Origin of the sequence: Anaerovibrio sp. RM50 (assembly GCF_000622005.1) — a bacterium.
In the GTDB taxonomy this organism is placed as follows: domain Bacteria; phylum Bacillota; class Negativicutes; order Selenomonadales; family Selenomonadaceae; genus Anaerovibrio.
The window spans coordinates 285,623-343,146 of the sequence record NZ_KK211383.1; the positions used below are offsets into that span (position 1 = coordinate 285,623).

53 protein-coding genes and 2 tRNA genes are annotated in these 57,524 nt (G+C 46.6%); 10 read left to right on the forward strand and 45 right to left on the reverse strand.

All coding sequences use genetic code 11. The annotated features are described in order from the left end of the window. Positions 1–292: 292 nt before the first annotated feature. From T525_RS0112615 to T525_RS0112735, 25 genes are all read right to left on the reverse strand, one after another. Positions 293–1,594, reverse strand: a complete 1,302-nt coding sequence (locus tag T525_RS0112615) for a flagellin (protein ID WP_027407467.1) — start codon at positions 1,592–1,594, stop codon at positions 293–295. A 75-nt stretch (positions 1,595–1,669) separates the two neighbouring features. Next, a complete protein-coding gene (locus tag T525_RS0112620; protein WP_027407468.1) occupies positions 1,670–2,014 on the reverse strand; it encodes a hypothetical protein in 345 nt (114 codons plus the stop codon). A 1-nt stretch (position 2,015) separates the two neighbouring features. Continuing rightward, entirely contained in the window at positions 2,016–2,402 is a 387-nt protein-coding gene (fliS, locus tag T525_RS0112625) for a flagellar export chaperone FliS (RefSeq protein WP_027407469.1), read from the reverse strand. Positions 2,403–2,421: 19 nt separating this feature from the next. After that, on the reverse strand, positions 2,422–5,766 hold the full coding sequence (fliD, locus tag T525_RS0112630) for a flagellar filament capping protein FliD (protein WP_027407470.1): 3,345 nt from the start codon (positions 5,764–5,766) through the stop codon (positions 2,422–2,424). Positions 5,767–5,781: 15 nt separating this feature from the next. After that, positions 5,782–6,237: a flagellar protein FlaG gene (locus T525_RS0112635; RefSeq protein WP_051533600.1), complete on the reverse strand. Its 456-nt coding sequence runs from the start codon at positions 6,235–6,237 to the stop codon at positions 5,782–5,784. A gap of 35 nt (positions 6,238–6,272) precedes the next feature. Beyond that, entirely contained in the window at positions 6,273–6,494 is a 222-nt protein-coding gene (csrA, locus tag T525_RS0112640; protein ID WP_027397832.1) for a carbon storage regulator CsrA, read from the reverse strand. A gap of 3 nt (positions 6,495–6,497) precedes the next feature. Continuing rightward, positions 6,498–6,941 carry a flagellar assembly protein FliW gene (gene fliW, locus T525_RS0112645; RefSeq protein WP_027407472.1) on the reverse strand — a complete coding sequence of 148 codons (444 nt, stop codon included), beginning with the start codon at positions 6,939–6,941 and terminating at the stop codon, positions 6,498–6,500. 46 nt (positions 6,942–6,987) lie between these two features. Beyond that, positions 6,988–7,581, reverse strand: coding sequence for a DUF6470 family protein (locus T525_RS0112650; RefSeq protein ID WP_027407473.1), 594 nt, complete (start codon positions 7,579–7,581; stop codon positions 6,988–6,990). Positions 7,582–7,626: 45 nt separating this feature from the next. Beyond that, positions 7,627–8,979 carry a flagellar hook-associated protein FlgL gene (flgL, locus tag T525_RS0112655; RefSeq protein ID WP_037325660.1) on the reverse strand — a complete coding sequence of 451 codons (1,353 nt, stop codon included), beginning with the start codon at positions 8,977–8,979 and terminating at the stop codon, positions 7,627–7,629. Between the two features lie 30 nt (positions 8,980–9,009). After that, on the reverse strand, positions 9,010–10,662 hold the full coding sequence (flgK, locus tag T525_RS0112660) for a flagellar hook-associated protein FlgK (protein WP_027407475.1): 1,653 nt from the start codon (positions 10,660–10,662) through the stop codon (positions 9,010–9,012). A gap of 39 nt (positions 10,663–10,701) precedes the next feature. Further along, the gene (locus T525_RS0112665) at positions 10,702–11,169 is read right to left on the reverse strand and encodes a flagellar protein FlgN (protein ID WP_027407476.1); all 468 of its coding nucleotides are present in this window, start codon (positions 11,167–11,169) and stop codon (positions 10,702–10,704) included. A 1-nt stretch (position 11,170) separates the two neighbouring features. Next, positions 11,171–11,656, reverse strand: coding sequence for a flagellar protein FlgN (locus tag T525_RS0112670; RefSeq protein WP_027407477.1), 486 nt, complete (start codon positions 11,654–11,656; stop codon positions 11,171–11,173). A gap of 36 nt (positions 11,657–11,692) precedes the next feature. Beyond that, positions 11,693–11,968: a flagellar biosynthesis anti-sigma factor FlgM gene (flgM, locus tag T525_RS15265; RefSeq protein WP_037325661.1), complete on the reverse strand. Its 276-nt coding sequence runs from the start codon at positions 11,966–11,968 to the stop codon at positions 11,693–11,695. A 238-nt stretch (positions 11,969–12,206) separates the two neighbouring features. Then, positions 12,207–12,620 carry a hypothetical protein gene (locus T525_RS0112680; RefSeq protein ID WP_037325662.1) on the reverse strand — a complete coding sequence of 138 codons (414 nt, stop codon included), beginning with the start codon at positions 12,618–12,620 and terminating at the stop codon, positions 12,207–12,209. Positions 12,621–12,828: 208 nt separating this feature from the next. Continuing rightward, positions 12,829–13,488, reverse strand: coding sequence for a ComF family protein (locus tag T525_RS0112685; protein ID WP_027407479.1), 660 nt, complete (start codon positions 13,486–13,488; stop codon positions 12,829–12,831). A 218-nt stretch (positions 13,489–13,706) separates the two neighbouring features. Further along, complete coding sequence (locus tag T525_RS0112690; protein WP_037325663.1) at positions 13,707–15,881, reverse strand: ATP-dependent RecD-like DNA helicase; 2,175 nt, start codon at positions 15,879–15,881, stop codon at positions 13,707–13,709. Between the two features lie 559 nt (positions 15,882–16,440). Further along, the gene (locus tag T525_RS0112695) at positions 16,441–18,402 is read right to left on the reverse strand and encodes an ABC-F family ATP-binding cassette domain-containing protein (RefSeq protein WP_027407481.1); all 1,962 of its coding nucleotides are present in this window, start codon (positions 18,400–18,402) and stop codon (positions 16,441–16,443) included. 26 nt (positions 18,403–18,428) lie between these two features. After that, on the reverse strand, positions 18,429–19,793 hold the full coding sequence (locus T525_RS0112700) for an LCP family protein (RefSeq protein ID WP_027407482.1): 1,365 nt from the start codon (positions 19,791–19,793) through the stop codon (positions 18,429–18,431). A 506-nt stretch (positions 19,794–20,299) separates the two neighbouring features. Beyond that, positions 20,300–21,085 (reverse strand): histidinol-phosphatase HisJ family protein, encoded by a 786-nt coding sequence (locus T525_RS0112705; RefSeq protein ID WP_027407483.1) that lies wholly within the window; start codon positions 21,083–21,085, stop codon positions 20,300–20,302. 1 nt (position 21,086) lies between these two features. Then, positions 21,087–21,341: a TIGR03905 family TSCPD domain-containing protein gene (locus T525_RS0112710; protein WP_027407484.1), complete on the reverse strand. Its 255-nt coding sequence runs from the start codon at positions 21,339–21,341 to the stop codon at positions 21,087–21,089. Between the two features lie 21 nt (positions 21,342–21,362). Then, on the reverse strand, positions 21,363–22,175 hold the full coding sequence (rsmA, locus tag T525_RS0112715) for a 16S rRNA (adenine(1518)-N(6)/adenine(1519)-N(6))-dimethyltransferase RsmA (RefSeq protein ID WP_051533613.1): 813 nt from the start codon (positions 22,173–22,175) through the stop codon (positions 21,363–21,365). A 110-nt stretch (positions 22,176–22,285) separates the two neighbouring features. After that, positions 22,286–22,825, reverse strand: coding sequence for a ribonuclease M5 (rnmV, locus tag T525_RS0112720; RefSeq protein WP_027407486.1), 540 nt, complete (start codon positions 22,823–22,825; stop codon positions 22,286–22,288). Next, positions 22,822–23,496 (reverse strand): deoxynucleoside kinase, encoded by a 675-nt coding sequence (locus T525_RS0112725; RefSeq protein ID WP_027407487.1) that lies wholly within the window; start codon positions 23,494–23,496, stop codon positions 22,822–22,824. The genes rnmV and T525_RS0112725 overlap by 4 nt, the downstream gene beginning before the upstream one ends. A 20-nt stretch (positions 23,497–23,516) precedes the next feature. Then, positions 23,517–25,025 (reverse strand): aminotransferase class I/II-fold pyridoxal phosphate-dependent enzyme, encoded by a 1,509-nt coding sequence (locus T525_RS0112730; RefSeq protein WP_037325664.1) that lies wholly within the window; start codon positions 25,023–25,025, stop codon positions 23,517–23,519. A gap of 17 nt (positions 25,026–25,042) precedes the next feature. Then, on the reverse strand, positions 25,043–26,230 hold the full coding sequence (locus T525_RS0112735; RefSeq protein WP_232219220.1) for a sensor histidine kinase: 1,188 nt from the start codon (positions 26,228–26,230) through the stop codon (positions 25,043–25,045). 153 nt (positions 26,231–26,383) lie between these two features. On the opposite strand from T525_RS0112735, the gene T525_RS0112740 reads away from it, so the two are divergent. Continuing rightward, on the forward strand, positions 26,384–26,860 hold the full coding sequence (locus tag T525_RS0112740) for a nitrous oxide-stimulated promoter family protein (RefSeq protein WP_027407490.1): 477 nt from the start codon (positions 26,384–26,386) through the stop codon (positions 26,858–26,860). Between the two features lie 285 nt (positions 26,861–27,145). Here T525_RS0112740 and rbr read toward each other — a convergent pair whose 3' ends face one another. The 4 genes from rbr to T525_RS15270 all read right to left on the reverse strand — a co-directional run bounded on the left by rbr (position 27,146) and on the right by T525_RS15270 (position 32,013). Continuing rightward, positions 27,146–27,688, reverse strand: a complete 543-nt coding sequence (gene rbr / locus T525_RS0112745; protein WP_027407491.1) for a rubrerythrin — start codon at positions 27,686–27,688, stop codon at positions 27,146–27,148. Between the two features lie 118 nt (positions 27,689–27,806). Further along, complete coding sequence (gene ilvN / locus T525_RS0112750; protein WP_027407492.1) at positions 27,807–28,307, reverse strand: acetolactate synthase small subunit; 501 nt, start codon at positions 28,305–28,307, stop codon at positions 27,807–27,809. After that, complete coding sequence (gene ilvB, locus T525_RS0112755) at positions 28,304–29,995, reverse strand: biosynthetic-type acetolactate synthase large subunit (protein ID WP_027407493.1); 1,692 nt, start codon at positions 29,993–29,995, stop codon at positions 28,304–28,306. The genes ilvN and ilvB overlap by 4 nt, the downstream gene beginning before the upstream one ends. Before the next feature lie 275 nt (positions 29,996–30,270). Beyond that, positions 30,271–32,013, reverse strand: a complete 1,743-nt coding sequence (locus T525_RS15270; RefSeq protein WP_051533602.1) for a methyl-accepting chemotaxis protein — start codon at positions 32,011–32,013, stop codon at positions 30,271–30,273. 336 nt (positions 32,014–32,349) lie between these two features. Here T525_RS15270 and T525_RS0112765 point away from each other — a divergent pair, with 336 nt between their 5' ends. After that, positions 32,350–34,524: a diguanylate cyclase domain-containing protein gene (locus tag T525_RS0112765; protein WP_027407494.1), complete on the forward strand. Its 2,175-nt coding sequence runs from the start codon at positions 32,350–32,352 to the stop codon at positions 34,522–34,524. Between the two features lie 154 nt (positions 34,525–34,678). Here T525_RS0112765 and T525_RS0112770 read toward each other — a convergent pair whose 3' ends face one another. Continuing rightward, entirely contained in the window at positions 34,679–35,962 is a 1,284-nt protein-coding gene (locus T525_RS0112770) for an ArsB/NhaD family transporter (RefSeq protein ID WP_027407495.1), read from the reverse strand. A 326-nt stretch (positions 35,963–36,288) separates the two neighbouring features. Here T525_RS0112770 and T525_RS0112775 point away from each other — a divergent pair, with 326 nt between their 5' ends. Then, positions 36,289–37,599, forward strand: a complete 1,311-nt coding sequence (locus T525_RS0112775; RefSeq protein ID WP_027407496.1) for a histidine-type phosphatase — start codon at positions 36,289–36,291, stop codon at positions 37,597–37,599. Positions 37,600–37,659: 60 nt separating this feature from the next. Next, a tRNA-Ala gene (locus T525_RS0112780) sits at positions 37,660–37,735 on the forward strand. Between the two features lie 120 nt (positions 37,736–37,855). Here T525_RS0112780 and T525_RS0112785 read toward each other — a convergent pair. From T525_RS0112785 to T525_RS0112815, 7 genes are all read right to left on the reverse strand, one after another. Further along, positions 37,856–38,371, reverse strand: a complete 516-nt coding sequence (locus T525_RS0112785; RefSeq protein WP_027407497.1) for a hypothetical protein — start codon at positions 38,369–38,371, stop codon at positions 37,856–37,858. Positions 38,372–38,741: 370 nt separating this feature from the next. Next, positions 38,742–38,873 carry a hypothetical protein gene (locus T525_RS16735; protein ID WP_255346651.1) on the reverse strand — a complete coding sequence of 44 codons (132 nt, stop codon included), beginning with the start codon at positions 38,871–38,873 and terminating at the stop codon, positions 38,742–38,744. Positions 38,874–39,091: 218 nt separating this feature from the next. Further along, positions 39,092–40,795, reverse strand: coding sequence for a methyl-accepting chemotaxis protein (locus T525_RS0112795; protein WP_027407498.1), 1,704 nt, complete (start codon positions 40,793–40,795; stop codon positions 39,092–39,094). Between the two features lie 162 nt (positions 40,796–40,957). Continuing rightward, positions 40,958–41,338, reverse strand: a complete 381-nt coding sequence (locus T525_RS0112800; protein ID WP_027407499.1) for a hypothetical protein — start codon at positions 41,336–41,338, stop codon at positions 40,958–40,960. Positions 41,339–41,473: 135 nt separating this feature from the next. Further along, positions 41,474–41,680 (reverse strand): hypothetical protein, encoded by a 207-nt coding sequence (locus tag T525_RS15275; protein ID WP_051533603.1) that lies wholly within the window; start codon positions 41,678–41,680, stop codon positions 41,474–41,476. Then, a complete protein-coding gene (locus tag T525_RS0112810; RefSeq protein WP_027407500.1) occupies positions 41,677–43,191 on the reverse strand; it encodes a DNA methylase in 1,515 nt (504 codons plus the stop codon). The genes T525_RS15275 and T525_RS0112810 overlap by 4 nt, the downstream gene beginning before the upstream one ends. 121 nt (positions 43,192–43,312) lie before the next feature. Next, positions 43,313–43,678 (reverse strand): ACT domain-containing protein, encoded by a 366-nt coding sequence (locus T525_RS0112815; RefSeq protein ID WP_027407501.1) that lies wholly within the window; start codon positions 43,676–43,678, stop codon positions 43,313–43,315. 198 nt (positions 43,679–43,876) lie between these two features. Here T525_RS0112815 and T525_RS0112820 point away from each other — a divergent pair, with 198 nt between their 5' ends. The 4 genes from T525_RS0112820 to T525_RS0112835 all read left to right on the forward strand — a co-directional run bounded on the left by T525_RS0112820 (position 43,877) and on the right by T525_RS0112835 (position 49,811). Continuing rightward, positions 43,877–45,580 carry a S41 family peptidase gene (locus T525_RS0112820; RefSeq protein WP_027407502.1) on the forward strand — a complete coding sequence of 568 codons (1,704 nt, stop codon included), beginning with the start codon at positions 43,877–43,879 and terminating at the stop codon, positions 45,578–45,580. Between the two features lie 10 nt (positions 45,581–45,590). Then, a complete protein-coding gene (locus T525_RS0112825; RefSeq protein ID WP_027407503.1) occupies positions 45,591–47,255 on the forward strand; it encodes a hypothetical protein in 1,665 nt (554 codons plus the stop codon). 41 nt (positions 47,256–47,296) lie between these two features. Continuing rightward, a complete protein-coding gene (locus T525_RS0112830; RefSeq protein WP_027407504.1) occupies positions 47,297–48,094 on the forward strand; it encodes a molybdopterin-binding protein in 798 nt (265 codons plus the stop codon). A 94-nt stretch (positions 48,095–48,188) separates the two neighbouring features. Further along, the gene (locus tag T525_RS0112835; RefSeq protein ID WP_027407505.1) at positions 48,189–49,811 is read left to right on the forward strand and encodes a dicarboxylate/amino acid:cation symporter; all 1,623 of its coding nucleotides are present in this window, start codon (positions 48,189–48,191) and stop codon (positions 49,809–49,811) included. 91 nt (positions 49,812–49,902) lie between these two features. Here T525_RS0112835 and T525_RS0112840 read toward each other — a convergent pair. After that, positions 49,903–49,979, reverse strand: a tRNA-Pro gene (locus T525_RS0112840). A 90-nt stretch (positions 49,980–50,069) separates the two neighbouring features. After that, positions 50,070–50,237 (reverse strand): hypothetical protein, encoded by a 168-nt coding sequence (locus tag T525_RS16445; protein WP_156945807.1) that lies wholly within the window; start codon positions 50,235–50,237, stop codon positions 50,070–50,072. 179 nt (positions 50,238–50,416) lie between these two features. On the opposite strand from T525_RS16445, the gene T525_RS16450 reads away from it, so the two are divergent. Further along, positions 50,417–50,566: a hypothetical protein gene (locus tag T525_RS16450; protein ID WP_156945810.1), complete on the forward strand. Its 150-nt coding sequence runs from the start codon at positions 50,417–50,419 to the stop codon at positions 50,564–50,566. 273 nt (positions 50,567–50,839) lie between these two features. Here T525_RS16450 and T525_RS0112855 read toward each other — a convergent pair whose 3' ends face one another. The 3 genes from T525_RS0112855 to T525_RS16455 form a co-directional block, all read right to left on the reverse strand. Then, entirely contained in the window at positions 50,840–51,850 is a 1,011-nt protein-coding gene (locus T525_RS0112855; RefSeq protein ID WP_027407506.1) for a DUF6765 family protein, read from the reverse strand. Positions 51,851–51,949: 99 nt separating this feature from the next. Further along, a complete protein-coding gene (locus T525_RS0112860; protein ID WP_037325666.1) occupies positions 51,950–52,768 on the reverse strand; it encodes a M15 family metallopeptidase in 819 nt (272 codons plus the stop codon). Between the two features lie 266 nt (positions 52,769–53,034). Further along, on the reverse strand, positions 53,035–53,175 hold the full coding sequence (locus T525_RS16455; protein WP_156945813.1) for a hypothetical protein: 141 nt from the start codon (positions 53,173–53,175) through the stop codon (positions 53,035–53,037). 358 nt (positions 53,176–53,533) lie between these two features. On the opposite strand from T525_RS16455, the gene T525_RS15780 reads away from it, so the two are divergent. Beyond that, positions 53,534–55,456 (forward strand): ATP-binding protein, encoded by a 1,923-nt coding sequence (locus T525_RS15780; protein ID WP_051533604.1) that lies wholly within the window; start codon positions 53,534–53,536, stop codon positions 55,454–55,456. A gap of 249 nt (positions 55,457–55,705) precedes the next feature. Here T525_RS15780 and T525_RS0112870 read toward each other — a convergent pair whose 3' ends face one another. The 3 genes from T525_RS0112870 to T525_RS0112880 all read right to left on the reverse strand — a co-directional run. Beyond that, complete coding sequence (locus tag T525_RS0112870; RefSeq protein WP_027407508.1) at positions 55,706–56,215, reverse strand: Nif11 family protein; 510 nt, start codon at positions 56,213–56,215, stop codon at positions 55,706–55,708. 75 nt (positions 56,216–56,290) lie between these two features. Beyond that, a complete protein-coding gene (locus tag T525_RS0112875) occupies positions 56,291–57,055 on the reverse strand; it encodes a Nif11-like leader peptide family natural product precursor (RefSeq protein WP_027407509.1) in 765 nt (254 codons plus the stop codon). 253 nt (positions 57,056–57,308) lie between these two features. Next, positions 57,309–57,524, reverse strand: a 216-nt coding sequence (locus T525_RS0112880; RefSeq protein WP_027407510.1) for a hypothetical protein, incomplete at its 5' end; no start/stop codon positions are given.

Genomic DNA, 57,524 nt, shown 5'->3' on the forward strand with positions numbered 1-57,524 from the left:
AAAGCGTTGGTGTTCTTGTTCAGAGTGTTCAGAGTGTTAATTGCGGACATGTTGTTCTTTACAACCATAGCCATGATAAATTCCTCCTTGATTTTAACAATTCAGGCATCCTTGCCTGTTTTTAACTTAATGAGCTCTTTTTTATAATTATTTGGCTCATTTTCATCTATCTGCAAATAATATCGGGAGATATTTCCTTTCCCTTAAATGCTTTTTAAAATTTTTTTAAAATTAAGCCGCCCCGGAGAGCGGCTTAATCGTTATTGCGTTGGATACTTCTATTCCAAAGCGATTACTGGAGCAGGCTGAGTACGTTGGAGCTGCTCTGGTTGGCCTGGGCCAGCATGGACTGTGCGGCCTGGAGCAGAACGTTGTTCTTGGTGTATTCAGTCATTTCCTTAGCCATATCGGCATCACGGATTACGGACTCTGCACTGGTTACGTTCTCACTTGCAGTGGTCAGGTTGGCCTGTGTGTACTCCAGACGGGACTCAGCGGCACCGATGGTGGTCTGCTGATCCAGAGCCTTCTGAATAGCTGCATCAAGAGCGTTAATAGCTGCATTGGCCTTCTCCTGATTACCTACGGACAAGGTGGAACCATCCTTACCCTGGAGGCCCAGAGCAGTTGCCTTCATATCAGTAAGGCCAACATTTATGGACTGTGCTGCCTTGGTGCCAATCTGGAGAACGATGGAATTGTCCTCAGACTTGTTCTGGGCACGGATGGACTCGTCAAATGCATCCAGTGAAGCATTGGCAGATTTGTTAACATTACCCTTATTGTCGGTAATGTACATGGTGAAGCCGGCAATCTGGCCATCAATACCACCAGAAGCGGAGTTAAGGGTGATACCGCTCTGTCCGGAGGCTGTGTAAACCACATTGCTGGAACCATCAATACCTATACGTGAGCTGGAGCCGGAAGCAACTACATTACCGGAGGTCAAGGTGGAAATTGCCCCTGCCAGGGTAGTGCCGGTACCTACAGTCATGGAAGAAGTATAGGTCTTGCCATCCTTAACATAGGATACAGTGACAGTATCAGTGGACTGAATATTAAGATCATCACCATTGCGGGCCTTCAGAGCTGTCAGGGCAGTACCGGTGGCAGTCTCAGTGGAAAGGCTCTGATTGGTCATAGCAGTAGTGGTCTGAGTGGTCTTCTTGTTATGGGAACCATCTACCAGATACTGGCCATTGAAGGTAACGTTTGCGTTGTCATTGATCTGGTCAATGGACTGGTCAAGCTCCTTCTGGATAGTAGCGCGGTCAGCGTCAGTGTTGGTATCGTTGGCTGCGTTAACTGCCTTTTCCTTCAAGGTCTTCAAAATTTCAACAGTTGAGCTTACAGCACCCTCGGCAACCTTCATCATAGAACCGCCGTTCTGGGCATTCTGATTTGCCTGATCCAATGAACGGATCTGAACCCGCATTCTTTCGGAAATAGCATAACCGGAAGCATCATCAGCAGCGCTGTTGATTTTCATACCGGAAGAAACTTTTTCCAGGCTCTTCTTCAACGCATTGGTATTCTTGTTCAGGGTGTTCAATGTGTTGATTGCGGACATGTTGTTCTTTACAACCATAGCCATAATATATTCCTCCTTGTCTTGTCTATAGTGGCTTCCTTGCCACTAGATTAAAATAAATATTTATAACCAAGAGAATTAATATTCTCGGTTAAACATATTACCAGCCGCCATATAACTTGTCATATCATAAGACTTAACAGTTTCATTATTATGACGGGATTTGTTCAGCCAGGAGCGGGCTTTGTACATTATCTGCATATCCATGGGCTTAATTTTCTCCCGCAATGCTGTCCCCTCCGGGCTGCGGGCAAATTCATGATCCGGAAGGGCCTGGAGCATTTCCATAAGCTGTTGACGCTGGTCAACCATGTCCAAAAAGGTATCAATCTCCTCCTGATCGATAAACTTCAGCAAATCCTTGGTAAGCTCCAGATACTTCTCCCATATTTCCTTTTCTGAAAAACGAGGCTTATCATCCATATTAAGATGCTCCTTTTTCCTTCCGGGCCTTAATCATGGCCTGAGCCCATGCAGAGCGCAGCTCCTTTATAATATCCATGCACTCAGTTACCTTTTCCGGCTTGCTCCTCATATTGGCCTCCACCAATGAATTATATACATAATCATATAGAGGCATCAGCTGATGGGCAATCTCGTATTTCATATCCAAGGTTACACGGAACTCATTAATGATATTCTCAGCCTTCTGAAGAGAGGTATTGCACTGCTCCCACTTTTTCTGTTCCATGGCCTCCAGCCCCTCCTTCATAAAGCGAAGACAGCCATCATATAACATAAGGGTAAGGGCCTCGGGGGTAGCAGTCATAACCTGCTGGCGTTTATATGCTTCTGCAGCATTATTCATCATAATACAAATCTCCTAACTATCAGGAAAATGATCCACTAATATAGCCAAGCTGCATATTGAGTTTGGACAAAGCCACCTCCATAGCATCATAGCGCTTATAGAGCTTGTTCTCGTAGGAGGTCATCAATGTCTTGAAGGACTCCATCTTGCTCTGCATCTGGGTTATGAGCTTGCCAAGGTAACTCTGGTCATCAGTATCCTTGGAGGTACCCGCAATATCAGAAATCTTCTTCATGTGGGTAGTCATAACGCTATCCAATCTGTTGGCTATACCAGTATTGGCATAATCCACTCTCTTCTGGGCATCTGTAATTTTGTTTTTGTTGGTGGACCCGGCAATGTAAGAGCTGTCCTGATCGGAAGCAAATAGCTGATAAACGCAGTCCGGATCAGCCGCCAAAGCCTTCTTCAGCTTGTCCGTATCAAGGGTAAGATGCCCCTTAGTATTGGTAGTGGTAATACCAATGGAAGACAGGGTATTGTACTCGCTTTCCACTGCATCCACCTTGGTATAGATGGCTTCACGCATGGCACTTACCAGACTTTGGATTTCGCTGTTGTGATAAAGGAGACCTGACTTGGCCTTCTCGTTCCACTTTTCTATCTGCTTTTCCGTCATTTCATCCTCTTGGCGCTTGCTTAGAGGCTTATAGTCGGAATATTTCTTCTCTGAAAGCTTTTCATTAAGGGAATCGAGGAGCTTGTTATAGTCATCAACAAAGCTCTTTACATAATCAACAATCTTGTCAGTATCCTGACTTACGCTGACTGTAACTTTTTTCCCAACCACATCTTTAGTGCTATCAAGGAAAGTATAGGTAACACCAGCCACTGTAAGCTTGTTGGTATCATTGTCATAGGTCTTGCCATCAATCTTCACAGAGGCATTGGTGCCTGCCCAAATATGTAACTGGCCCTGTTCCTCCTTGTACTGCTTGGATGCCTCAATTTCAGCAATGCCCATCTTGGATACCAAAGCACTACCCAAAGCATCGCCTCCTGTTAATACAGCATCACCGGCCGCATTGTTAAGAGTAAGCTTTCCAGTGGCAGAATCATAGGACGCTGTTACACCTGTATCACCAGTTTTGGCATTGATCTTACCAACCAAGCTGCTGAAATCAGCCGTTCCCTTGAGAGTACCGGAACCAGTGGTGTCAAACAGATCAGCATACGAAAATTCAACAGTTTCTTCACTGGTACCATTACCCACCTTTAAGGTAAAGGCTATATCAGTAGTATTAACTGTTTCGCTGTTACCATCTGCCTTTTTAACCGTCAAAACACCATCTTTCATTTGAGCGGTAAGGCCTAATTTAGATGCCAAACTGTCATCAGAGCTGGTGGCAGTTACACGGGTAATACCAGTTGAGGTCTTGTATGCCATGCTAGTGGTATTCCCTGGCTGGAGGTTCAACCCACCAGACACATCCACTGTTTTACCATTAGCATTGGCAATATTGGTAATGGTAACAGAACCATTGGTATTTAGCAGGCTAAAATTACCATTATCATATTTGGCCTCAATGTTTAAGTGAGCAGCCTCAGCCGCTTTATTAATCTTAGCCGCCAAAGCACTAAGGTTATTGGACGGATTTCTCATCGTGGTTTCTGGCTTAGTGCTTCCCTGTTGAACAATATTGCCAGTAGATGAGGTAACAGCCAAATTGTTTCCGCCATTGTAATCGAGTGCAGAATAATCAACGATATCGCCGTAGGTAATATTTACTGTAGTAGAATTGGTACCATCGCTGATATCAAAGCTAAATAAGATTTCATCTTTCTTACTTTGCAGGTCTGGGTTACTTGTAAACTCGACATTGGTCCCAGTCTGTGTACCCACTACAACAGTATTATTGGCAGAATCTCGCACAGACAATGTATAAGTTTCGGATGCGCCGGCCACCGGAGTCTTCTTAATTCCAGTGGCGAGACTGAATATATCTGCCAAATTATTGCTATTAGTAGTTGTCAGATAAGTAAGACTTGGGCTGGTAGCCAGATTCAGACTATTAATCAACTGATCAGCCACACCCTGATTTACACCAGTTCCATTAGCAGTAAGCTCTGCCTGCCCTGCTGGATTGCTCAATGAGAAGCTGTCCTTAATAGCATCATATTGGGCAGTTATTTTCATGCCAGCACTTTCAGCGGCTGTATTAATTTTTGCAGCCAAATCATCGAGACCTGCATTGCCACTTAAACTGGATTTACTTCCAACTTCACTGAGGCTGAATAACTCACCAAGTGTAAACTTAACCTCAGCACTGGTTGTTCCATCACTAAGGTTCATGGAAAATGCAGTAGCATCGGCCTCATTACCAACCGGATTGCCATCAGCATCAGTGGTAAAAGTACCTAAAACTTGGTTATTCTTGTCCTTAACAGTGATGGTATAATTGTCACCGTTTTTCTCAGAAGTAGCCGTTAATCCCAATACATCCTTCATACTGGTTGATTGGGCAGTGCCTTCAATAGAAGTGAGATCCACAGATGCCACTGTTGTTGGCATAACTGTTGGCTCCTGGAAGGTAATTTTTCCGCCAATACTGCCATCAAGTGCATCAACTGCGCCCAAGTTTAAATTATTAAACAAGGTTACTGTATTACTGTTTCCTACGGTAATGTCAATAACATTGTCCTTACCGCTGGTCTTGTTGTAAAGACTGAAGGAATCATTGGCAGTATCATAACCACCCTGAATGTTGGCACCAGTTCTGGCAATAGCACTGGCAAAATCATTCAGAGTCTTTTCATCCTTAAATAAATCATCATAAGTATAGGTAAGAGTATACTCCGTATCACTGCCCGCAGTATCCTTTAACTTCAATGAAATGGCAATGTCATCGCCATTTACATTGATGCCTGTACCATCAGCCAAATTAACATTGTAATAACCACCATGCTCATCCGACTCACTAAGCTTTGTAAAGCCCTTGAAAATAACATCTGCCAGTTTGTTACTGGTCTGTGCTTCAGTGTTGTTTCTGGTAACACCAAGATTTTTCCCAGAACTGTCCTGAGTCGTCAGCAAATAAGCATTACTTGCCACGGACTCAACAGTAACAGTATGGTTCATGGCCGCGGCCGCACCATTAGCTGTGGCAGTTACCACGCCGGTGTTGGAGCTGGATGCCTGCATGGCGTTCATGTTGGACTGCATCTTATAAGTGGACAGAGTACCATACTTATAGGTGGTCATGTCCATATATACATCATTGTAGGCTTCCTTGAGCCACGTGTTTGCAATTTCTTGCGATTCCAGCTTGTCATACTGCTTGTTTTTGGAGGACATGCCCATTTTTACCAGGGATTCAATGTCCAGACCTGAGCCTGACAAGCCATAAATTCCGTTTACGCCCATTTTAAGGACCCCCTTTTACGCGTTACGATCGAGGAAAGCACCCAGCCATTCCTGAGCCTTTATCATACCCTCTACCATTTCTTCAGGTGGGTATTCCTTAATAACCTCATTTGTCTTTTTGTCAATCATCTTGACAGACATTACATTTACTTCCTTGTGATACTGAAATTCCAGATCACAATTGAGCTTGCTCATAAGCTCGTTGAGTTCCTTTGTCATTTCGCTGACAAATTTCTCATTGATATTGTCCAAGGCCTGACGCTTTGGATCTTCTTCCTTTTGTTCGTTGTCTGCTTTGCCTGCGTCCTGGTTTGCAGTAATCTTGTCAAGGGTGCTGGCCTCATCTGCTTTTATATCAACAGGTGCCACTTTGCTTTCAACTGGCTCCACTGTTCTCTTCTGGCTAGCCCCATTGTCCATTGCTGAAACAACAACTGCCGCAGCTGTCATGTCTGAAATGCTTCCTACCACTTTGAATCCCTCCATAGAAAAAATATTATAATCCTTTATTTCGGTAACGCCTGAGACAAATCTATGTTGTCTGCCGGAGCCGCTGCCTTGCGATTTTCATCCTTGATGACTTTATAGATTTCGCCTCTGTAGACCTTTACACTGCGAGGGGCGTCGATGGCTATACGCACATTGTCGCCATTTACCTCAACAATATTGATAACTATGTCATCCCCGATCATAATCTGTTGCTTCGGGTGTCGCGTAAGTACCAGCATATTCTATTCCCCCTTTTCCTCTGGGAACAGTCTATGCTTCGTTGTGTAGCTTGACTTTTCCAACACAACCTGTTTTGCCTTCATATTGGACTGGTTTATCACTATTGGTGCCAGAAGATTTGTGGTCATATTTTTTACGCCCGTTGGCGGTATAGTAATAAGTGAACAAACCAGCACATCTGTATCATTGGTAACATCCAGTGCTTCCATGCTGGCATCATCCAACTCGAAGGTGTAATCCGGGAAAAATACAAATGGATCTGTCATGAGAAAGGCCAGTTCTGGTGTGGCTGCTGACTGTAAAAACAGATACGGGCTCTCCTCATCGTATGGGAGAATGGCAAAATCCCTCTCATCCTCAAATGCGGGAATGCCATGTTCAAAGGTAACGATAGACTTCTCTTCAACTTCGATTTCACCAAATCTGGTAGTATTAAGCTTTCTCATTTACGTCCTCCAATGTATAAACCTCATCCGGGTGCTCCGCACCCTATCATACCCTCATATCATAGTGGCCTACTGAAATCCACTGATTTACATAACCCTTTCTCGCCAAGGTGGTCTGGGCCGATCCCGGACGATTTTCAATCTCCGGAGTAGCTGTACTCTTGATGCTGGTGGTATCACTGCCAGGATCCATCCTTCCCTTTATCTCTGATGGATGAACTGTAATTACAGGATCCGGAATCTTTACAGCCTCCCATTTTGGCCACTGTAAAATCTCGCCTCTCAGCCGTGATCTGGCTTCATTCCCTATAAGATTGGCCCCAGGATGTGCCCCATTCTTGGCAAAATTCCAGCCAGACTGGGTAAGTCTCGATGTATTTGCCTGTACGTCGCTGAAGCCTTCACCGCCATATTTTTTTGCAAAATCGTCATGATTCAAAAAGCCATAGGTCTTGCGGCTGTTATAGGTGTCAATATCTATCTCCACCTGGGTGGCGGCCACGTCCGCCAATGGTGGATCATAATGTCGGTGCAACTCTGCAGGACGAAAGGTGTTTTTTATGGCCCTGGGCTGCTCCTGATGAATACTTATCTGGGGCAGCTCATGGGATATATTAAGATATTTCATTTCTGCCAGCATGGTATTCACCTCTTTTTTATATCATCGAAAAATTAATCTACATTATTAATGTAGGTAATCTGCCAAAGTACCAGGGAGAATCTTGGACCCCACTGACAAGGACAAGCTGTAAATAGTCTGATACTCCATAAGCTTGGTGGCAAGATATGCCACGTCTGTGCTGGAAACATCAGTAATATCGCTGGTAATGGACTCATCCTGAGTGGTGAGCATATCAGATGCTGCCGTATAGGCCTGCTGACGGGCTGCCATGGTGGTCTGCGCCCCCAGAACCTGGGCATGGGCTGCATCACTGATAGTAAGGCCATCATTGGCTGCCCAATGATAATCTGCTGCTTCAATTTTGGACACTGTATATAGCAGCTCATTGAGCATTGCTGTACCAGAAGCAGTGCCACCTGTATAGCTTAATCCCGGAGTATCAAAAATATCACTGCCAAATACATCCTGACCTGTCTGATTTACAGAATCAGTAGCCCTGTCTATACCACCGGTTTTCTTAACCATGGAAATATACTTGGCATCCCCTTCATAACTCACAATATACTGGGCAGATGTAGAAAATTTCAGCGTAACGTTTTGCCCATCGACACTTATGGTAGCAGAGAAGGATGTTCCATTATGGTTAATAACACCATTTTTATCAAAATACTTACTTACAGTGTCTGTGCCACCAGTGCTGGGATCAAAACTCGCTACAGAGCCAGCCTCATCACCAGCTACTACATGTTTCTGGCCCTTAGCTACCCTGTCCTTGAAGCCATTTTCCATAAACTCCTGGGAATATACTTTGCCATCAGTTACATTTAAATAGTAGTAACCAGCATCGCTGCCGTCCGCATTAGTCCCCTTTAACTTCAACATCTGGGTTACAGTCGGCTTATCACTGGCTGTGTAGAAAAAATCCTGCTGGGCTTCGCTGAGGGTCTTGGTCTCGCCACGCTGCTCCGGGCTGTCAGAAATACGGAATGGCATGGTGGTATCAGACTGGCCGGAGAATAAATATCTGTCACCAATCTGGGCATTCATATCAGCCACCACTTCCTGCACACTTGCCAACAGTTCCTTGGCAATATCGTGCATATCGTCCTCGTTATTGGTGGAGTTACCAGCTGCAACAACCTTCCCCTTAAATTCTTTCATGCGTTCAGTTACATTAATAAGAGCTGCGTCGCTGTTCTTCATCCAGGAAACTGCAGTGGTAATGTCATCCTGGAACTGCTGCACGTTGGTAAGGGAATTCTGATATCTTAAATATTTGGAATAACCAACGGAATCATCGGAAGCGCGGTGGAGCTTCTTGCCGTCACTTTGCTCAAAGAGCTTGGTGTAGGTCTCATAAGAGCCATTCAGCTGCTTCAGATAATTATGGGTCATCATTGTGCTGCTAATACGCATAATCTATACCTTAACCTTTCTTATCCGTTATTATCTGCCTACTACACCAGTGCTGTTAATAAGCCTGTCAAGCATTTCATCCATGGTGGTAAGGCAACGGGAGCAGGCTGCATAGCCCTGCTGGAAAGTAATCATATTTGTAAGCTCCTCATCCCAGTTTACACCGGAGGTGGCTTCACGCAAATTTTCAATCTGGGTCATAAGGTCACTCTGGAATTCCACCTTGTTATTCATATTCTCAGTGGCGGAACCCAGTGTGGTCATGCTGGTATTATAGTAGCTGTAGAAGGACTCATCACCAATGGCACGCTTGCCGGCACTTGGATTTAATCCTTCAGTTTGAGCCGCCTGACCTGTATTTTTTAAAACGCAGTTAAACAGCGTACTGATCCATACGGCATTGGAACCATCAGCTACACCATTTACATCACTCTTATCAGAGGATGAAGCGCCAGGAGCAGGGTCTGCACCTGTTGTATCTGTAGCAGTTCCAGAACGGGCTGCCAATAACTTATGACCATCGGTGGCAGTTAAATCCTGGTTAATAGTGAGCTCCTTAATAATCTGGATACCACGCATGGAAGTTGTTACACCACCACTCGTTTTGGTCATGTGCAAATCATCTGTATTAGTACTATCCCAGACATAGGATGCACCAGTCTCACCATAGAAATTATCACCCTTTTTAATTGTGGTAGTAGTACCAGCGGTGGTTTCCTCAAGGGTGTAACCAGCCTTATGCTGTGCATTGAGGCTTGTCAGGAGGAAGCCTGCCATATTGGCCAATCTGTCCAGATACTCCTTGTCCTCATATATGGACTGAATCTGGCCATACAGCTCGCCATTTCCAGGGTTAAATGGTATATCGGATTCCTTTATATTAAGGGTGTAATCGCTGATACCATAAACTTCATTATTTAAAGGCTTGGAAACTGCAATGGTAACCTTGCTGGTTCCGTTTACAATGGTGGTACCGTTGCAAACCAGATTATACATACCATTTGGAGTTTCGTTAACACTTATATGCATTATCTTGGATAACTGGTCCACCAGCAAATCACGCTGGTCACGAAGGTCATTGGCGTTGGAGCCATTGGCTTCCATTTCCATAATCTGGCCGTTCAGTACAGTTACCCTGTCTGTCATACTATTTATATTATCAACGCTGAGAATAATCTCTTCGTACACGGATTCAATCTGGGACTGAACCTGGGTTGCTGTTGCATTGAGAGTCTCAGCAAAATTGTATCCTGCATTGATTACGTTCTGACGGCTGGATGCGGTACTTGCAGTGGTGGAGCAATCCACCCATGCCCTGTAGAATTTTTCCATGGACGCCTGCAATGAATTGTCATCAGAATCGTTGAAAATTGTCTCCAGCTTGGAATAGTTTCTTGCCTTGGCGTTGTAATAGCCATCAGTAGTATTTTCCTTCCAATACTGGCGGTCTGCGTAAATATCCCTGGCACGGGCTATGCTGTATACGCCAACGCCGCTGCCAATCTGATTGGCCCTGGAATAGGACCAGACGGTCTGTGAACGAGTAGCTACTGAATTTAACTGCTGACGGGAATACCCCTCAGTGCTGGAATTACTGATATTGTGACCTACTGTGTTTAAGCCTACTCTATTGTTCTGAATACCACTTACCATGGTATTGAGGCCATGAAATGTGCTTAACATAATTCTCTCTCCTGTCTAAAATGTTTTTTACTTGAGCCCTCAGACTCCGGTATCAAACATCTTTCTCCCCTGAACAGGCATCCCACCGTTATCGCCCGGTGTTCCGTAGGTCACCCCCGCACTGGTCTGGGTCATTACATTGATGCTATAGTCGATAAATTTTGTATGTCTATCTAAAAACTGCATATTTTTGGAGTTGATTCCCTTCAACTCCTGCAATAAATCTTCCTGTTTAACAAGCAATGCACGGAGCACCCCCTTCTCCTGGGATAATGGCTGTTTTTCCAGCCAATCCGTCAGATTCCGGGAATTGGACTCCGCCATAATGGCATCTTTTCGCTTGTCCAGGCTGCTTATCTCTATCATTATTGGTTCCATCTCAGCAGACAGCTTCCTTGCTGCTTCTGCGTCGGTGTGAACCAGTTTTTCCTTCTGTGATTTTGCCAGCTCCAATAGTCTGCCCAACAAAATAAGCTGCTGGCGAAGAATATCGATTATATCCTTCATACTACACCTCAAGATCAAAGTTCTTTTCGTGAGTCACTTTTTCCTGTCCCGACTGGCCATAGGATGGTTCCACTGCAGTGCCCCCAAGCTGATTAAGCTTGAAGTTGATAACGTTCAAAGCTGCGGATATCATAATCTCGTTATTCTCCTGAAGCGCCTGAACCTTCTTAACAACGTCTTCCAGTGTCTTATGGGTACGCTCCAGTACGTCACGCATCTTGTCGTCTCTGCATTGATTCCATACATCCTTCATCACCATGTCAGGGTGTATCTTAACGTATTGCTTCGCCAGCTGGTTTATCACATCTTGACGCTTATTTTCTGCTTTATTGATTTCTTCAATGATAGTCTGCTCCTGGAGGACTATTTTCTCCAAGGATTTCAGATCCACTGCCGCCAAAACTGAGCGTTTCTCCTCGCCCAGCTTCTGGAGCTTCTGATACTCAGTTATCAGTGTGGCTATAACCTTTGCTAAATCCTGCCACATTTCGATGCATCCCACCTCTCTGGCAAAGCCACCCGTTTAGAAACGGCAATTCAACATGCTTGATGCCAAGTCATAGCTGCTTACGTGGTAATTGCCCGCAGCAATCATGTTCTCCAATTCTGCCACACGGTCAGAACGGACATCATCCATAGCATTGAGCTTCTTCAGCATCTCACTGGCATTCTGGGCCTTGGAGGAAATGTGAATCTCGTCACCCCTAACCTCCTCGCGCTCAGTGTGAGCCACCTTGTTGGTGCTGCGATGGTTTGCATAAACACTTGCAATTCCCTGAAGGTTATTGTTTATAATCATGGTATTTCACCGTCCTTTTTCTAAAATTATGACCTGATTTCTATTTACAAAAGGAGACACTTCTAGCCTCTACTCAGGTTCTAATCTTTTATCGAAAAAAAAAACAGGATCCTTAAATCCTGTTTTTAAAAATATCTTCTTATATAAGAGTAAATCAAAAAAATCTGAAAAAATACTTTATTTCACGCTAAAACAGGGCAAATTCCATGGGAATTTCCCCTGTTAAACAAAGCCAATTTTACTGACGGAAATCCCTGCCAGCATTGTACATAGTACGGCTGCGGTCCACCTTGGCAGCAGCTGCTGCAGCCTTCTTGGACTCCAGCTTTGCAGCCTGATCCAGCAAATCCTGGGAACACTTTTCACAGAAACGGCCAGTGTAAATTTCCTCGCCGCACTTTTCGCACGGATAAGTAATAACCGCACCACCGCTGTTGATGAAACGGCCATTTTTCAGCATACGAAGAACAACCTTCTCCTTAACGCCAGTTTCCTCAACAATCTGGGTAATACTGCATTTATCATGATCGCGAACATAAGTATGTACAATCTGCTCCTGCTCCAGCTCCAGATCGTAGCAAGCCGGACACATCTTCTGGCCAACCTCTAAATAAAGCTTTCCGCACTCCGGACAATTCTTCAGCTTATTCATAATAATCACTCCCGATTCGCTTTTCTATATCTGCTCTAAATATATTCTTGACTATATTATACCATCAATCGTCTTTTTGAGAGAACGTTTTTATTATAACTCAATCATCAATATTTTGCCATAGGCAAAATATTTTATGTAAGTTAGCTGATAACCAAAAAATATATAATATTATCTCTTTTGAGCCTATTTTTATTCGAATTATTGATTATTTATGACCAGATGCTATTACCAGCCCAAAAATCTGTTTTGCCCCGGCATCCCGCAGCACCTTCCCGCACTCAGCAAAGGTGGCACCTGTGGTAAAGATATCATCCACCAAAAGCACTCTCTTGCCCTTAACCAGACGACGGTGCTTTTTATCTGCCACTGCAAAGGCACCTTTAATATTTTTCTTGCGCTCGGCAAATTTCAGTCCAAACTGAGGACGGGTTTCATGGACCCGCCGCAGCACCTCCCAGATTTCCAGTCCGGAATTTTTCAGGGCATCCTCAAAAAACAGCACGCTTTGATTAAAACCCCGCTGTTTTATTTTGCTTTTATGGAGAGGCACCGGTACCACAATATCTATATCTTTCAAATCCAGCTTTTCCATGCCCTTTTCCACGAAAAACTGCAGTGCCTTCACAGCATGCTTCTTTTTCTCGAATTTGGCATCGGCAATAAGCTTCTTCACCGGATCCTCATAATCGCAAAAACTCATGACGCCGCCGTCAAAAATCTTCCCAATTGCATCGTCCAAGGGCAGCTGCCATGGCTGAAGTATTCTGTTTAGACAATCCTCACACCACTGCCCGTTGTGCTTCACGGAAGCCCTGCACCCGGGACACTTTGGTGGGTAAAGAAAATTCAGTATTGTTTCAAGCATAGCTTAATCCTCTAGTACAGTAACTAAATTTATTAGCCGGGGGAATTTTTTTCGTCTGGAGTCACTGGGCTGTTTGCCGAAGGCTCATCATGGGCACTGAACTTATATATGTCACGATGTGAGAACGGCTCTGCCGACAACTAAAAAGCACTGTAAATATAGTGCATGATGATTACAGCACAGTGACGAAGCCGAAAAATGTTTCCCCGGCATTGGTACTACAGTGAATGGGCCAGGCGTTCAGCCAGCAGCGTGTAGCGGCGGCGGGTTCTGTCATTGGCCACGGCAGTATTTAACGCCGCCTTGGTCCCAATCAGAATCACCTTTTTCTTGGCTCTGGTAATAGCCGTATACAGCAGATTTCTCTGGAGCATAATCCGATGCCCTGGCACCAGGGGCAAAATCACCACAGAATACTCACTGCCCTGGCTCTTATGCACACTCATGCAATATGCCAGCTGCAGCTCACTGAGCTCTGCCTTCTCATAAACCGCCTTCAGATCATCCCCGAAACGGGCCGTAACGCTGGTCTCACTCATTTCCTCAATGAAACCGATATCCCCGTTAAAAACGCCCTTATCGTAATTATTTTTTGTCTGCATCACCTTGTCCCCCAGCCGGAAGCTGCGGATACTGCTGACGAATTCCGACTTATAGGAGGCAGGAGGATTAAGGGCACTCTGAAGCCTTTTATTTAAATTCTCCACCCCGCAGGCCTGACGGTGCATTGGAGAAAGCACCTGAATATCCTCCATTGGGGAATAGCCCTGCTTTGGCAGAATATCACGGCAAAGGCTCACAATCTGGTACTCCACCGCCTCTGGATTATTAAGCTCTATGAACTCAAAATCGCTGTTTGGATTATCCGAAGTATCGGAAAATCTCGGCACCCGCCCCGCATTAATGGCATGGGCATTCATAACAATGCTTGAAGCCTCGCTCTGGCGGAAAACCTCTGTAAGGCAAACGCTGGCCACCACACCACTTCTGAGAATATCCTTCAGCACGGACCCCGGCCCCACCGCCGGAAGCTGGTCCACGTCACCCACAAGGATAACATGGCATCCCGCCGGCACTGCCTCCAGAAAATGGCGCATCAGCACAATGTCCATCATGGAAACCTCATCCAAAATAATGGCATCCGCCTCCAGCTGGTCATCAATATCCCTGCCAAACATGGCCCCCTCAGAGGAATCTCCCCCCTGGGCCTCCAGCATACGATGAATGGTGGAAGCCTTACGTCCTGTGGCTTCGCTTAACCGCTTTGCCGCACGGCCCGTAGGGGCCCCCAGAATAATTTTCATTCCCTGGGCCTCCAGCATGTCTATCATGCCACGGATAACAGTGGTTTTTCCCGTACCAGGCCCCCCTGTCAATACAAAGATACCATGCTCAAGTACCCCTTGTATAGCCTCTTTTTGCTTATAAGCAAGGGTTATGCCCGTATTCTGCTCCCACTGCTCCACTAATTTAAGTGAATTGCCCACATTTATGGGCTCGGCCTTTTTCTGCAAAAACAGCAAATGCTCCGCTGTTTCCACCTCCGCCTGATAGAGGTATTCCGGATAAACCAGAATATTATCCCCCACCACCTCCTGGTTGAGAACTCCCGTGGCCAGATCCTGCTTCATCACTTCCCAAATAGTATTACGGTGAATACCAAGAGCCTTCTCCACCTCGTCCACCAGGAGATTTTCCGGCACACAGCAATGGCCGGAGAGGGAAATGCGCTGGAGCTGAAATTCCAGGGCCGCCGAAACCCGCACAGGGTCATCCGCCTGCATTCCGATTCCCGCCGCAATAGCATCAGAGGTAGCAAAGCCCACACCATCTATTTCCCGCGCCAGACGATATGGATTTGACTCCATTACCTCTACGGAAAATGAACCATACTGGGCGTAAATCTTTCCCGCATAAATTCCCGACACATTGTGCTGCTCCAGCCAGATCATAATCTGGCGAAGCTCAGCCTTCTCCATATAAGAATCGTGAATTTTCTTGGCGGTCTTGGGGCCAATGCCGCTGACTTCCTTCAGACGGTGGGGTGCCTTTTCAATAATCTCCAGGGCATCTCCACCAAAGTAGGAAACTATGCGCTTGGCATTTACAGGGCCTACTCCCTCAATGGCACCGCTGGCCAAAAAACGCTCTATGCCCTCAAGAGAAGTAGGGGCCGCCACCATCATGTGCTCAGCCTTAAACTGTTGGCCAAAGCGGGGGTGCTCCACCCAATTGCCCTTCAGCTCCAGCTGCTGTCCCTGCAGCGGCGGTTCCATTTGCACCGTCACAGTAACCAGGCCCCGCTGCCCATCAGGACGCAGGCGAAACACACTAAAGCGCCCGTCAGAACTGGCAAATATTATATTTTCAACAGAACCCTGAAGTTCTTCCATACAAAACACCTCAAATAAAGGTATATTTTACTATTGGCGGGGAGGATTCTATGAATAAGCGTAGCTCAAAAATGGCACATCAGCACATCACTTATTAACGCCGAAATGAAGTGGCTGACGGCCCACCACCGTCAATACTAAATCGAAGCTTGTAGCCATATTGATGTGACACTGGCACAGCGCATAAATAGCTTTTTCTGCGATTGGCAGGGGAGGATTCTATGAATAAGCGTAGCTCAAAAATGGCACATCAGCACATCACTTATTAACGCCGAAATGAAGTGGCTGACGGCCCACCACCGTCAATACTAAATCGAAGCTTGTAGCCATATTGATGTGACACTGGCACAGCGCATAAATAGCTTTTTCTGCGATTGGCAGGGGAGGATTCTATGAATAAGCGTAGCTCAAAAATGGCACATCAGCACATCACTTATTAACGCCGAAATGAAGTGGCTGACGGCCCACCACCGTCAATACTAAATCGAAGCTTGTAGCCATATTGATGTGACACTAGCGCAGCGCATGAATAGAACCTCCCCTGCCAGGACCCGTAACTTCACGCTTCGGTGAGCTGCTCCCACTTCTCATACCACTCATCCAATTCCTTGGTCTTGGCCTCGTATTCCATTGCAATTTCCACGCTCTGCTCCGGATCCGCCTGTATCTGTGGGCTGTTCATGGTCAACTCCAAATTCTTCAAATCCATCTCAATGGTAGCAATCTGAGCCTCTGCCCGGTGTATCATCTGAGCCCGCTTATCGTCGCTCATGCTCTGGATAGCCCCCTTCTTGGCATCAGCCCTGGCCTGCTGTTCCCGGGTCTTGGCCCTCTCTGCCTCCGCTTCAGCCTTTGCCTCTGACTTGGCCTTTTCACGGGCTATGCGGTCCTTTGCTGCCTGCTCCTCAGCCAGCTCCGCCGCTTCCCTGGCCTCCTCGTCCTTCTTCTCACGATAATAGCTGTAATTCCCATCATACTCCCGCAGCTTCCCGTCAGAAAGCTCCAGCACGCAGTTTGCCACCTTATCAAGAAAATATCGGTCATGGGACACGGTAATATAGGTCCCCGGGAAGGTGGACAAAGCCTCCTCCACCGCCTCCTTGGCGGGAATATCCAAATGGTTGGTAGGCTCGTCCAGTATCAGGAAATTTGCCCCCGTCATCATCAGCTTAAGGAAGGCAAGACGGGACTGCTCACCGCCAGAAAGATCACCGATAACGCGGAAAACCTCGTCCCCACGGAACAAAAAGGCCCCCAGATAACGTCTGGCCTGCTCCTCGTCAAGTCCGTATTCGTAAAGCATTTCATCCAACAGGGTACGCTCCATGTGAAGGCCCTCATGCTGCTGGGAAAAATAGCCAATCTTGACTCTGGAGCCAATCTTCAGCCGCCCCGTTGGGGATTCCAGCTCTCCCACCAGCAACCGGAGAAGGGTAGTCTTCCCCGCGCCGTTAGGGCCCACAATAGCCACCCCGTCCCCCTTCCTTATGAGCACATCAACGTGCTCGAAAAGGGTTTTGTCCGGGAATTTATAGGAAATATCCTCCAGCTCCGCCACCCTCTGGGCGCATTCAGCCGGGACATTAAATGCAAAATAATTGAAGGCCGCCGTCTCAGCCGGCTTCACAATACGCTCCAGGCGATTAAGCTGACTCTGACGTCCCCGGGCCTGTTTGGATTTAATACCAGCCTTGTATTTGCGGATATAATCCTCAGTCTTTTTTATGTACTCCTGCTGCTTTTCGTAGGCTGTAAGCTGGGCCGCCCGGCGCTGCTCCTTCACCTTCATGTAATAGGAATAATTGCCTTCGTAAGCAGTAAGTTCTTTGTTTTCAATCTCAAAAATGCGATTGGTGACCTTGTCCAAAAAGAAACGGTCATGGGAAATAATCAATACGCCGCCGGTGTAGCTCTGCAAAAATCCCTCCAGCCACTCGATCATCTCAATGTCCAGATGGTTGGTGGGCTCGTCCAGAAAGAGGAAATCCGGCTCACGCAAAAGGGCCTTGGCAAGGCATACACGGGTGCGCTGACCCCCGGAAAAATGCTCCACCCTGCGGTCAAAATCCTCCTCAGTAAAACCCAGGCCAAAGGCGGTACGGCGGATACTGCTCTCGAAATCGTAGCCCCTCATGTGTTCAAACCGCTCCACAATGCGGCCATACTGGGCCAGCTTTTCCTCGTCATGCTTTTCCGCCAGCTCAGCCTCCAGGGCCTCCTTGGTGGCAGCCAGGGCCATCACATCCGCAAAGGCACTTTTCAGCTCCTCATAGAGGGTACCCTTCACCTCCATATCAGCCTGCTGCTCCACGTAACCAATGGTGTCCACAGGATCCATGGCAATGGTTCCCTTGTCGTATTCATCTTTGCCCAAAAGGCACTTCATCAAAGTGGACTTGCCGGCCCCATTGGCCCCCACGAAGCCCACACGCTCCCCACGCTTTATTTCAAAGCTCACATCATTAAATAACTCGTCTATACCAAAGGCCTTGGACAGGCCAGTAACCTTAATTGTTCCCACGCTTATCCCGCGTTCCTTTCTCTATATCACTCAAAATCCTTGCCCACGTAAACCACGGCCTCCATCGGGTCAGCACCGTCCATAATGGTGCATGGGAACGGCATGCCGTAGAACCAGTTTACATTTGATTCATCTGTAACGATAATGGTGTGTTCACGATCGCTCTTATGACCCGTGTCCACTCCTGTAACGTTGAAGCCCTGATTCCTAAGCTTATTAACCATTCTGGCACCGGCTCCATTGACGCCGCTGTCATTAATAACCAGCACTGCAATCTGTCCTGGCCCCTCCGCCTTTCTGGAAGGCTTTTTGTTGGTTTTCTCTGACTCCGGAATCTCCTTATTCTCCTTGCCCTTGCTCTCATTGGTCTTATCAGCCTTGTTCTTCTTGGCCACAGTGCCCTCCGTCAGGCTCACAATGCCCTTTGGCAAGGATTCATCGTATTTTTTCTTCTCAGTCTCCGCATTCTGACGGGCATTATCGTCCAGCTCCTTGCCCATTTCCTCTGCCACCATTTCACGGAGGCCCATAATATCAGGCAGCCAGTAGCTTATATCATCAAGAAATGCCGGGGTTCCCGGTATCATCTCGGATTCCAGACCCTGCTCACGAACCTGCGGGAGAAGCTGGGAAAGGGAAAGCATCTCCGACAATGGCATATCCGTCTCCAAAGACTTGCTGATAACCTCAATAATCTTCGGCAGCTTCGGCAAGGTGGAAGGGTGAATCATCTTGGTCATAACCGCCTTCATAAAATGCTGCTGACGATTGATTCTGCCAATATCTCCCTCGCCATCACGGAAGCGCACGTACTGAATGGCCTTCTCCCCGGTCATGTGCTGCATGCCCGGATACAGGTCAATGACAAGTCCCCCGTTATCATCCCAAGGGTCCTCGTAATACATTCGCTTTTCCACGTCGATATCAATGCCGTCCAGGGCATCAATAATATTTTCAAAGGAGCTTAAATCTACAAGCACGTAATAATCCATGGGAATCCCCAGGAGTTTTTCCACCGTGCTACGGGTCAGCATGTGGCCCCCGTAGGCGTAAGCGTGATTTATCTTATCATAGCCATGGCCCTCAATTTTCACCCTGGTATCACGGGGCACCGACATTAGCTCCGTCTTCCCCGTTTCCTTGTTCACTGTAAGCACCATCAGGGTATCGCTGCGGCCGGTATCATCAATGCGCCGGTCCACTCCCATAATCATGATGTGAAGTACATCGTCATTTTTCTCAATCCCCGCCTCGGAAACCGCAGGCTGAACCGGAGCCTCCTTATTATCAAGGAAATAATGGGCCAGGGCTGCCACCAAAAAAGTGCAGACAATAGCCCCAATTATATATACACGTGTATAATCTCTACGCCGTTTGCGTGATATGCGCATTTAAAAGTCCTCTTTTCAAAATCATATATTGCAAAATGTGGATTTTACCACATCGTTTCATTATACCAAGCATAAAAAAAGAGGACAAGTAAAATACTTATCCTTGTAAAATTAACTAGCATAGTAGGTTACATATAATGGCGCAGGTGGCTGTTGGGGTGAACATTGAGTGACGAGCGTTAAGAAATCTTTTTCTTGCTATACCTTAATTATAGTGGGAAAAATCATTTGTTTGAGCGAAGCGAGTTATGATTTTTTCCGCTATATGAAAGCAAGAAAAAATTTTAGCGAGGAACGGCGTGAACCACGACAGTTACCTGCGCCATCTAAATCCAACAGTCCTACCCAATTATAACGCCATTGTTCAAATTTTTCTTCTTTAGAAGAAAAATCTTCCAATTAGCGTTTCAACGAGCTGGGAGATATTATCACCAGCTGTTGTAGTTTGTTTTCCCCCACCTAAAGAGGAAGGGGACATCTTAAAGCTCGTTATTAACTTTTTGCTTTTACTTGCTGTACTGGATTTTACGCTCTGAAAAATGCACCGGCCTTAGCCCGATGAAATCCACCATATCCTGGGCCATCTTAAAATTCATGCCCACATTTTCCGCTGCATGGGCATCGGAACCAATTGCAACATACTGCCCACCAAGCTCCTTGTAACGGGCATAAATCATCAGCAGTGACTCCGCCACTGCCTTGCTGTCCAGACGGCGGGTATTCAGCTCCAGCAACGTCCCCGCATCCAGCACATTCATCAGCACCAGATCCACCAGATCATGGAACTCACGATATCCGATTTCTTTGTCCTCGTAAGGTGAATAACGGCTGATGTAATCAATGTGCCCCAGCACGTCAATATAAGGATTGGCCTTCACCATATCCGCCATGATTTCCAGATAATGACCGTAGGCCTGCTCCTTCTTCTTATCCTCATAGTATTCGGGATAATAAAGATCCAGCTTGTCCACGGCGTGAATGGAGCCAATTACCTGGTCAAAGGGCACCTCTTTGATGAACTTTTTATTTGCCTCAATACTGCCGACAGTAAGTCCCACCTCAACTCCCAGCAGCAACGAATCATTCCTTAGAGCCTCATACTTTTCCCAGTATTCCCTGGCATCAAAAAGAAAGTCCATCTCCTTATAGTGCTTGGACTCTTTATAGTCGAAATCATAATGCTCCGTAAATATCAGGCCAATGCCCAATTTGCGGGCAGCCTCAATGGCGTCCTCCGCCTTCATATCCGAGTCAGAGGAAACCTCCGTATGGGAATGACAATCATAAATCATATTACAGCTGCTCCTTTGCCTGTTTTAAGGCCTTTGAAAGCTGGTCCGGACAGGAGGTCGGGCGGGCGCCGCAGCGAATGCCCTCCACCCGGCGGATAACCTCATCAATATCCATGCCCTCCACCAGCTTGCCGATGCCCTGAAGGTTGCCGTTGCAGCCCCCCACCACGCTGAGGTTATGGATTTTGTTGTCCTCGATGTCAAACTTCATAAGGCGGGAGCATACTCCCTGAGGTGCGTATTCAAAAGCGCTCATATAAATCCCTCCTACATACAGTTAAACCAAATTACTAACTACCAGCGCATCGGACAGGGCGGCGAATTCCTTTAACGTAAATGTTTCACCGCGGCGGCCGCTGTCTATGCCGCTCTTGGCAAAGGCTGCCTCAATGGCCTCCTTGGTGAAGCCTGCCCCCTTCATGGCATTGGCAATGGTCTTGCGGCGCTGTCCAAAGGCCGCCTTAACCACCTTGAAGAACATCTTCTCGTCCTTCACCTCCACCGCCGGCTTCTCCCGCACATCGCAGACGATAACTACGGAATCCACCTCCGGGGCCGGGATAAATGACCGTGGTGGCACATCAAAGGCAATATGTGGCCTGGTGTAATACTGCACTGCCACAGACAGGGCTCCGTAGGTCTTGCTCCCCGGCTTGGCAATCATGCGCAGGGCCACTTCCTTCTGCACCATAGTCACCAAAATGCTGATTGGCAAATGCTTTTCCAAAAGCTCCATTAAAATCGGGGTGGTAATGTAATATGGCAGATTTGCCGCCACCTTAAATGGCCCCTCCCCCATGATTTCCGGAATATTAACCTTTAAAATATCCCCTGGCACAATGCGAACATTGTCATAGCCCGCCAATGTTTCGGCCAAAACAGCGGGCAGCTTCTTGTCCAGCTCCACCGCCGTAACATCTGCCCCGGATTCTGCAAGGCCCTGGGTCAAGGTGCCGATGCCGGGGCCTATTTCCAGAATCTTGTCCCCTGGCTTCGCCCCCGCCGCATCCACAATGCCCCGGACTATATTGGCATCTACGAGAAAGTTCTGGCCCAGGCGCTTGCTGGCACGGAGATTAAAGGCCTTCATAATATGACGGGTTACGCTGGGAGTGGCAATGGTGGCCTTAAGGCCGTTTAAATTCAGCTTTTTGCCTCCATTAATTTCCCTATCCAAATCCTTGTCAAGATTCAAGCTCATTAATCTTTTCCCTCCTCAGCCAGAGCCGTCTCAAATTCTTCTCTGGTTACGCCATAATGGTTCAGTCTCTTTAAAAATGTCTTGGCGTTGGCATAGCCGATGCCAAGCCGTGCCCCCATGCGGGCACGTTTTTCGCTGGCTCCGGCGCCGCCGCTGATGCCAGCCCGTATAAGATCCGCCCCGGAAAATTCATTGCTTGGCTCCCAGTTAAGAGTCCGCACCTTTTCCAAGGCCTTGCGGATAGCCTCAGGGGAGGCCTGCTCAATGCCTATATCATTGTTGGCGGTGGCGTCCTCCACCGGCACAAAGGCGTGCTTTGCGTTTGGGCAGCGGCGGGTAACGTATTTGCGGATACGCTCCCCTGCACTGTCCGGGTCAGTGAGGATAATGATGCCCCGCTTTTTGTATGCTTTTTCTATGGAGTCAAGGCAGGCGGGCTTTAGGTTGAAGCCCTCGGTGATGATGCAGTCGGCCTCAACGGCTTTGTTGATGGCCACCACGTCCATTTTGCCTTCTACTACTAAAACTTCTTTTATCATAAATACCTCTTTACAGCATCATATACGTCGGAGTGTATTTCCTCGATACTTCGTGGCTGGCCGTCCTTGCTGCACACGATTTTCTTCCAGCCGTATTTGGTTGCCACCCAATTGTAGGCCTCATGGCATCTATGTAGATAATTCGTGTCCTTTTCGTGAATATCCTTTTTACGGTCCGCATTTTGGGCGGCCCGCTCATTAATCAGTCGGTCGCTGACCGCAGGATCCATATCAAGATATACCACCACATCTGGCACCGGCAATTTCAGCTTGCCAAATTCAAAATCCCACAGCCAGGTCAGAAATTCCTCACGCTCAACAGGGTCAATGAGCTTCACCGCCTGATGGACCATGTTGGAGGTGGTGTATCTGTCTGCCAAAATAATGGCACCCTCCTCGTAGGCCTGCTTCCAGTTCAAATGATAGGATGCATAGCGGTCCACTGCAAAGAAGGTGGAGGCCCCATAGGCGTCCACGTCCTCGGCGTGCTCACCGAACTGCCCTCCCAAATACATTTTCACCAAGGCGGAGGAATCAGACTTGTAATCAGGATATTCTACCTTCATTACCCGATACCCGTCCTTCACAAGATGCTCCATAAGTGCCTTTGTCTGGGTTGCCTTGCCGGAGCCGTCCCCGGCCTCTATTGTAATTAGTTTTCCCTTTGCCATCTAGTACACCTCATCTTCCCTCATGGGGAAGGCTTAACAATCTTTATATATTCAAGGGTGCTGTCAGCTGGGCCAACCACTCTCATGCCGGCCCTTTGCTGTTTTCGCACAGCCTTAATAAGCTCATCTGTGATTCTTTCCCCAGGGCACAATACGGGAACCCCCGGAGGATAAAAGGTCACTGTCTCCCCGGCGATACAGCCGGCAGATTCATTGATTTTAACCATTTCCCCTGGGCCGTAAAAGGCCTCCCTTGGGCTCACTGCCACCTCATTGGCGGTTAACAAATCCACGGGAACCACAGGCTTTTCGCCCCTGCCCCGACCATGATTTTGGGCCAGAAGCTGAAGCACCTCCAAAAGGCGATGGGCTGTATCCTCATTATCTGCCATGGAAATAATAAACAGCAGATTGTTGTTGTCGGAAAGCTCGCACTGCACCTTGTATTCGTGGCGCAAAATAAGCTCCGCCTCAGGCCCCGGCAGCCCAATTCCCGTCAAATTCACGATTATTCTGGTTTTATCCAGACTGAAAGTGTCGGTGGAATCAAGTATTTCATCCCCTACGCAGTACAGTCCATCTATTTTGTTGATTTCCTCACGGAGCCAGTTCCCCAGCTCCACTGCCCTCTCCAGCCTGTTTCTTCCCTCTGTGGCCATTTGCAGTCTGGCAATATCCAGAGAGGCCAAAAGCAGCTGATTTGGGGAGGTGGACTGCAAAATAGCCGCCGCTTCACGTATTCTCTCCCCTGATACCCTGTCACTTCCTATATGAAGCATGGAGGTTTGGGTAAGGCTTCCCAGCACCTTGTGGGTACTCTGGGCCACCACATCCGCCCCCAGATCCAGAGCCTGTTTTGGCATTTCTTCAATATGTTGGGCAAATTTCAGATGGGCACCGTGGGCCTCGTCCACCAGCAAAAGCATATTGTGCTCATGGAGAATATCCCCAATGGCCTGTAAATCCCCTGCCATACCATAATAAGTAGGGTATACGGCAATCAGGGCTTTTGCATCAGGATTCTCCTCCACTGCCCGGCGCACCGCTTCAACAGTCAGCACCCCGGCAATCCCCAGGAATTCCACAATCTCCGGCTGAATATACACTGGCCTTGCCCCTGTAAGTATTATGCCCCCAATAATGGAACGGTGGGCATTACGGGGCACCAGCACCTTATCTCCGGGCTGTAATGTGCCAAAAATCATGGCATGGATAGCCCCAGTGGTGCCGTTTATCATAAACATGGTATCCTTGGCGCCCCAAAGCTCCGCCGCCAGGGCCTCCGCCTCCTTTATGCACCCGGAGGGCTCGTGAAGGTCATCCAGCTCCTCCATAAGGGAAACCTCCTGTCTCAGCCCCTCATGGGTAATAAGGCGTTTAAGTCTCTCATGGGCCCCCAGCCCCTGCTTGTGGCCGGGAGTATGAAAAGCAAGGGCGCCGTCCCTGGCATATTTGTCCATTGCTTCAGAAATCGGCGCCTCATTTTGATTAAGTTTACAATTACTTTTAGGCTTAGTATCTTCAAACATAAAAATTTAATCCTGAGTTATCTTGGCTGAGGGTACGGCATCTTAATATTCACCCTGGTACCCTTCCCCGGCTCGGAGGCAATAGCTATAGTTGCACCGATAATACGGGCCCGCTCCTCCATGCCAATAACGCCAAAACGGCCTTCCCCAGATGGATTGCGGCGCTCCTCCGCCAGCTGCTCCACATCAAAGCCATTGCCCTGGTCGGAAACAAGAATGGCCAAATGATCCGTGGTAAACAACATACGCACGCTGGCCTTGTCCGTCCCCGCATGGCGGTGAACGTTGTTCAGGGCCTCCTGCACAATGCGGAAGATGGTAACCTCCACATGGTTGTCAAACTTGTACTCCTTGCCGTCAATCTGCAAATCCGCGTTGAGAACCTCCCGCTCACCCAGCTTTTTCACCAGCTGACGGAGAGCCGGAATAAGTCCCAGATCATCCAGGGTCATTGGGCGCATGTCAAAAATAATCTGACGCACATCCGCCAGACATGTACGAATTTGACGGCGCAACTCCTGAAGACTGGCCTTGGCCTCATTTGGGCGGGTATCCACCAGACGCTCTACCACAGATGCCTGATAAATGAGATTTGCCATTTCCTGGGCAGGACCATCGTGAATCTCCCGGGAAACCCTAAGCCGCTCGTTCTCCTGTGCCTTGATAATCTGCATTCCCAGAAATTTATTCTTGGACACGATCTCCATCTGGGTCACCACATCACTTAGCTGTGAAGTGAGATAGCCGATAACTGACCCCAGCTTAGTGGCCAATGTCTCCGCCATGTGGAGAGTCTTCTCCATACTGTAAAGGCGCAGCTCCAGACGATCACGCTGACGCCTTGTCTGGTATTCCTTTTCCTTGGCAATGGCCAATTTCACCTGAACAGTCTTTACAGCCTCATAGCTGGCCCGAATACGATCCTCGGAATAATTGGAAAAATTGCCGCTGACCTGAACCAGCTTCTGCTTTTCCTTCTGCTCCACCCGCACCAGCTCATCCACTTCGTCCTGGAGCTTGCGGGTCTGCTCTTTCAGCTCCTGCAGCATTTTCCGGGTGGACTCCACGTCCTCCTTGGTATTTTCGTATATCTCAAATATCTGGCCTTTACTGCCTTCCATTGATTCGATACTCTGCTTAAAGGCATCACGAAGCAGGCGCTCACCCTGACCATCATCCATATCCATAGATAAATCGATGTTCACGTTTAAAAAACCTCCCACTAATCCTTAGTGTAATTGTAACGTAAACAGAATTTCAATGCAAAGTATTTTTATTACGACTTGCATTTAAGTGAGAATACTATTAAAATCTTATATGGTTATGTCTATTTTTAACACAAGGAGAGTTCGTATTTTATGGGTATGTTTGACAGATTTTTACCAAAGAAAAAACCAGTTGAAATAAAAAACAACATCCCAAAGGAAAAGGAAAGCATCAAGAAATCCTTTGGTATTTATTGCAACAAGAATCACGGCACCAAGGGTGAGAAGCTGTGTCCGAAGTGTACAGCCCTTCTGGCCACTGTAATGACCAAGATGAACCGCTGTCCTTACGGCATCACCAAGCCAATCTGTGACCGCTGTGAAATTCAGTGCTTCGGCGACAAGAACAACAAGATGTTCAATGAAATCATGAGTGCCTCCAGCACCGGCATGATGTTCAAGCATCCAATCATGTCCTTCAAGCACAAGATGGCCAGTATGAGTGTTGATTATTCCAAGAGCAAGCAGGAAAAGAACGAGCGTGAAAAGGCCAAGGCAAAGGCAAAGAACGCAGCCGAGAAGGCCAAGGCCCGCGAGGAAGCTAAGAAAGAAAAAGAAGAAAAGAAATAATTTCAAATTAAATTTCTGCAATGTAAAAATCCCAGCTCAGGCTGGGATTTTTTTGCGTACATGGATATTTTATGGGGCAGTGGGCTGGTGGATTGAACAATTAGTCACGGTGCGTTAAGAAACTTTTTATTGCTTACCTTAATATTAGTGGAAAAAATCATCTGTTTGAGCGAAGCGAGTTATGATTTTTTACACTATATAACAGTAATAAAAAGTTTTAGTGCCGTGACGACGTGAAAGACACCAGTCCACTGCCCCTATCAATTACTTACTACACAATATAACTTATTTGTAATTTGTAGGCAGAACCTGGAAGTGAGCCTTTGGATGAGCGCAAACAGGGCACTCCTCAGGGGCTGCTTCCCCGGTGCATACATAACCGCAGTTGGAGCACTGCCAGATAACCTTTTCGTTCTTCTTGAATACCTTGTCCTGCTCCACGTTCAAAAGGAGAATCTTGTAGCGTTCCTCATGCTCCTTTTCAATGGCCCCAACAGCCTCAAAGAGCGCCGCAATCTTGTCAAAGCCTTCCTCACGGGCAACCTTGGCAAACTCCGGATACATGGAAGTCCACTCCTCGTTTTCACCGGCTGCAGCTGCCTTGAGGTTTTCAGCGGTGGAGCCAATCTTACCTCCGTTCACCAGCTTGAACCAGATTTTGGCATGTTCCTTCTCGTTCTTGGAAGTCTCAGTAAAGATGTTCTGAATCTGAACATAGCCGTCCTTCTTTGCCTGGGAGGCAAAATACTGATACTTGGTGTGAGCCTGGGATTCACCTGCAAATGCTGCCCACAAATTCTGTTCGGTCTTACTTCCTTTTAATTCCATGAAAAAACCTCCTTCATATATATAACACACAGGATACAACACACATTTAATATTCCACCTAACGGATAATAATTATCCGTTAGCAATAGTATACCATTTTTGTGGGCGATGTCAACACTCACATTTTTTTTATCGGAATCGGCCCGCGGCTAAGGGCAATGGCCCCTGTTCTGGCTATTTCGATAATCTCAAACTCCGCCAGCATTTCACAGATGGCGTTGATTTTGCTCTGGGAGCCCGTAAGCTCAATAACTACATTTTCAGGGCTTACATCTACTATTTTACCACGAAATATATCAACTATGTTACGAATATCTGCCAAAGATCCCTTGCTGGCCCGAACCTTTAGGAGCACCAGCTCACGGATAATGGAATCCACCAGCCCCAGATTAACGATTTTTATAACGTCAATGAGCTTGCCAAGCTGATTTACCACCTGCTCCAGCTCCCGGTCATCCTCCACGGAGACCTCAATGTTAATGCGGGTAACGTCCTCGTCCTCGGTGTAGCCCGCGGAAATACTTTCAATATTAAAGGCGCGGCGGCTGATAAGTCCCGATACATGGGTCAGTACACCAGGCTTGTTGTCTACCAGAACTGCTAAAATATACTTTTTCATTCTTCGGAACCTCCCAAAACCATATTGTCCAGCTGAGCCCCGGGAGCCACCATTGGCAATACGTCCTCATTGGCCGGCAGCATAACGTCAATCAGCATTGGCCCCTCCACATTAAGGGCCTTCTCCAGGGATTCCCTTAACTCCTGGGGCTTTTCAATGCGGCAGGCCTCCATGCCCATGGCCTGGGCCAGCTTCACATAATCCGTCTTTCCACCCAGCAAGGTCTGGGAGTAACGCTTGCCGTAGAACATGCGCTGCCACTGGGTAACCATGCCCAGTACCCGATTGTGAAGGAGAACTACCTTCACATCAATTTCGTTGTCCGCTGCTGTGGACATCTCCTGACAGTTCATCATAACAGAGCCGTCCCCAGTGAAAAGCACCACCTTTTTATCAGGACAGCCCAGCTTGGCCCCGATGGCAGCCGGCAAGCCGTAGCCCATGGTACCCAGGCCTCCGGAGGTAATAAACTGCCGTGGATTGCGGCTGTCGAAGAACTGGGCCGCCCACATCTGGTGCTGGCCCACATCAGTAACCACAATGGTATTTTCATCCACCAGCTGACTTACTGTATCAATAAGCTGCTGAGGCATAATAAACTGTTCATTTGTCTTGTAGCTGAAAGGACATTCTCTGTCCATATCAAGGGTCTGCTTATGCCACTTGGCAAAACGGGCGAAATAATCCACCCCTGTTTTATGAAGTCTCTCGCTGAAAATTGGCAAAGACCAGCAAAGATCCCCGATTACAGGATAATGGGAGAATACATTCTTGTTGATTTCCGCCTTGTCCACCTCGAAATGAACCACCTTGGCGTTAGGGGCAAAGGCATCCACCTTTCCCGTAACACGGTCATCAAAGCGCACACCGATGCCAATGAGAAGATCGCTCTTTTGCACTGCCATATTGGCGGCGTAGGAGCCGTGCATGCCCACCATGCCCAAGAAGCCTTCCTCCTTGGCAGGAATGCAGCCCAATCCCATAAGGGAGCTTACCACCGGAATGCCGGTGTATTTTACAATATCCCGAAGAACATCTGTCTGGTCAGAAAGGGTTACACCGCCACCGATGAAAAATACAGGACGCTTGGCCTCCCCCAAAGCCTCCATCACATCATCAATCTGGTGCTCGTCCCCTGTAAAATCCCCCTTGTAGCCACGTAGCTTCACCTTCTGAGGGTAGTCATACTCTATCATGGTGGTGAAAACGTCCTTGGCAATATCAATAACCACAGGACCCGGACGGCCAGTACGGGCTATAAAGAAAGCCTCCTTAATAACCCTTGGCAGCTCCGAGGCCTTTTTTACCAAATAATTATGCTTCGTAATAGGGGTAGTTATGCCCACAATATCCGCTTCCTGGAAGGAATCCTTGCCAATAAGGGGATTGGTCACCTGTCCCGTGAAGCACACCAGTGGCACAGAATCCATGTAGGCTGTGGCAATACCCGTAATGAGGTTGGTGGCACCAGGTCCGGAGGTGGCAAAAACCACACCCACCTTGCCAGTAGCCCTCGCGTAGCCATCTGCAGCGTGGACGGCCCCCTGCTCGTGACGGGTTAAAATATGAGGAAACTTCGCCTGATAAACCGCATCGTATAAATCCAGCACTGCTCCCCCGGGATAACCAAATACCAAATCCACATTTTCTCTTTTCAGACTCTCCAAAATCGTCTGGGCCCCATTCATCTGCAAGGAAAACTCCCCCTTATATATAGAATGAAACTGTAAATTGCAATTTTAAAAATGTAAATCGCAATTCATCAGCCACGGACATATATCATAACATTGTCCACTGAGTACATATTATACAATAACATCTGTACAGTTATCAACAATTTGTTGATAAAATGTGTATACTTTTAGTGAATTTTAACATCACTTTTCCACATAACCACGCACAAAGAGGCATTCCGCCACAAAACGTGGAGGAATACCCCTTTTTATTACCTGTTAATATAAAATTAAATCTTAAACTTCAATGTAGTATCCTGCAGATGCTGGGCATAATCAGCCAGTGTACGGCTTGCCTCGGCGATTTCGTCAATTCCCGCAGACTGTTGTTCCGTGGCAGCGGACACAGACTGGGATTCCCTGGATACATTATCCGCCTGCTGGGTAACGTTGCCGATGTTTTTAACCAGCTCGTCAATAGGCCCCATAAGGCTCTTAATCGTCTCGTTAATGCTGGAGGAGGTTTCACGGACGTGATTAACCCTGTCAAGAATCTGGTTGAAGGCATCCCCGGTGGTGGACAGATTCTCCTTGCCGGATTCTGCGGCCTTGGCACCCCTTTCCATGGAAGCCACCGCATCGTTGGTTTCCTTCTGTATATTGCCTATAAGCTCGCTGATCTGCTGGGCTGCATTCTGGGATTCCTCAGCCAGCTTTCTTACTTCCTCCGCTACTACTGCAAAGCCACGGCCCTGCTCGCCGGCCCGGGCCGCCTCAATGGCTGCATTAAGCGCCAGCAAATTGGTCTGCCCGGCGATGCCGGAAATAACGGACACGATATGGCCGATTTCCTTGGAACGCTCTCCCAGACGGGCCACTCTGTCCGTGGACTCCAGAACAATATCAGTAACCCCGTTCATTTCGCTGATGGTGGAGGATGCCAGCTCATTACCTTCGTTGGACTTCTCCACTGCCTCGCTTACTGACTGTCTGGCCTCTTCCACTGCCGCAGTTACATTCTGCATTTCCGTCAGAAGATTTCTGGCCTTTTCATCAGCCTCCGTAAGTTCCCTGGTCTGCTGCTCCGAGGACCCGGCCATGGCCGTTACAGAATGGGCCACCTCCTGGGTTGCCTGGGCTGACTGATGGGCACTGGCAGTAAGCTCCTGGGAAGCAGAAGCCACCTGCATGGCGGTCTTCTGAATATCCTGACACATTTTGCGGACGTTATCTATCATATTGTTAAATTGATGTCCGATGGTGGCAAATTCATCACTGCCATCGATTTCCACCTTGCTGCGCAGGTCGCCCCCGGCCACCATGGTGGAAACACGCACCAGCTCCTCTGCAGAGGCTTTTATATTTCTGTTAAGGAGAATCATAACGCCGATACAGAACACAGCCGCTATCACAGTAATGGTTATGGACATTACCGTAACGGAATTATAAACCCCCTCAGCCTCTGCCATGGCAGTCTTGGTACCCTCATCGCAAACCTCTATATCCTCCTTCACGGAATCAAAGGCTTCATCAAAGGCGGCATCAGCTTCCTCAACCAGGGCCTTCATTTCCGCATCCTCTTCAAGGGAAGCAAAATCCTTGGTTTTCAGGGCATTGTTAATTTTACCCACAACGGCCAGATATTTATCCCAAAGCTCCTTTTCCTCCTGGACGGTCTTAAGATCCGCCTGCCGCTCTTCCTCTGTATCGTATTCAGACTCCATTACGAGATTTTTATATTCCTCCAGGTCCTCATTTACCTCATCCCTTGCACTGTCAAAGCCGTTCCGCAGGGCAGTAATGGCATTGGCATCATCGGCGTTGGTTATGAGATCCACATAGCCGTTGGCCTTTTCCATGTGATTGACCATATTGGAAACCAGCAGGGCCGTCTCCATCCAGTCCGCCACATTTTCCGCCTCCAGATTTTGCTTTTTTGCAGAATTGTAGCTGTACAGCCCCAGACTCACAATGATAATCAGCAAAATGCCGAAAACCACCATTAATTTTTTGGTAAGGCTAAGATTGTTCATAATCCTCACACCCCTTTATGTCACCTTGAATTGATTTATATATTTTTACAACACTTATTTTAAAAAACACTTTTAGCTCTTAGATTGTTATTCGAGATTAAAAGCTAAACTCCTTTTTATCCCGAAATTTTTCGTAAATAATTTCAATAACATTTTATGAGTTTTTTCAGAAATGCCCTTCGGGAATATTTCGCCTGTAATATACATTTTTCGTTGAAAATAAGTTGTAAAAACAATGGACACAATCCACTTTCTTAATTATTATGTAGATAAGGTAAAATTTTAAGAAATATTCACTAGCAGCCAGTTTTGAACAATTCCGCTGAGGTAATAAAAATGTTTATGAAATTATCCGCCAAGTATATAATTTCAATTCTGACAATCCTGACATTGCTCATTCCACCAGCTGCCACGGGGGCAGAGGATAACACTATTCCCGGCCGCCCTGTACGGGTGGGGGTGCTCCACGTAAAGAAGGACACCAATCCCCACGGCCGCCAGCTGCTGGAAAGGCATATCAGGGCTTATCTGCGGGAGCTTTCCAAGCGTACCCATTTAGGCTATGAATACATTCCAGTTCATTCCGGTGGCGGCAGAAAAATGTTGGCAGACGGCACTCTGGATTTATTGGTTCCGGTTCAGGGAAATACAGCCCTCAGCCCGTCCCAAATATACAGTGAGGGCTACTCCGTATATGGCATGCTGAGTCTCTTCACCATTCCCGGAAGCAGGCTTAACATACTGGACAGTTCCACCATGAATGGGATTTCCATTGGCTACGTAAGCCTTGAGGACAATTCGGGTTACATCAATCACTACGTCCGGACCCAGGGCTGGGAAAATGTAAATTTTATTACATACGCTGACGGGCAGAACATGATAGAAGCCCTCCATAAAGGGGAAATACAGGCCGCCATGGACGACGGCTCCCATCTGCAGGGAAATGAAATTGAACTGGCCATAATAGCCATAACCCGGTGTCAGTTTATGGCACTCCCCGCCAACCAACGGCTTATTCTGGAACTGAACAATGCCATCCTTGATACGGAGCTGCAAAACCCGTCCTTTGGCACTGCCCTGGAACAGGAATATATTGACCCTGCCATCCACAGCATTGCCACTTATTCCGAAAGGGAGCAACGTTTTATTGCAACAGCCATGCCAATCAGGCTTGTGCTGGTGGGTGAATTTCCTCCTTTTATAGATGCAAACTCCGGCATTTTCAAGGATATTGTTGAGAAAATGTGCGAAGACAGCGGCCTTAGTCTTAAGGTGATGGTGGCCAAAAATTCCCAGGAGGCCAGAAATATGCTGGACAGGGGCGAGGCAGATATTTTGCCATTTGTTTATTCCGGCGACTTTACTGAGACTCCCCGAAATTACACAAACAACTTTATGACAGCAGAATATTCCGCCGTCATTCATGAATACACCACCTTCATCGGTACCCCAAAAACCATGGTCATCCCGGCGAATATTCCTGGGCTGAAGGGATACCTCAAGCAGCAATACCCTGGCTGGGATATCGCAATACTGGATACGGTGGAGGACTGCCTTGATGCAGTGGAAAATAACAAATACACCATTGCCATGGTGCCAAACCTTTATCTTGTCCAGCACAGCAACCTTGTGACCAGGTCCAGACTGAGAATCAGCGATACCCATTCCTGTCACATCGGCCTCAGCCTTATGGCAGGGGAGTACACCCCGGACATGCTGACCCAGGTGCTGAACACTGCCATCCAACGTTTATCCCCCGATGAAGTCCGCCGTATTATAAAAAACAACAGCAGGCCTGTGCTGAATCCCGGCTACCTTCTTCAGGAATATCCTATACAGATGGTGGCAGTCATGTTGCTGACCCTTATTATTATATTGGGCGTGGGCTTTATGGTTCATAGAACCCGTGAGGCCAAACGGCATAGTGCAGAATTGCAGGCAAAAAATGATGAGCTGGAGCAGGCCCTCAGGGAAGTAAAGGTACTTACCAAGGACAGGGATGCCTACAAGCAGGAATCTGAAACAGATCCCCTGACAGGTCTTCTTAACAAAAAGGGAATTGCCCTGCGATGTCAGGAGCTGCTGAAAAGACAACAGGAGGGGGAAGCCGTTGCCCTTATTATTATTGATTTGGATCACTTCAAGGAATTTAATGATACCTACGGGCATCAAATGGGAGACGAACTGCTGGTGGCCTTTGCAAATATCTTGAAAACCACCTGTACTGATCTCACGGCAGCAGGCCGTTTTGGTGGTGACGAATTCATGATGATGGTAACTCTCCCCGTAAATTCTACCATGGCGGAAATCAAGAAGCAGTGCCGATGGCTTCTGACCCTTATAAAGGATATGATGGTTGGCGGACACGCTGCCAATGTAACTGGCAGTATAGGCGTTGCTATTACCAAGAAAACGGGCACAAGCTATGACTTCCTGTTCCGCCAGGCGGACCGTGCCCTATACAAGGTAAAGGATTCCGGCCGAAACGGCTATAAGGTTTACGAAAAATAATTTGCAAAACAATAAAAATAATTTTAAGCACGAAGCTAGATGAAAGCACAAAAAAGAAGACTGCGGCATGGTGTCTCGAAACCACCCTGGGCCGCAGTCCTCTTTTTTATATTAAGCGCATTATGCTAATTTAATTGTCAATATAATCCGTCCATTACATGAGGTAACGGAGATATACATAGGCAGTACTGATGATAATGGAGAGAATCATCAGCGGGAAGGCGATCTTCATAAAGCCTATGAAGGAAATCTGTCTGCCGTGCTGGGCTGCCATAGAAGCAACTACAACGTTGGCGCTGGCGCCGATGAGGGTACCGTTACCACCAAGGCATGCACCCAGTGCAAGGGACCACCACATAGGCTCCAGATTGTTAAGACCCATGGCACCCATGTCCTTAATAAGAGGAATCATGGTGGCAACAAATGGGATATTATCAACGAAGGCAGAGGCAAGGGCTGACATCCAGAGAATCAGGATAGCAGTACCCTCCACGGAACCGTGGGTAATCTTGATGCCTTCCTCAGCCAACCACTTGATAACGCCGGTTTCAACCAAACCGCCAACCAAGATGAACAGGCCAGCGAAGAAGAAAATTGCAGTCCACTCAACCTTGCCCAGAACCTTGGCAATCATTTCCTCGTCTCTTGTAAAGGTAATCAGCAGGAGAAGGCCGGCGCCGGAAAGAGCTGCAGTGGCAGACTCAAGGCCAAGGGCACTGTGGGCAACGAAAAGGCTCATGGTCAGTGCCAATACTGCCAGACACTTCTTCATCAGCGGCTTGTTGCTGATCTGCTTTGCGGCATTCAGCTTCATAACCTGCTCCTGAAGCTCAGGAGTAGTGTGGAGAGACTTTCCGTAAATCATCTCCAGCAGGAATACAGTTACAATGAAAATAATAATTGCAGGCAGAGTCAGATGGATAATGAAATCCAGGAAGCTCAGACCAACAGCAGAACCGATCATAATATTTGGCGGGTCACCTACCAGAGTGGCAGTACCACCAATGTTGGAAGCCAGAATCTGGGCAATGAGGAAAGGCTTTACATCAACCTTCAGCTGGGCAGTTATACTGAAAGTTACAGGAACCGTCAGCAGAACTGTGGTTACATTATCCAAAAGTGCGGAGCATACAGCTGTCAGCAATGCCAATGCCAAAAGCAGCTTCATAGGGTTGGCCTTAACCTTCTGGGCCGCCCAAATGGCCAGGAAGTTAAACAGGCCAGTCTCCGCTGTAATATTAACAATAGTCATCATACCAATGAGCAGGCCCAAGGTATTAAAATCTATGTGATGAATTGCAACCTCCTGGGACAGAATGCCACAGAGAATCATCAGCATAGCGCCAACGATACCAACAATGGTACGATGGACTTTTTCTGAAATAATCAGTGCATATGCAGCTACAAATATCACCACTGCAATGGTTGTTGTATCCACAACATTACCTCCTCTAACCGTAAATATTTGTTTGACGATTTCTTAAATTACCATAACTTTATCATATAATCAATAATTTGTACATAGGGAATTGCTATTGTTTTGAATTAAATTTGTATAATGAATAACTTTCCCCATGATTAGGTGAATATTTTAAAGAAATGTAACCTAAGACTTCTTAATGATACACCAATTGGGGATACGATTGCAAGGTACTTTTAATAGCTGGTACTAAAAATATTATTACAGAAATTCCCCTCACTCAGCAGGGATTGGCATTGTTTTTGTAGTATATTAAACCCATCAAATTTTATGGAGGAAATATAATGCAACCTTTAAATTACACAATTAAAAAATGCCTGGGGCTTTTGGGACCCGCTGCCATTTCTGCCCTCCTTCTCCTTTCATGGTCCACATGGACTGAGGCAGCCTCGGAGCTGACAGACAAGGGCTACCAGCTGGATCAGATAGTAATGTTCAGCCGCCACAATTTAAGAACCAGCATCACATCAGAAGATTCCTCTGCCGCCACCATGATGACCCATCCCATGCCAAAATGGCAGGTCCCCAGGGGCAATCTCACCATGAAGGGTGGCGTAAATGAAACCATATTGGGACAATATTTCCAGCTCTATCTTATGGACGAGGGCTTCATGGCGGACAGCTGGCAGCCTGGGTACGGCCAGGTGGACTTTTATGCAAATTCCTATGAAAGAACAATTGCCACAGCCCGTTACTTTGCCACAGGACTGCTGCCAACGGCCAATATAACCATAAAGCACACAAAGGCCGTGGGAGGCAGCGATGCTGTGTTCAACAAGCCCTTTGCGATGGATACCCCTAAGCTTATGGAGTTGGCCATGGAATATCACAATGAATACTTCCAGTCATACAAGGATGTGTTCAGCAAATGCTATGACAGCTTCGCCAGGGTGACTGATTTTCCAAATTCCCCTTATGCCAAAAAGCACGGCATTGACCACATCAATACAGACGATCTGGCCCTGACATTCTCCGGAAAGGAGAAAAACGTTATAAATTATGATGGCACTGCCAGAAAAGCTTACAAGCTCCTGGACCCCATCATTATGAATTACTATCAGGAGGCGGATAACAGCAAGGCGGATTTTGGCACAGGACTCACCCGTAAGGACTGGGAAAACCTGGGAGCCGTAAAGACCAAGAGTATTGAAATGGTGGTGGGAAACCCCGCCGTTGCCCTCAGTCATTCCCATGATATTCTTAATATTATGGAAAGTGACCTAAAAAATGACACCTTGAAATTTGCCTTCATCTGCGGCCACGATACCAATATATTCACCATACTCACAGCCCTGGAGACGGAAGATTACTCACTGCCGGAAACCATACTGACCAAGGCACCTCTTGGGGTAAAAATCGTCTTCGAAAAGAGAAGGAACCCCCAGGGTGACCTCTTCATATACCCTTATATTGCCTATATGTCCGATGACCAGCAAAGAAATTCACGGCAGCTGAGCCTCCATGAGCCACCGATGATTTATCCATTAAACTTCAGGGGACTTGCCAAAAACGGGGACGGTCTATATCGCTACGAGGATATATTGACCCTTATGGACAGAGTAAACGCCAAATATGAGGAATATTGCCTCCATTAATTTTAATTTCCCTATTGACTTATGTTCTCCCCTCTGTTATACTAACAAACGTCAGTTAATGGGGGCGTAGCTCAGCTGGGAGAGCACATGCCTGGCAGGCATGGGGTCAGGGGTTCAAGCCCCCTCGTCTCCACCATTAACGAAAAAACACCTCGAAACCTTTAGAGATAAGGGCTTCGAGGTTTTTTGTTTTGTTTTTTTGTTTGCTGCTTTGTTTTTTCTGTTTTTTCCTTTTATTTTGGGTTAAATGTTATTTTTAATATTCCGGGGTACCCTTTATAATCATAAGATAATGGATTCTGCCACTGTTATCGCTGTCCACCATTCTCAGGACCAGATTTGTATCCCCCGGGGTATAAGAGTAGGATTTTTGGGAAACGCACATATATTGGTATGCCACCCCCATAATTGATTCATAATCCTTGCCATATATCTCAAAGGCCTCTGCCAGGGGCATGCCAAAACGGACCCCGTCGCTGGTGGCCCAACCGTTGTCGCCGCTTACCATAATTTTACGGATTTTATTGTTGAGAAAGCTTATTTCAATATCATCACCGTACATAATCACCTTGTCCACCAGCTGGAAATTTCCCGGCTTCTCCACGTCAGGCGGCCCGAAGCAGGCGATTACGTCATCGTAGGTCATTGTCAGATCCAGGCCCCCAAGATTTACCTGGTCCTCACGGATTTGGGCACTTGCTGTGGCTGAAGCCATCACCACCATTATGCACACAAATAACAAAAATCTCTTAAACAGATTTACCTTGCTCATTTTATATCTCCTTTCATTACTGTATGACATTCATCTTTCATATACAAAATTTGAAAAATCCTTCCATATATAATAATAGGACAGCCCTCTCCAAAAGGCTACATTAAATTTGCTAATTTTTAAAGAAATAGTTGCATTATGTAACCGTTTAATGATAAAATAACTTAACAATAAAAATGCTTTCTTTCTTACTTACTTCCTTTCCTACTCTCTATATGATTCAAAACTATGCTGGCCCCCACGCCAGCAGGGAAAAGGGCTGGTCCTGTACCAGCCTTTTTTCTTTGTAAAAAGAGACAGATTTGCCAGTCCCCTTCCCTTTGGCAACAAAAAAGAGCTGCCGAAGCAGCCCCCCAAAAATCCAACAAACCTAATATGTGTGAATTTCCTTATAAAGGCCTACGCACAGACGATAGACCAACTTTCCGGCCATAATTACCAACGCACCAGTCAAACCGATAAACAACACTGAGATTAAACCAAGAGCCACATCTGCCATCATGTAAAATCCCCCTTTGTTCTGTTGGTTAACTATATAATTCTATAACTAACCTTATTATACCATCATTTGCATAATATATCGAAAAAATAGGGCCAAATAATGACTTTTTAATCCAATTGTAATATTCCCCGTGGTATTATTCCCCGGCCCCATACACCAAAAAAGAGCTGATCTAAATGATCAGCCCTTTTCATTACTGTCTACATTATTTAAGATTATTAAAATTTAAACTTACGCAGTACAGTCTGTACATCCTGAGCCAGCTTGGCCAGTGCGTCGGAGGCGGAGGCGATTTCCTCTGCAGATGCGGACTGCTGCTCGGTGGCAGCGGATACGGACTGCATTTCGTCAGCTACGCGGCGGGCACCTGCATCGATTTCGTGCATTTCCCCAGTGATACCCTCTGCCTGACGGGCAACCACCTGGACTGTATCAGCCATCTGGTTAACATTGTCGCTAACCTGATTTACAATGCCGGCTATTTCATCAAATACCTGGCTGAGGCCCTCAACGGACTTGGTGCCTTCAATAACTGCGTTATTGCCCTTGGCCATGGCGTCCACAGCCTTGCTGGTATCGCTCTGGATTGCACCGATAAGCTGGGCAATCTGCTGAGCTGCCTCTCCGGACTGCTCTGCCAGCTTTCTTACTTCCTCTGCTACTACGGCGAAGCCGCGACCCTGTTCACCGGCGCGGGCTGCCTCAATGGCGGCGTTAAGTGCCAGCAGATTGGTCTGGCCAGCCAAATTGGAAATAGTATCAACAATGGCGCCAATTTCCTGGGAACGCTCACCCAGCTTGTCTACCAGCTGGGAAGCATATTCGGAGCTCTCCCTTACGCTATGAATCTGCTTAACGGAGCTTACTACCTCCACAGTACCGGCAGAGGCCTTGCCAGCCGCCTGTCTGGACTTATCTGCTACATTTTCAGCTTCCTTGCTGATATTTTCAACGGAATCACTAATCTTAATAACTTCAGAGCTGCCCTTGTCCACAGCCCCCTGCTGCTTCTCCACTATATCAGCGGCACCAGTAACGGACTGGGCCACAGATACAGCAGCATCGGCGGACTGCATGGAGCTTGCGGTAAGCTCCTCGGAAGCGGAGGCTATCTGCTCAGCACTCTTGGAAACCTCGCTGAGGAAGTAATTTACGGACTTGGCCATCTCAAAGAGAGCACGCTCCACATCGCCAAATTCGTCCCCGCGGGTGGAGGCCTGACCCCTGATTACAAAATCACCTGACTTCAGTCGGTCGCAGGTATCAATCATATCATTAAGCGGAGTCTTGATGGCCTTGATAATAACCAAACTTACAAGAATGAGCAATACAAAGCAGATTACGATGCTTAAAACCATGGCACGGGTGGCGCTTGCACTTGCTTCCTGGTTGGCTGCGTTAACGGCAGCTGCTTCCTCCACAGCATCCTTGGTCAGAGCCTTTAACTGATCGCGAAGCTTGGTGGTATCATCCTTGGCTGCCCTATTGTACTCAGCAGTACCAGCTGCGGAGCCATCAGCCTTAACAGCATCAATTACTGCTGGCAGGGAGGTCTTGAACTTGTTCCAAGTCCCCATCATTTCCTTAACCTTGGCATCAGTTGCAGGATTATCCTTTACCAGTGCCGCATACTCATTGATTTCTTCATCAAAGGAGGCAATATCCTTGGCCTGGGATTTTTTAACCTCATCACAGCGGGACGGATCGGCAATGGCCTGCATGGAGCGAACCTGAATGGTTCTCATCTTTTCAGTACAGCTGCCAAGCATATTTACGCTCTGAAGCTCCCGGGCATACAGGAAATCCAGTTCTGCCGCGGCACTGTCAATGGAGGAATATCCCCTGTACCCCACAAACAACATGCCGATGATACTGATAGCTACCAAAATTAAAATCTTGACTGTTACCTTCAAATCATTCACTTATTTTACCCCCTTGTTAAACAGCAAGCACCCTCATACTTTTCCCACCATTATAGTAGGCCGCTGTCCATATTATTTACCTATGTCAAGGTTATACATTCTGCAAAATTCAGAAAAATCCTTCTATCAATAATTGAATTGTCAAAAATAATAAAATTGTTGTTAAAGCCGCCAACTTGAAGCTGGGATATTTTTCATGTGTGACTTCATTACCAGCCACATTTTATAGGTGAAGGCATTGTCCTTGACCCGGCCCTTATAGCACCAGCCAAAGGCCTTATCATTAAAATCATATACCACCCGGCTTGTTTCCCCATCCTGGTAAAAGCGTCGCTGGTGTATTTTAGGGGCAGAACGGCCGTCATTATAAATATCACTGGCATACAGATACTTGCCGCTGAACTTGAGGCTTTCCGGCACCAGATAATGAAATCCCATAATCCATGTGGATTCTTCTTTCTTGACCGCAGCAGTTGAATAAGACGTAAGGAAAAAAATGGCAATCAATGAACACAGAAGAGTCCGCGATACAATCTTAACCATAGGCGCCCCCTTATTTAATCAAAAGGATTGAAAAATTTTCTTTTTTTGTGAAGGTTGTATGTTTGAAAAAATTATAGCATTATGCGGCAGTTCTTGCCATTTATTTTGAACATCTTTCTCTGATTAAGTTTTGAATTACTCGAATAATTTCTCCCGCTCCATTGTGGTCTTGTTTATGGCCTCAGTGTGGCCACCAACTGCAGCGAAAGGGGAGAACTGGGCGGCCCTCTGCTTCATGGTGAGGGGAGGGTGCTTTTTGGATACAGGCCGGGGCAAGTTTATTATATCTGCGTAGGGATTTTGCTCCTGTGTCTGCTCCTGATTTTCTTCCTCCAGATTCATGCCTTGTGTCCTCCTATCTGCTGGTTTCTTTCAATGGTCATGGCACCCTCCTGCAAATTGGCCCCCTTTAAAATGGCGTTTTTGCCGAATTTGTGTTTAATGTCCAAAAGGGCATGCTGCAGGGATTTTTCCCTGGACTCCGCCTTTTCCTCCAGCTCCAGCTTTCTGGCCTCTTCCTCATAGTCAGTGAAGAGGTCAAGCTGTTGGGGCTTTTCCTTTTCCTGTTTCAGGGCAGCTTCACTGATTACATGGTTGGCGGTGACATTTACCCGCCGAATAAAAAGATTTGGGTCTGTGATTTTATCAAAGAGCTCCAGCACAGCATCCAAAATAAGCTTTGTTGATGAAGTATGCTTTCCCAGATTTATGGAGCCGTTAGCCGGGGTGGGAACCCTTCGGCCGTAGTGATCGGCGTGGACTGGGCCCCTATAGTTATGCGCCGTTACATTGGAAATGTCATATCCGATGTAAAGCACTATCTGATCCGTGACCAGCCCCTTTTCCACCAAATCCAGCACCAGCAGATCCGTCATTTCCCAGACAATGAGCCGTCCCTTTTCATGGGTATAGGCACTTTGGAGAACCTGGCCGCTGCTGAGGCTGTTGGAGGCCGGGCGGTATTCCTTGATGGCCTTCATGGTGCATGGCTCGTAGCCCCAGGCATGGTCAATGAGGAGCTGGGCATTTATGCCAAAGAGGCGGTACAGCAAGTCCTCATTGTGGTATTGGCTTTCCTTCCCCAGAGAGCAGCGGGCAATGTCCCCCATGGTATGAAGGCCGTGGTCCCGAAGTTTTCTGGCGTAGCCATGGCCCACCCGCCAAAAATCCGTAAGGGGCTTGTGGTTCCATAGCTTTTGGCGGTAGCTCATTTCGTCCAGCTCCGCAATCCTTGCCCCATTACTGCCAGCGGGGATTTTCTTGGCCACAATGTCCATGGCCACCTTGGCCAGATAAAGGTTGGTGCCGATGCCGGCGGTGGCGGTGATGCCGGTGGTATTAAAAATATCGGAAATAATCTGCAAAGCCAGCTCACGGCCGTTCATTTTGTAGGTGGCAAGGTATGGGGTGGCATCGATAAATACCTCATCAACGCTGTAGCTGTGAATGTCATCTGCGGAGATGTATTTAAGATAGATGCCGAAAATTCTTGCACTGAATTCAACATAGAGAGCCATGCGGGGCACAGCCACCACGTAATCAAGGGAAAGGGCGGGATTTTCTGCAAGCTCCAGGGCATTGGCTGAGCTGCCGATGAATTTATGGCCGGGGGCAGCTGCCCTGCGAAGGTAATTAATTTCCTTCACCTTCTGCTGTACCTCAAAGAGCCGGGGACGGCCGGGGATCCCATAGGCCTTGAGGGAAGGTGAAACAGCCAGACAGATGGTTTTCCCGCTGCGGCTTTCATCAGCCACAACCAGGTTGGCCGTAAGGGGATCCATATCTCGCTCCACGCATTCAACAGAGGCGTAAAAGGATTTCAGGTCTATGGCTATGTAGCATTTGTCCCTCATGGTGTTCCGCCTCCCGTTGTTATACCTTTCTTAATACATTTTCTTTCAGTACCACCACTAAAAGCGGAGTACCCGAAAGCCTCCGCCTGTTTTAATATTTTGGGGCTATGTTTGATTGTGGTTATTTTAGCCTATACCCCGCCTGCAACAGCACGGACATAGCCTTTCCCCATTTATGTTCCTTTACTAAAATATAATCCGTGTTAAATGTAGATATGGAGAAAATGCTGATTCCATTGTCCGCCAAAATCGTGGAGAGTTTGGCCAATACCCCCACCATGGAAAGGTCCAGCATTCCATCAATATAAAATCCCTTCCAGTCATCTTCCCGTTCTATACAATTTTCAGGAACATGTTCCCTTTTGCATACAAGGGATATTTCATCGCTGGTTTTGGCCAAAAAGAAAAAATCCTGTGTCAGGTCTATTTCTGACATATCCCTAACCTTACAAACTGTAATACTGTCCTTTATAGCTGTCAGATCCATATTTTAATCTCCTATCCTCAAACGCAATATTTCATGCGCAGACATCTTCGTTCCCCTTTAGAAATTCAACGCAACCCCGAAAAATCCTGCTGCCCTTATTTTCAAATAAGGGTTGCAGGAAAATAAAAATGAATCTAGAAATTATAGCTAAGCAGTTTCTATGTGATATTTCAATTGATTAAGGAGGTAAAGTGTATCATGAAAGCAGGGAAAAAACTCGTGTCAGGGTTTCTGGCAGGCAGTATGATGCTGTTGACGGCATGCTGCTATGCCGAATCTGTCCATCAAATAGAGAAACAGACAACACCTATTTACTACGCTGATATGGAAACGGAAAACAAAGGTGAAGTTGACCTGTTTTTTGTTGACGGCGTGAAGGATGTTCCTTATATTACTGTGGAAACCGCCAAGGATATCCTTGTCAGCAATGTGAGAAAGCTTGATGCCCCAAACTATGACCTCACGGTGAAAAAAGATGGGGAAAAGATAACTCTCAGCCGGGAAACATACTATCCTGTAACCTTTGACTGTGCGGCGGATACCATAACCTTCTGGGATTATGATGCATTTATGACTTCAAATCCAAACGCCACCCTCATGGATCTTGTGGCAGTAACCGGTTTTAACGATAAGGGTGAGGCCGAGCTGTTCCAAAGAACAGATACCTCCTTCCAGCTGTATGGGGAAACTATTACTTTCCGGCCCGGGGATTACGGCATAGATATGTTTTATCAGGATGGTGAATATTATTTGCCCCTCCAGCTCTTCAGCGACATAATACTTTCCCAAAATAACATGAATACACTGTATAATGGTGAAAATGTTTTCCTGCTGCTGGCTGGCAATCTGGAGCCATTTAAAGAGCTTTACTACAATAACCTGCTCCCGACAAGCAGAAGTGAGGCCCTGGCTGATTTCAATTATAATGAGCTTTGCTTCGCTCTTGATTCTCTTTATGGTCTGAAGCAGCAGCACAACATCAAAAACTTTGATACCATGTTCCAGCAGGCGGGAATAAAATACCAGCTGTTAAGTACAGACCCCCAGGAAGCAGGACAGGCCCTGTGGGATCTGACCTTTATTTATCTTGATGACCTGCACAGCTCCTTTGCCAACCGTTCCTATCGCATGAAGGAAGACCCGGTACGCAGATATGGGCCCGCATGTATGCAGAGCATTGATGATATGCAAAGATATGCTGATGCTCGGGCAAAACGCTATCCAAATGGTACCCCGGGTTATGAGGAAATTGGCAATACCGCATATATAACTTTTGATCAGTTTGTGGTGGAAGGCGTAGATTATTACGAGGAAAAGGCGGAGGATCATTTGACTGATACCATGGGATTGATGATTTATTCCCTTGGGCAGATCAAGCGACCAAACAGCCCGATCAAAAATGTGGTACTGGATCTTTCCAATAACGGTGGTGGCACAGCACCTTCTGCTGCCTATACCATCGGAATGTTTTTGGGAGAAGGGTCAATCAGTGTGACCAATCCTTTGACGGGAGCCCTGGTCTGCCAGAATTTCAAAACCGACCTAAATATGGACAGAGTCTTTGATGAAAGGGACAATTTGCTTGATTACAATCTGTTCTGCCTTACCTCACCAAACAGCTTCTCCTGCGGAAATTTGGTGCCAAGTGCACTAAAAAATTCCCATCGCGTAACAATTCTGGGGCAAACCTCCGGGGGCGGTGCCTGTGTAGTACAGAACATGACCACCGCTGACGGGTGCGTGTTTAATATATCCGGCCCTTATCGCCTGGCCTACACAAAGAATGGCTCCTTCTATGACATAGACCAGGGTGTAACACCTGATTTCGTATTGCCAACCCCGGATCAGTTCTATGACAGAAAGCAGCTTACCAAATATATCAACAAGCTGTTGTGGAAATAGGAGCTTACTGATGAATCCATCTGATGTTACAACTGATAATAAAATCGGGAAATTGTACGACATACACTGCCCCTCCTGTGGTGCCCCAGCATATTATGATATAAGGAAACGCATGTATAATTGCAGCTACTGCGGAAACAGTGTGGGGATAGACGGGGCAAAGCGTGAGCGCAAGGGGTTCCGTGAAATAAGCCGAAGGAAAATGCAGGAATCCCTTAAAAATTTTGACCTTCAGAAGGCTGTATGCACAGGCTGCGGGGCCGAGGTTGTCTTCGATGTGGGTCATGCTGTGGCAAACTGTGCCTTTTGCGGCAGGTCCCTTGTACGAAAGGCCTTTGTAAATGCCGACAATATCCCCGAGCTCATAGTCCCCTTCATTATAACCATTGCAGAGGCGAAGGATATTCTGGCAGATTGGTGCCATAAGAACAAGGGGAAAAAAGAGGCTCAGGCCATAAGGGAAAAAATCGACGATTTAAAGGGCTTTTATCTTCCCTACGAACTTGTCAGGGGTCCTGTGAGATGCAGTGTATTCCGTGTAGAGGGCGGACGCGTATACGAATGCGGCGGCTTTGTGGACGAGGTATTCGTAAACTGCTCCAAAAATCTGGACAACCAGCTTCTCGATGCCATGGAGCCCTTCGATCTCACTGAGCTCAAGGAATTTGATTTCTCGTATATTGCGGGACACCAGGTAAAGACCGGGGATATCTCCGGGGATGAGCTTGTAAGGCGTGTAAATGTGGAGGTTGGAGAGGATTACAGGCCTGTGATTCAAAAGACGCTGGAAGCCAAAGCCGTGGGCATTTATGCCAATTCCAACGATGTTCTGCAGATGCCTGTGCTTTTGCCGGTCTATTATCTTGCCTTTGACGGATACATGGCTGCAGTGAACGGGCAGACTGGCAAGGTCAGTGTCCGCGCCTATAAGGATTCAAAATATCTCCTCCTGCCATGGTGGCTGAAGGCAATTTTGGCAACTATAGTTGGAACTGCGGGAGTAGCCTTGGGGCTGTTCGTTTTCGGCGCCGGTGAAGAGCTTATATACGTAACCTCCGGGTGTCTAGCCCTGATTCTCCTGATTGTTTTCCTTACGGCCTACAGCCAGCAAAAAGAAGAAACCTATGGCCTGGAAACCTACCGAAAAATATTCACCTCCAGGGGCGGGGCTTACATACGTAAAGGAAATAAGCTGGTCCAGACAAAGGATGAGCGGGAAAAGCCAGTGACAAAGCCAGTATTCTTTATGGATATTGACGGGAGAACAGAGGAAGTAGAGATAAAGTTTACAACTGCCCTACGGGTGGTAAGGGCCATTGCCATCACTTTTGGGGTTGTCTTTCTTCCGGTCATCATTGCGCTTTTGATAAACGGTTTTAACTTTTCACTCCTCAATCTTGGCGGCTCCGCAGTGTGGTTTTGCATAACCGTGCCCCTTGCCCCCGTATTTCTTGTAAAATTTGGCAGAATGGATATTTATGACAATCCCTGGATATATCTTGTGGACGGGAACGGGAAAAGAACGCGCTACAAGCCAAAAACTAATCCTAAGGAAAAAGAGGCCATCATGCTTTTCGTAAATGATTTATATAAGCCGCCTCTTCTGTGGCTGACATTGTTTGTAATACTCCTGTTTTGCACAATGGTATATCTTACAGCATTTGGATTTGACTGAAAAATGGGAGGGGCATTCAACGTAAAAAGGGAGATGTTACCGTGATTGTGGAAATAATAAGTGTTGGTACTGAGCTTTTGCTGGGAAATATTGTCAATACAAATGCCCAGTTTATCTCCAAGGAGCTGGCTAAGCTAGGGATGGAGTGCTACTATCAGACAGTGGTGGGAGATAATCCAGACCGTATAAAAAGTGCCCTGGACGTGGCCTTTTCCCGGGGTGATATGGTGATACTCACTGGTGGACTGGGCCCAACCAAGGATGACCTTACCAAGGAAATGCTTATGGATTATTTCCATAAAGAGGTGGTCCTTGACCAAAAGGCCTGGGAAATGATGAAGGAGCGTCTCACCCGCAGCGGCTTTACTGAATTCAGTGACAGTCAGAAAAAACAGGCCTATGTGCCAAAGGATTCTATTATAATGTACAATCATAATGGCACTGCTCCCGGCTGTATTATGGAAAATATGGGCAAATATTGTATGCTGTTTCCCGGACCGCCAAAGGAAATGCAGCCAATGTTTATGGAATACGGCGTACCCTATCTTCAGAGGTTCAGTGACAGGGTATTTGTATCCATGAATATCAAGATGATGAGCCGTCAGGAGGTCTCCGTAACCATAGTCGGGGAAGGACCATGTGCGGAGCGCCTGGGGGACCTTTGCGACAATGAAAATCCAACGGTGGCCACCTACGCCAAGGAGGATGGCTGTCTTATCAGGATTACTGCCGCCGCCAATAATCGCCAGGAGGGTTTGAAGCTTATTGCACCAATGGTGGAAAAGTGCAAGGCCGCCTTGGGTGAAGAATATATTAAATACATTTCCGAGGACACATAAACAGCAAACAAGCAACTTTACAATTTTTAAATTATTTTGTAATTGAGCAGTTCCACAAATGCTAAGTTTGATTTAAGTACAAGGGGGGAACAAAATGTTCGAGAGATGGCATTCTTTTGAGCTCGCAGGAGAAAATTTCAGGGAGACCATCGAATCAATGGGCGAGGCACTGAAAAAGCTGGGCGTATCAGAACGTGAGGCGGAGACAGCCAGACAGCTGACTGAGCATATCTTTTCATTACAGCTTTCATTGCGCCCCGAAGTCCACGTCAAGGTCAAGCTAAGAAAACGCTTCGGCGACATTTCACTGCGGATGGAAACCATAGGCAATGCCTATAATCCCCTGCAGGTCTTGACGGAATGGGACGAAAACGACCCGGACTATGAGCGGACCATTGCCCTTAAATCAAAAAAGGAGATGCTTTCCTATACCCACAGCAACGGGACGAACATTGTAACCATCAAAGTACATGAAGCCGGCAACAAACAGATACGCTATACGCTGTTCGCCATGGTCATGGGCATACTGGTGGGAGCCATCATAAAGGAAGTGGCTCCACAGGATTTCATCACCATGTTGAACAAAAACATCATAGACAGCATCCGGACCATGTTCCTGAATTCCCTGAATATGATGATTGCCCCAGTGGTTTTCTTTTCTATCATCGCAGGACTTACCAGCATATCAAGTGCCTCCGATATCGGGCGCATTGGCGGTAAGCTGGTGGGAACTTATATGTGTACCACGATCATCGCCACGGCCTTCAGCATTATTATCGGCCTGTGCATGTTCCACAGCGGCGTACCACAGGTGGGAACAGTCAGCGGCAGCGGGGAAGCCGTAAGCGTGTCCCTGCTGGACATGATAGTGAACGTGGTCCCGAAGGATCTGGTAGAACCCATCGTAAACCGCGATATGCTGCAAATTATTTTCGTCTCTGTGCTGTTTGGCATAACCATAAATATGCTGGGTGAAAAAGCGCAGCTTCTTAAAAATATCACCGAAACCATGAACACCTTCTGTCTGCGCGTCATTACGCTATTGGCGCAATTCATCCCGCTGATTGCCTTTCTTTCCATGATGGCGCTGATGTTCACGGTAGGCACCGACTCGCTGCTGTTACTGGGGCGGGTGCTGGTGGGACAGTTCATCGGCTCCATGGCCATGATTGGTGTTTATGCAATAGTCATAATGCTGCTGGGAAAAATTTCTCCACGTCCCTTCCTAAAAAAAATCGGCAGCTTCGTGCCAATAGCAATTTCCATGGGCAGCAGCAACGCCGCCATGCCCTTCACCATGAAATTCTGCACGGAAAAAATGGGCGTTTCGCCGCGTCTGTCCTCATTTTCCATCCCTTTGGGCGCCACAGTCAATATGGACGGCGGCTGCTTCTATTTTTCCATCCAGGCAATCCTGCTGGCGAAAATGTACGGTCTGGAAATGACGCCGGCTTTTATCGGGGCGCTTTTCGTCACCGTTGTGGCTCTCTCCATCGGCGCACCTGGTGTACCTGGCGGATCCTTTGTCTGCCTGACATCCATTATCGTTTCTTTTGGACTGCCTACAGAAGCGTCAGCAATCGTACTGGGGATAGACCCGCTGACGTCTATGTTCCGCACCTCCATCAACACCATAGGAGATATTGCCGCAACAACAGCCCTGTCGAAACATGAAAACATGATGGATGAGGCTGTGTATATGAACACGGAAGCATAAACAGTGATAAGGTCAGTCTGCGGACTGACCTTTTTCTTTTTTGCCCAAAATAAATAGAGCTGTTCCGAAGAACAGCTCTCAATTTACTAAATGGTCGGAACGACGGGATTCGAACCCACGACCTCTTCCACCCCAAGGAAGCGCGCTACCAAACTGCGCTACGTCCCGAACAAGTAATATAATACTACATTTGTACGGGCTTGTAACCCCCTTTTTTTGAATACCCTCCAGATTGCCACGTCAGCCTTGCGGCAGATTTTAGTTATTTACCTGAAGCAGGTCTTTTTTCTCCCTATATTCCAATTGTTCTTCCATCCGTGAATAACGTCCCGACATTTCACACAGGCCAACCATTACGAGTATGCCCATCAGTGCCCACACACCAACAAAAAGGCAACCCAATTCCATCAAATATGATTCGAACATTTCATTCTCCTCCATTCTTTATCATCTTTTCTTTACATACGTGTAAAGCACTTATATATTACAAATTACATAAAAAATATTTTCACTAATTTTTTTGTAATACATTTCCCCCTGGTCCGTATGTAAGGACAGAAAACAAAAACGACATGGGCAAGCCCCATACAGAGAGGTGAATGATTATGACGAAGGATTTACTCATAAAGAAAATTACAAATGAATCATTAAAGAAGATTGCAAGGGGAATCAGTTTTGCAAAATTACCTCCCCAGTTTATCCCTCCAAAGCGAATAGTCATCACCTTTGGCAAAGGCGTAATCCCTGATAAATAATAAGCTAACTTACACTTCTTATACTTCTCTCATTACTCTCCCCCTGTCTGTTATCCTCACAATAACAGGCAGGGCCTTTTTTTATTTTGATGGAAAATGGAATATGCCCCGTTACAGCAAATGTACAGCCAAAAAATAAGAGCAATGCACATGAAATGCACTGCTCTCATAGACTAAAGTTCGCTATTCAGTTATAGACCTTATACAGCAACCGGACCGTCGGAGCCAACCGTTGTGGATTCCATAGTCTCCCTCATACAACTGATAAGCACATTAATAAATGGCTTCCTCCTGCAAAACATTGATGCCTGCTGCCAAAAGCTCCTGCCGTACCCAGTCAAAATGATCATTTAACTCTTCATAGAACTGGGTGCGGAAATTCAAATCATTGATAATGGTTCCGGCACTGTATTCCACTTCTGCATCCTCGTCATTAAAGTCCTCTATCTCAAAGTAATTGCTGTGAATCCGCTTCATCCACTCCTGATACCGCACATCAATATCGTCTGACTGAATCCCCTTGAAGCATTCCAGCAGTAATTCCTGTTGCCGCTCCGATAAGCCCGTAACCGGCTCACAGCTAACAGACTGGAGTATGCGGAAAATCTTCTCAGAGGCCTCAAGGAACTCGTCCCAATTCTTGCGCCCTTCCTTGAAATGATCACTGCTGCGCCACCACAAAAACGGCATATCAGGACAATGAACCGCTGCCACATGTCCCAAAGGGTTAACCATTTCCACCAGCTTGTTCAGTGCCGTATTGGCGCCTATCAACTCACCCACAGCCTTCTCAATAAGGGATCCCTGGTTAGCAAACAACAAGCTTTGCACCTTGTTAAGGGCCGCATTCAAACCGGCAAATTCCTGATGGGCCCAAGTATCGGCATATACGTGCAGCCCTATCCCCAGACGGAACCCAAAATCCGAATTGTCCAAAGTGGTAGCCAGCAGGCGATCCGCCAGCTTATTGGCCAACTCACTGTTTTTCTTGCAAACCAGCTTTTCGTCATTGGTCTCTCCCTGCAACCCCGGCAGAAAATGGAATGGTATCCACACCTCGCAGTTCCCCTTGCCGGTCACATTGCCCCAGACATTCTGGCAGGAATAACGCACCCTCACCCCATTGGCGATGTTTTCTTTTTCTTCGGCATCAGAAAAAGGATTTTGGTCAAAATTATCATCCACAAATTGTGAACTGGTGGCAATGATATTGGAATTGCCACTTCCAAACTTTGCCCAGCGGGACAGCACATAAATGGTAGCATAGTGATAATCCAAATCCATAGCTATTATCCTCCTAAAGCTTTTTACCTTTTATTAGTTGAATGACCCTCCATTACAACCCAAAACGTCCTATTTCTTTGGCAAAATTATATTATAATTTTATTTCTTTACATCATCAATAATGAAATTGAAATATGTCTTTGGGTATGGCTCATTTTTAAGGAAGAAGTGCCACCACTCTGTATCAATTGGCTCAAAGCCGTGCTTCAGCATAACCTCACGTAGAATCATGCGGTTCTTGAACTGTTCCTTGGTGATTTTCCCTTCCTTGGGAACTGCCTTGCCCTCAAATTTTCCCGTATATTTCCCTGTATCAGGATCACCGCACCAGGTTGGATGACTTTCCAGACCGAAGTGGTCAAAGGTAAAGCCCATGTCAACGTCACTGCCAGTGCGCATATCAAAGAGAGTCAAATCAATGGCAGAGCCACGGCTGTGGCCGGATTTGGCATCAATATATCCATCGGCAAAAAGGCGGGTCTTGTCCACATCAGGATAGAAATATTCCTTCATGCGTTTATCCTCCAAATCCTCTGCCCAGGCCTTAAAATTATCTACAGCCCTCTGGGGACGATAAGCGTCATATACCTTCAGCCGATATCCCTTCTTTATTACTTCGTCAGAAACTTCCTTCAGGGCCTCTGCTGCCTCCCGGGACATGATGATACATGGCTGGGTATAGCCATTGATACGGTCTCCCACAAAATTGTAGGTGGAAAAATAGCGAACCTCCTGGATAATGTCAGGCACCACATCAGACAGCACCACAAACCCCGTTGGGTCATTTACATCCACGCTTCTGGCTTGATTTACTACAGGGCTGTTATCAGCAACATCAGCAGCATAGCCCTGAACCGGCATAAACAGTGAGGAAGCAAGCAGCATTCCCCCAACCACTCCTAAAAGCTTTTTATTCATAAAATAATCCCCCTTCTGCCTCTTCTATTCGTTGAATGCCCCTCCATTTTGAACTGCATCTCATTTTCGGAGGGTTGTATTGGTAGTAGGTTTTATGTGGTCTCAGACCCCCTTAATATAAAATTACTACCAAAAACGTCCTATATATTTGGCAAAATTATAGCATGATGTGGCAGTTTGTACCATTGATTTTTGGGCCGGCCTCCTTCGTACCCCTTGCTTCCTCTCTCCATGAGGCAGGCAGGGGATATAAATCCCCCCCCTGGCTAAATTAAAGCCAGGGGGGGCGTTTGTAAAGCAGTCAGAAAAATGCCATCCTGCAAACTACGAACCCAGTAGTCATGCGGGATGGCACTTTTATAACGCCATTGTTCAAATTTTTCTTCTTTAGAAGAAAAATCTTCCAATTAGCGTTTCCCTAAAGGACTAACTCACTTCGTTCGTGTCGCAACGAGCTGGGAGATATTCTCACCAGCTGTTGTAGTTTGTTTTCCCCCACCTAAAGAGGAAGGGGACATCTTAAAGCTCGTTATATTATGGCTGCAGCCCCAAAATACAGCCAATTTTTCTGTTTTTACAGCCACTAAAAATTGCCCTTTTGGGGAAAGAAGGATTTTTCGGGGCGGTGTTGAATACATACATAAGAAAATATTTCGTTCATATTTTCCATTCCTACTGCTTTTAGTAGTGGGATCCCTTACCTTCGCCGGTCTTTATGATCGGCATTTTTTCTCATTTTGTAATAATAAGCAAAGGTGATATATTATGTTCTATTACGCCGTAATTGGATTAATTGCCACAGCAGTTCTTCTGATTGTAAATTATGATATTTTATTTATCCGTGATGAAAGACAAAACCTTCCTGCCATGGGAACATACAAAAAGTTTCTATATGGTATCATTGCTTATTACATCACAGATATTATGTGGGGCTATTTTGACGCTCAGCATCTGACCAACTTCCTTTATTGGGATACTGTAATATATTTTATTGTAATGGCTCTCAACGTGATGCTCTGGACAAAGTTTGTGGTGAGCTATTTGGAAGAAAATAACCTTTTTGGCCGCGCTCTTACATATACGGGGCAATGCTTTTTTCCCCTTGTGGTGATACTTGTCCTTTTAAATTTCTTTACCCCAATGCTGTTTTGGATTGACAAAAGCGGCACATACCAGGCGGGGCCCCTGAGACATCTGCAGCTTTTTCTCCAGATTGTCCTGCTGCTGCTGACCTCCGCCTATGCCTTTAAAACCAGCCTAACGGCGGAAGACTTTGGCAAAAAGCGTTACAGACCAATTTATCTCTTTGGTATTGTTGTGGCCATTATGCTGATGGTTCAAATGAAATATCCTTTATTGCCTGTATATACAATTGGTTTTATGCTGGGAACATGTCTGCTTCATAGCTTTGTTTTTCAAAATGAGCTTGAAAAATATCGTCAGGGGATGCTGGAGTCCATGGAAAAAGCAGACCTCCATGAAAAGCTCTCCCAGGCAAAAAGTAATTTTTTATCCAATGTTTCCCATGAAATCCGCACACCGATAAATACCTTTCTCGGCATGAACGAGCTTATTTTGCGGGAAAGTACGGAGAAGGATATCATTTCCTACGCCGGAAACGCCAAAAAAGCAGGAAATATGCTTTTGGGGCTGGTGGATGAGATTTTTGATTTTACCAAAATCGAGACAGGGAATATTGAAATTACACCCGTGGAATACGATTTGTCAGTTATGCTCAATGAATTGGTGAATATGGTGCAGAAACAGGCCCATGACAAGGGGCTGGAGATTTCCCTGTATTTTGACCGTCATATCCCAAAGTTCCTGTTCGGGGATGATGTGCGCATAAAGCAGGTAATATTGAATATACTTACAAATGCCGTAAAGTTTACTAAAGAGGGCAGTATTATATTTACTGTGGCATTTAAGCCTATTGATGACGAACACATTCTGCTCAGTGTGTCCGTAAAGGATACGGGTATCGGCATCAAGCCTGAGGATAAGGACAAATTATTTGATAAATTTGAGCGTGTAGACAGAAAACATAACCGCAATGTGGAAGGAGCCGGACTGGGGCTGCCTATCTCCCAAAAGCTTTTAAAAATGATGGGGAGTGCCTTGTATGTGGAAAGCATCTACGGTGTTGGCTCAACCTTCTTTTTCAGACTGGAGCAAAAGGTCATGGGCCAGGAACAATTGGGGGACTTCCAAGCAACCTATGATTTGCTGCTTAAAGAGCATAAACGCTATCATGAGAAATTCACGGCCCCAACGGCCCGCGTTCTTGCAGTGGATGACAATCAAATGAGCCTGAAAATATTTAAGGGCTTGCTGAAGAATACAAAGATACAAATAGATCTGGCGGATACAGGCAATGATGGTCTTATGATGGCCAAAAATTTAAAATATGATATTATTTTTCTTGACCACATGATGGACGAAATGGATGGCATAGAGACTTTGCACGAATTGCGTGAAAATAGGAATGGGCCTAATGCCAGCACCCCTGTTATCTGCGTTACGGCCAACGCCATTTCCGGGGCCCGGGAAAAATATCTTGAAACAGGCTTCAACGACTACATAACAAAGCCCGTAGATTGGAATAAGCTGGAGAATATGCTTATAACCTATTTGCCGGAGGAAAAAATATATATTTCCACGGAAACGGATGCAGAGGAAATAACATAACTTTCTAACATATACTCACTCAACTCCCATGCTGGCCCCCACGCCAGCAATGATAAGGCTGGTCTGTGATATGTACCCTCTTTCCTGGACATCCAGGAAGGAGGGTATATATCACGGTCGGGCCTTTTTCTTTGGGCTGTATCATTTGCCCAGATAGTTTTCCTGTGTTAGAACAAGCAACGTATTACAATACTTACTTTATTTTCCGTGGGACCTTGCAGCTTCACGGGGAAAATTTCATAATCTGATTTATCTCCAGTCCGACAGTTGCTTTATGGCATTATATACATCATTGAAACTGTATCTCTTGCCATCCTGGCCCGTAAACACCGCTGGCTTGTCAAAACATGGCAGAACACTGTTATTCCATCTTACACTTACAATCCCAAGAGCTCTTAACACGGTTTTTACGCCACCCGGAATAGGATCGCCCCCATGAATAGTTTTTCTGCTTCTGAAAAAATTTGTCACACTAACAGGTTTTTCAATATACCCTTTTTTGTACAGTAGATCAAATATCGCATCATACTCCGCTGCAGTCCCCCCAGCCACCATGTCAAGCTCCTCCTCATCCATAATGGAGGTTTCAGCCAAAAAATCTTCCTCGGTGAATGGTACTCCCGCCTCCTTGGCATGGGCCAACATTTTTTCCATATCCTCACCAGTTCCCTGCTTAATGAGTATATTAAACATCAGCTTTTGCTCCTGTGGCTTGTCCTGAATCATTTCAATAAACTTCTTAACGTTTTCCTTTGCCATATTAACCAGCCTCCTTGTTCCTTCCAAAATGCATTGCTCTTATGAACTCAAGCTTGCTGTATTGATTTCTCCTTCTTAATGAAGGCTGAAGCCCTCGGCAGCAACGCCGTCCACGAACATGATGTTGATGCCTTCCACCTCGATGTCATACACCTCTTCCACACGCTGGGTCTTGGTTGCCTTCTCCACAGTGGCATTTCCGTCAAGGGTGATGGCCGGGCGACCAAAGGTATTGAGGGCGATATTGTATTCATCATTGCCACAGTAGTACCACTGGGTAGCGGTGGTATTCCATTCCTTGCCGTCGCTGAAACGGATATGGTAGATTGTCTGCTTGTCAGGGAGGTGAACCTTGGTAACCTTGCCTGAAATCTTGTTACCCTCCTTATCAAGGGTGGTAACAAGATCACCCTCACGGATATTCTGAATTGGAACCTCCCCATTAGGAGTAGCCACCATGGAGCCAGCAGCGAAGCAGCGGTATTTGATCTTCATAAGATGATTGAAGAAGTTCCAGAAGGTATTTACACAGCGACGCCCATTTGGTCCCTTGCCCTTGGAAGCTGCATTGGCCTCCTTAAGGACTTTTTCCGCATTCTGAATCCACTCAAGTGGAAGTCCCCCACCGGCCACATTGTCCAAATCTTCCATATCCAGCTTCTGGACAGAAAGGAGCACATCCTCCAGGGTGAAAGGTAGTCCTTCGGCCTCGGCCAGCTCCAAAAGCTCGTTGATATCGTCATCCTCGGTCTTTCCATCCAATACCTTGTTAATCAGCTGGTTGAGGCGTTCGTCTTCCTGGGATTTCTCAATGAATTTCATTACGTTTTCTACTGACATGACATTTCTCCTCCTTTATTGAAATATACTTGATTTTACTTGTCATATATTCTGGAATGGTCATTAAGTTATCCATCAATTTCTCTGTCATTTTTTCCGCCATCCCTTATGAGTTAATCTGTATTTTGATTTCTCTTGTCCCTTATATCCCCAACTCCATAAAAGTGTTATCTTTTTTTATTTTTCTGCAAAAAATTGGGTTTTCCTGCAAAAACGGAGCCTTCTCCGTTTTTATCTAAGCTGTTTTAATCGATTAAACTCTCTTAATCCCAAAGGTCAAGTTAGGATCCTCGATAATAGTAGGGTCCTTTTCACCCAGCTTTGGGCCAGGAACCTTGGTATTATCTTGTGGTGGAAGAACGTCCTTAAGGATTTTAGGCTGTAGAGGCTCTAATACATCATTTGGAGTATCATGAAGCATGCCGCCAGCCACCTTGTCCATTTCATCCATGTTCATTGCGTTGTTCTT

What these genes read in the sequence shown, in the direction of transcription:
- T525_RS0112690 (WP_037325663.1), bottom strand. Translation starts at nt 15,881, where the DNA reads ATGGAAGAACTTCAGGGTTCTGTTGAAAATATAATATTTGCCAGTTCT.
- T525_RS0112825 (WP_027407503.1), top strand. Translation starts at nt 45,591, where the DNA reads ATGAATCCATCTGATGTTACAACTGATAATAAAATCGGGAAATTGTAC.
- T525_RS16450 (WP_156945810.1), top strand. Translation starts at nt 50,417, where the DNA reads ATGACGAAGGATTTACTCATAAAGAAAATTACAAATGAATCATTAAAG.
- T525_RS0112815 (WP_027407501.1), bottom strand. Translation starts at nt 43,678, where the DNA reads ATGGATCTGACAGCTATAAAGGACAGTATTACAGTTTGTAAGGTTAGG.
- T525_RS16735 (WP_255346651.1), bottom strand. Translation starts at nt 38,873, where the DNA reads ATGATGGCAGATGTGGCTCTTGGTTTAATCTCAGTGTTGTTTATCGGT.
- ilvB (WP_027407493.1), bottom strand. Translation starts at nt 29,995, where the DNA reads ATGAATGGGGCCCAGACGATTTTGGAGAGTCTGAAAAGAGAAAATGTG.
- flgL (WP_037325660.1), bottom strand. Translation starts at nt 8,979, where the DNA reads ATGCGTATTAGCAGCACAATGATGACCCATAATTATCTGAAGCAGCTG.
- T525_RS0112835 (WP_027407505.1), top strand. Translation starts at nt 48,189, where the DNA reads ATGTTCGAGAGATGGCATTCTTTTGAGCTCGCAGGAGAAAATTTCAGG.
- T525_RS0112810 (WP_027407500.1), bottom strand. Translation starts at nt 43,191, where the DNA reads ATGAGGGACAAATGCTACATAGCCATAGACCTGAAATCCTTTTACGCC.
- T525_RS0112785 (WP_027407497.1), bottom strand. Translation starts at nt 38,371, where the DNA reads ATGAGCAAGGTAAATCTGTTTAAGAGATTTTTGTTATTTGTGTGCATA.
- flgK (WP_027407475.1), bottom strand. Translation starts at nt 10,662, where the DNA reads ATGTTAAGCACATTTCATGGCCTCAATACCATGGTAAGTGGTATTCAG.
- rsmA (WP_051533613.1), bottom strand. Translation starts at nt 22,175, where the DNA reads ATGAAGGCCTTTAATCTCCGTGCCAGCAAGCGCCTGGGCCAGAACTTT.
- T525_RS0112860 (WP_037325666.1), bottom strand. Translation starts at nt 52,768, where the DNA reads ATGAATAAAAAGCTTTTAGGAGTGGTTGGGGGAATGCTGCTTGCTTCC.
- T525_RS0112710 (WP_027407484.1), bottom strand. Translation starts at nt 21,341, where the DNA reads ATGAGCGCTTTTGAATACGCACCTCAGGGAGTATGCTCCCGCCTTATG.
- T525_RS0112670 (WP_027407477.1), bottom strand. Translation starts at nt 11,656, where the DNA reads ATGTGGCAGGATTTAGCAAAGGTTATAGCCACACTGATAACTGAGTAT.
- rnmV (WP_027407486.1), bottom strand. Translation starts at nt 22,825, where the DNA reads ATGATAAAAGAAGTTTTAGTAGTAGAAGGCAAAATGGACGTGGTGGCC.
- T525_RS0112685 (WP_027407479.1), bottom strand. Translation starts at nt 13,488, where the DNA reads ATGCTTGAAACAATACTGAATTTTCTTTACCCACCAAAGTGTCCCGGG.
- csrA (WP_027397832.1), bottom strand. Translation starts at nt 6,494, where the DNA reads ATGCTGGTACTTACGCGACACCCGAAGCAACAGATTATGATCGGGGAT.
- ilvN (WP_027407492.1), bottom strand. Translation starts at nt 28,307, where the DNA reads ATGAAAAAGTATATTTTAGCAGTTCTGGTAGACAACAAGCCTGGTGTA.
- fliD (WP_027407470.1), bottom strand. Translation starts at nt 5,766, where the DNA reads ATGGGCGTAAACGGAATTTATGGCTTGTCAGGCTCAGGTCTGGACATT.
- T525_RS0112705 (WP_027407483.1), bottom strand. Translation starts at nt 21,085, where the DNA reads ATGATTTATGATTGTCATTCCCATACGGAGGTTTCCTCTGACTCGGAT.
- T525_RS0112665 (WP_027407476.1), bottom strand. Translation starts at nt 11,169, where the DNA reads ATGAAGGATATAATCGATATTCTTCGCCAGCAGCTTATTTTGTTGGGC.
- T525_RS0112820 (WP_027407502.1), top strand. Translation starts at nt 43,877, where the DNA reads ATGAAAGCAGGGAAAAAACTCGTGTCAGGGTTTCTGGCAGGCAGTATG.
- T525_RS0112615 (WP_027407467.1), bottom strand. Translation starts at nt 1,594, where the DNA reads ATGGCTATGGTTGTAAAGAACAACATGTCCGCAATCAACACATTGAAC.
- T525_RS0112800 (WP_027407499.1), bottom strand. Translation starts at nt 41,338, where the DNA reads ATGGTTAAGATTGTATCGCGGACTCTTCTGTGTTCATTGATTGCCATT.
- T525_RS0112870 (WP_027407508.1), bottom strand. Translation starts at nt 56,215, where the DNA reads ATGGCAAAGGAAAACGTTAAGAAGTTTATTGAAATGATTCAGGACAAG.
- flgM (WP_037325661.1), bottom strand. Translation starts at nt 11,968, where the DNA reads ATGATTATAAACAATAACCTTCAGGGAATTGCAAGTGTTTATGCAAAC.
- T525_RS0112650 (WP_027407473.1), bottom strand. Translation starts at nt 7,581, where the DNA reads ATGCTGGCAGAAATGAAATATCTTAATATATCCCATGAGCTGCCCCAG.
- T525_RS15275 (WP_051533603.1), bottom strand. Translation starts at nt 41,680, where the DNA reads ATGAATCTGGAGGAAGAAAATCAGGAGCAGACACAGGAGCAAAATCCC.
- T525_RS15270 (WP_051533602.1), bottom strand. Translation starts at nt 32,013, where the DNA reads ATGAACAATCTTAGCCTTACCAAAAAATTAATGGTGGTTTTCGGCATT.
- T525_RS0112740 (WP_027407490.1), top strand. Translation starts at nt 26,384, where the DNA reads ATGGGTATGTTTGACAGATTTTTACCAAAGAAAAAACCAGTTGAAATA.
- T525_RS0112620 (WP_027407468.1), bottom strand. Translation starts at nt 2,014, where the DNA reads ATGGATGATAAGCCTCGTTTTTCAGAAAAGGAAATATGGGAGAAGTAT.
- T525_RS0112725 (WP_027407487.1), bottom strand. Translation starts at nt 23,496, where the DNA reads ATGGCAAAGGGAAAACTAATTACAATAGAGGCCGGGGACGGCTCCGGC.
- T525_RS0112875 (WP_027407509.1), bottom strand. Translation starts at nt 57,055, where the DNA reads ATGTCAGTAGAAAACGTAATGAAATTCATTGAGAAATCCCAGGAAGAC.
- T525_RS0112855 (WP_027407506.1), bottom strand. Translation starts at nt 51,850, where the DNA reads ATGGATTTGGATTATCACTATGCTACCATTTATGTGCTGTCCCGCTGG.
- rbr (WP_027407491.1), bottom strand. Translation starts at nt 27,688, where the DNA reads ATGGAATTAAAAGGAAGTAAGACCGAACAGAATTTGTGGGCAGCATTT.
- T525_RS0112765 (WP_027407494.1), top strand. Translation starts at nt 32,350, where the DNA reads ATGTTTATGAAATTATCCGCCAAGTATATAATTTCAATTCTGACAATC.
- T525_RS0112680 (WP_037325662.1), bottom strand. Translation starts at nt 12,620, where the DNA reads ATGAATAAGCTGAAGAATTGTCCGGAGTGCGGAAAGCTTTATTTAGAG.
- T525_RS16445 (WP_156945807.1), bottom strand. Translation starts at nt 50,237, where the DNA reads ATGTTCGAATCATATTTGATGGAATTGGGTTGCCTTTTTGTTGGTGTG.
- T525_RS0112775 (WP_027407496.1), top strand. Translation starts at nt 36,289, where the DNA reads ATGCAACCTTTAAATTACACAATTAAAAAATGCCTGGGGCTTTTGGGA.
- fliW (WP_027407472.1), bottom strand. Translation starts at nt 6,941, where the DNA reads ATGAGAAAGCTTAATACTACCAGATTTGGTGAAATCGAAGTTGAAGAG.
- T525_RS0112700 (WP_027407482.1), bottom strand. Translation starts at nt 19,793, where the DNA reads ATGCGCATATCACGCAAACGGCGTAGAGATTATACACGTGTATATATA.
- fliS (WP_027407469.1), bottom strand. Translation starts at nt 2,402, where the DNA reads ATGATGAATAATGCTGCAGAAGCATATAAACGCCAGCAGGTTATGACT.
- T525_RS0112730 (WP_037325664.1), bottom strand. Translation starts at nt 25,025, where the DNA reads ATGTTTGAAGATACTAAGCCTAAAAGTAATTGTAAACTTAATCAAAAT.
- T525_RS15780 (WP_051533604.1), top strand. Translation starts at nt 53,534, where the DNA reads ATGTTCTATTACGCCGTAATTGGATTAATTGCCACAGCAGTTCTTCTG.